The sequence below is a fragment of the Streptomyces sp. NPDC005263 genome (genome assembly GCF_042872365.1).
GTDB lineage: Bacteria > Actinomycetota > Actinomycetes > Streptomycetales > Streptomycetaceae > Streptomyces.
Genome location: NZ_JBIAKJ010000005.1, coordinates 402,468 through 460,138 on the forward strand (window position 1 = coordinate 402,468; position 57,671 = coordinate 460,138).

The 57,671-nt window shown below is 70.8% G+C and carries 43 protein-coding genes and 1 pseudogene (2 of these 44 cut by a window edge); 25 read left to right on the plus strand and 19 right to left on the minus strand.

Annotation, left to right across the window (positions count from 1 at the left end; genetic code table 11):
* Positions 1-406, minus strand: the beginning of a protein-coding gene (locus ACFYRY_RS24415) for an ROK family transcriptional regulator (RefSeq protein ID WP_389149345.1). Its footprint begins 806 nt before the window's first position; only the first 406 of its 1,212 coding nucleotides appear in the window; it begins with the start codon at positions 404-406; its stop codon lies beyond the left edge, outside the window.
* A gap of 685 nt (positions 407-1,091) precedes the next feature.
* On the opposite strand from ACFYRY_RS24415, the gene ACFYRY_RS24420 reads away from it, so the two are divergent.
* The 4 genes from ACFYRY_RS24420 (at position 1,092) to ACFYRY_RS24435 (ending at position 6,306) form a co-directional block, all read left to right on the plus strand.
* A complete protein-coding gene (locus ACFYRY_RS24420) occupies positions 1,092-3,089 on the plus strand; it encodes a glycoside hydrolase family 127 protein (RefSeq protein ID WP_389149348.1) in 1,998 nt (665 codons plus the stop codon).
* A 115-nt stretch (positions 3,090-3,204) separates the two neighbouring features.
* A complete protein-coding gene (locus tag ACFYRY_RS24425) occupies positions 3,205-4,452 on the plus strand; it encodes an extracellular solute-binding protein (RefSeq protein ID WP_389149351.1) in 1,248 nt (415 codons plus the stop codon).
* Positions 4,453-4,504: 52 nt separating this feature from the next.
* Positions 4,505-5,488 (plus strand): carbohydrate ABC transporter permease, encoded by a 984-nt coding sequence (locus ACFYRY_RS24430; RefSeq protein ID WP_389149354.1) that lies wholly within the window; start codon positions 4,505-4,507, stop codon positions 5,486-5,488.
* Positions 5,485-6,306 (plus strand): carbohydrate ABC transporter permease, encoded by an 822-nt coding sequence (locus ACFYRY_RS24435; RefSeq protein ID WP_389149357.1) that lies wholly within the window; start codon positions 5,485-5,487, stop codon positions 6,304-6,306. Before ACFYRY_RS24430 ends, ACFYRY_RS24435 begins: the two co-directional genes overlap by 4 nt.
* A gap of 52 nt (positions 6,307-6,358) precedes the next feature.
* On the opposite strand, the gene ACFYRY_RS24440 is transcribed toward ACFYRY_RS24435, so the two are convergent.
* The 4 genes from ACFYRY_RS24440 to ACFYRY_RS24455 all read right to left on the minus strand — a co-directional run bounded on the left by ACFYRY_RS24440 (position 6,359) and on the right by ACFYRY_RS24455 (position 18,763).
* Positions 6,359-9,043 carry a YfhO family protein gene (locus ACFYRY_RS24440; RefSeq protein ID WP_389149360.1) on the minus strand — a complete coding sequence of 895 codons (2,685 nt, stop codon included), beginning with the start codon at positions 9,041-9,043 and terminating at the stop codon, positions 6,359-6,361.
* A gap of 300 nt (positions 9,044-9,343) precedes the next feature.
* Entirely contained in the window at positions 9,344-12,613 is a 3,270-nt protein-coding gene (locus tag ACFYRY_RS24445) for a family 78 glycoside hydrolase catalytic domain (RefSeq protein ID WP_389149363.1), read from the minus strand.
* A gap of 41 nt (positions 12,614-12,654) precedes the next feature.
* Positions 12,655-16,092 carry a glycosyl hydrolase gene (locus ACFYRY_RS24450; RefSeq protein WP_389149366.1) on the minus strand — a complete coding sequence of 1,146 codons (3,438 nt, stop codon included), beginning with the start codon at positions 16,090-16,092 and terminating at the stop codon, positions 12,655-12,657.
* 85 nt (positions 16,093-16,177) lie between these two features.
* Positions 16,178-18,763: a beta-L-arabinofuranosidase domain-containing protein gene (locus ACFYRY_RS24455; protein WP_389149369.1), complete on the minus strand. Its 2,586-nt coding sequence runs from the start codon at positions 18,761-18,763 to the stop codon at positions 16,178-16,180.
* Positions 18,764-19,088: 325 nt separating this feature from the next.
* Here ACFYRY_RS24455 and ACFYRY_RS24460 point away from each other — a divergent pair, with 325 nt between their 5' ends.
* Positions 19,089-22,310, plus strand: coding sequence for an alpha-L-rhamnosidase (locus ACFYRY_RS24460; RefSeq protein WP_389149372.1), 3,222 nt, complete (start codon positions 19,089-19,091; stop codon positions 22,308-22,310).
* An 81-nt stretch (positions 22,311-22,391) separates the two neighbouring features.
* Here ACFYRY_RS24460 and ACFYRY_RS24465 read toward each other — a convergent pair whose 3' ends face one another.
* Positions 22,392-24,005, minus strand: coding sequence for an MFS transporter (locus ACFYRY_RS24465; RefSeq protein WP_389149375.1), 1,614 nt, complete (start codon positions 24,003-24,005; stop codon positions 22,392-22,394).
* A 125-nt stretch (positions 24,006-24,130) separates the two neighbouring features.
* On the opposite strand from ACFYRY_RS24465, the gene ACFYRY_RS24470 reads away from it, so the two are divergent.
* Positions 24,131-24,571, plus strand: coding sequence for a VOC family protein (locus ACFYRY_RS24470; RefSeq protein WP_389149378.1), 441 nt, complete (start codon positions 24,131-24,133; stop codon positions 24,569-24,571).
* 173 nt (positions 24,572-24,744) lie between these two features.
* A complete protein-coding gene (locus tag ACFYRY_RS24475) occupies positions 24,745-25,332 on the plus strand; it encodes a TetR/AcrR family transcriptional regulator (RefSeq protein WP_389149381.1) in 588 nt (195 codons plus the stop codon).
* 9 nt (positions 25,333-25,341) lie between these two features.
* On the opposite strand, the gene ACFYRY_RS24480 is transcribed toward ACFYRY_RS24475, so the two are convergent.
* The 4 genes from ACFYRY_RS24480 to ACFYRY_RS24495 all read right to left on the minus strand — a co-directional run bounded on the left by ACFYRY_RS24480 (position 25,342) and on the right by ACFYRY_RS24495 (position 29,792).
* A complete protein-coding gene (locus tag ACFYRY_RS24480; RefSeq protein WP_389149384.1) occupies positions 25,342-25,941 on the minus strand; it encodes a DinB family protein in 600 nt (199 codons plus the stop codon).
* A gap of 59 nt (positions 25,942-26,000) precedes the next feature.
* Positions 26,001-27,329: an enolase C-terminal domain-like protein gene (locus ACFYRY_RS24485; RefSeq protein ID WP_389149387.1), complete on the minus strand. Its 1,329-nt coding sequence runs from the start codon at positions 27,327-27,329 to the stop codon at positions 26,001-26,003.
* Between the two features lie 39 nt (positions 27,330-27,368).
* Positions 27,369-28,706, minus strand: coding sequence for a gluconate:H+ symporter (locus tag ACFYRY_RS24490; RefSeq protein ID WP_389149390.1), 1,338 nt, complete (start codon positions 28,704-28,706; stop codon positions 27,369-27,371).
* Positions 28,707-28,832: 126 nt separating this feature from the next.
* Positions 28,833-29,792: a 5-dehydro-4-deoxyglucarate dehydratase gene (locus ACFYRY_RS24495; protein WP_389149393.1), complete on the minus strand. Its 960-nt coding sequence runs from the start codon at positions 29,790-29,792 to the stop codon at positions 28,833-28,835.
* Between the two features lie 106 nt (positions 29,793-29,898).
* Between ACFYRY_RS24495 and ACFYRY_RS24500 the strand changes: the two genes are divergently transcribed.
* Complete coding sequence (locus ACFYRY_RS24500) at positions 29,899-30,684, plus strand: IclR family transcriptional regulator (RefSeq protein ID WP_389149396.1); 786 nt, start codon at positions 29,899-29,901, stop codon at positions 30,682-30,684.
* Positions 30,685-30,840: 156 nt separating this feature from the next.
* Here the strand turns inward: ACFYRY_RS24500 and ACFYRY_RS24505 are convergent, their stop codons facing one another.
* The gene (locus ACFYRY_RS24505; RefSeq protein WP_389149399.1) at positions 30,841-31,320 is read right to left on the minus strand and encodes a hypothetical protein; all 480 of its coding nucleotides are present in this window, start codon (positions 31,318-31,320) and stop codon (positions 30,841-30,843) included.
* Positions 31,321-31,456: 136 nt separating this feature from the next.
* A complete protein-coding gene (locus ACFYRY_RS24510; protein WP_389149403.1) occupies positions 31,457-32,377 on the minus strand; it encodes an NAD-dependent epimerase/dehydratase family protein in 921 nt (306 codons plus the stop codon).
* A gap of 418 nt (positions 32,378-32,795) precedes the next feature.
* On the opposite strand from ACFYRY_RS24510, the gene ACFYRY_RS24515 reads away from it, so the two are divergent.
* From ACFYRY_RS24515 to ACFYRY_RS24525, 3 genes are all read left to right on the plus strand, one after another.
* A complete protein-coding gene (locus tag ACFYRY_RS24515; RefSeq protein ID WP_389149406.1) occupies positions 32,796-33,497 on the plus strand; it encodes a ThuA domain-containing protein in 702 nt (233 codons plus the stop codon).
* On the plus strand, positions 33,482-34,597 hold the full coding sequence (locus ACFYRY_RS24520) for a Gfo/Idh/MocA family protein (protein WP_389149409.1): 1,116 nt from the start codon (positions 33,482-33,484) through the stop codon (positions 34,595-34,597). Before ACFYRY_RS24515 ends, ACFYRY_RS24520 begins: the two co-directional genes overlap by 16 nt.
* A gap of 113 nt (positions 34,598-34,710) precedes the next feature.
* Positions 34,711-35,394, plus strand: a complete 684-nt coding sequence (locus ACFYRY_RS24525; RefSeq protein ID WP_389149412.1) for a GAF and ANTAR domain-containing protein — start codon at positions 34,711-34,713, stop codon at positions 35,392-35,394.
* A 54-nt stretch (positions 35,395-35,448) separates the two neighbouring features.
* Here ACFYRY_RS24525 and ACFYRY_RS24530 read toward each other — a convergent pair whose 3' ends face one another.
* Together ACFYRY_RS24530 and ACFYRY_RS24535 are read right to left on the minus strand one after the other, a co-directional pair.
* A complete protein-coding gene (locus ACFYRY_RS24530; RefSeq protein ID WP_389149415.1) occupies positions 35,449-35,796 on the minus strand; it encodes a hypothetical protein in 348 nt (115 codons plus the stop codon).
* A gap of 92 nt (positions 35,797-35,888) precedes the next feature.
* Positions 35,889-36,776, minus strand: coding sequence for a LysR family transcriptional regulator (locus tag ACFYRY_RS24535; RefSeq protein WP_389149418.1), 888 nt, complete (start codon positions 36,774-36,776; stop codon positions 35,889-35,891).
* Between the two features lie 83 nt (positions 36,777-36,859).
* Here ACFYRY_RS24535 and ACFYRY_RS24540 point away from each other — a divergent pair, with 83 nt between their 5' ends.
* Genes ACFYRY_RS24540 through ACFYRY_RS24550 form a run of 3 tightly spaced genes read left to right on the plus strand, consistent with a single transcriptional unit; the run spans position 36,860 to position 39,413 of the window.
* Complete coding sequence (locus ACFYRY_RS24540) at positions 36,860-38,062, plus strand: thiolase family protein (RefSeq protein WP_389149420.1); 1,203 nt, start codon at positions 36,860-36,862, stop codon at positions 38,060-38,062.
* A complete protein-coding gene (locus tag ACFYRY_RS24545; protein WP_389149423.1) occupies positions 38,059-38,733 on the plus strand; it encodes a 3-oxoacid CoA-transferase subunit A in 675 nt (224 codons plus the stop codon). Before ACFYRY_RS24540 ends, ACFYRY_RS24545 begins: the two co-directional genes overlap by 4 nt.
* Complete coding sequence (locus ACFYRY_RS24550) at positions 38,730-39,413, plus strand: 3-oxoacid CoA-transferase subunit B (protein WP_389149426.1); 684 nt, start codon at positions 38,730-38,732, stop codon at positions 39,411-39,413. Before ACFYRY_RS24545 ends, ACFYRY_RS24550 begins: the two co-directional genes overlap by 4 nt.
* Positions 39,414-39,458: 45 nt before the next feature.
* On the opposite strand, the gene ACFYRY_RS24555 is transcribed toward ACFYRY_RS24550, so the two are convergent.
* A complete protein-coding gene (locus tag ACFYRY_RS24555; protein ID WP_389149429.1) occupies positions 39,459-40,061 on the minus strand; it encodes a TetR/AcrR family transcriptional regulator in 603 nt (200 codons plus the stop codon).
* Between the two features lie 278 nt (positions 40,062-40,339).
* Positions 40,340-42,376, minus strand: coding sequence for a beta-galactosidase (locus ACFYRY_RS24560; RefSeq protein WP_389149432.1), 2,037 nt, complete (start codon positions 42,374-42,376; stop codon positions 40,340-40,342).
* Positions 42,377-42,805: 429 nt separating this feature from the next.
* On the opposite strand from ACFYRY_RS24560, the gene ACFYRY_RS24565 reads away from it, so the two are divergent.
* From ACFYRY_RS24565 to ACFYRY_RS24610, 10 genes are all read left to right on the plus strand, one after another.
* Positions 42,806-43,849, plus strand: coding sequence for a LacI family DNA-binding transcriptional regulator (locus ACFYRY_RS24565; RefSeq protein WP_389149435.1), 1,044 nt, complete (start codon positions 42,806-42,808; stop codon positions 43,847-43,849).
* A gap of 211 nt (positions 43,850-44,060) precedes the next feature.
* Entirely contained in the window at positions 44,061-46,118 is a 2,058-nt protein-coding gene (locus ACFYRY_RS24570) for an RICIN domain-containing protein (RefSeq protein ID WP_389149438.1), read from the plus strand.
* Between the two features lie 211 nt (positions 46,119-46,329).
* Complete coding sequence (locus ACFYRY_RS24575) at positions 46,330-47,988, plus strand: FAD-dependent oxidoreductase (RefSeq protein ID WP_389149441.1); 1,659 nt, start codon at positions 46,330-46,332, stop codon at positions 47,986-47,988.
* 233 nt (positions 47,989-48,221) lie between these two features.
* Positions 48,222-49,379, plus strand: a complete 1,158-nt coding sequence (locus ACFYRY_RS24580; protein ID WP_389149444.1) for a SchA/CurD-like domain-containing protein — start codon at positions 48,222-48,224, stop codon at positions 49,377-49,379.
* Positions 49,380-49,446: 67 nt separating this feature from the next.
* On the plus strand, positions 49,447-49,908 hold the full coding sequence (locus tag ACFYRY_RS24585; RefSeq protein ID WP_389149447.1) for a cupin domain-containing protein: 462 nt from the start codon (positions 49,447-49,449) through the stop codon (positions 49,906-49,908).
* The gene (locus ACFYRY_RS24590) at positions 49,905-51,173 is read left to right on the plus strand and encodes a beta-ketoacyl-[acyl-carrier-protein] synthase family protein (RefSeq protein ID WP_389149450.1); all 1,269 of its coding nucleotides are present in this window, start codon (positions 49,905-49,907) and stop codon (positions 51,171-51,173) included. The genes ACFYRY_RS24585 and ACFYRY_RS24590 overlap by 4 nt, the downstream gene beginning before the upstream one ends.
* Entirely contained in the window at positions 51,170-52,423 is a 1,254-nt protein-coding gene (locus tag ACFYRY_RS24595; RefSeq protein ID WP_389149453.1) for a ketosynthase chain-length factor, read from the plus strand. The genes ACFYRY_RS24590 and ACFYRY_RS24595 overlap by 4 nt, the downstream gene beginning before the upstream one ends.
* 32 nt (positions 52,424-52,455) lie before the next feature.
* A complete protein-coding gene (locus ACFYRY_RS24600) occupies positions 52,456-52,716 on the plus strand; it encodes an acyl carrier protein (RefSeq protein ID WP_389149456.1) in 261 nt (86 codons plus the stop codon).
* A 1-nt stretch (position 52,717) separates the two neighbouring features.
* Positions 52,718-53,197, plus strand: coding sequence for an SRPBCC family protein (locus tag ACFYRY_RS24605; RefSeq protein ID WP_389149459.1), 480 nt, complete (start codon positions 52,718-52,720; stop codon positions 53,195-53,197).
* Positions 53,198-53,215: 18 nt separating this feature from the next.
* Positions 53,216-53,548 (plus strand): TcmI family type II polyketide cyclase, encoded by a 333-nt coding sequence (locus ACFYRY_RS24610; RefSeq protein ID WP_389149463.1) that lies wholly within the window; start codon positions 53,216-53,218, stop codon positions 53,546-53,548.
* A gap of 75 nt (positions 53,549-53,623) precedes the next feature.
* On the opposite strand, the gene ACFYRY_RS24615 is transcribed toward ACFYRY_RS24610, so the two are convergent.
* From ACFYRY_RS24615 to argG, 3 genes are all read right to left on the minus strand, one after another.
* Entirely contained in the window at positions 53,624-54,649 is a 1,026-nt protein-coding gene (locus ACFYRY_RS24615) for a methyltransferase (RefSeq protein ID WP_389149466.1), read from the minus strand.
* A 49-nt stretch (positions 54,650-54,698) separates the two neighbouring features.
* On the minus strand, positions 54,699-55,757 hold the full coding sequence (locus tag ACFYRY_RS24620; protein WP_389149469.1) for a nitrous oxide reductase family maturation protein NosD: 1,059 nt from the start codon (positions 55,755-55,757) through the stop codon (positions 54,699-54,701).
* Between the two features lie 181 nt (positions 55,758-55,938).
* On the minus strand, positions 55,939-57,393 hold the full coding sequence (gene argG / locus ACFYRY_RS24625) for an argininosuccinate synthase (protein WP_389149472.1): 1,455 nt from the start codon (positions 57,391-57,393) through the stop codon (positions 55,939-55,941).
* 49 nt (positions 57,394-57,442) lie between these two features.
* Between argG and ACFYRY_RS24630 the strand changes: the two are divergent.
* Positions 57,443-57,671: pseudogene (locus tag ACFYRY_RS24630) on the plus strand (SAM-dependent methyltransferase) (its annotated part continues 110 nt past the right edge of the window); the annotation flags it as partial.

Sequence of the window (57,671 nt, forward strand, 5' to 3'; positions counted from 1 at the left end):
CCAGGTCCACGCACATGTCCAGGACCTGCTGGACGAGCGCGTCAGCACCCCGCTCACCGTGCTGCTCCGACTCGGCCCGCCCCCGTACCCGGCCGGTGACGTCGGCGACCGCGGCGCGGATCCTGCGGTGCCCGACATCCACGCCGATCGCGAAGGCGCAGTCGGCGTTCACGCGGTACTGCGCGGGGGCCGGTCCCTTGCGGCCCGTCGCCGGGCCCACCTCGGTGATCACCCCGCGCTCCAGCAGCAGCCCGACCGCGGCGGCCACCGTGGGCCGGGACAGCGGGATCCGCCCGGCCAGGTCGGTGGTCGTGACCGGGCCCGCGTCGTCGATCGCCTCCAGCACGGCTCGGCCGTTGAGCGAACGCAGCAATCGCTGCGGGCCTGCTGGATAACGGCGGGTCACGGTGCCCTCGTCTCGCGTCTGCGCTCTGTAAGAAAGAAAGTTGCTTATTTATACGCGCACGCATGGCCGGAAACAACCCTTCGTCCGCATCGCCTTCTTCGGGACGGACGGGCGGGCTGGACGGAGTGGTACGGAGTGGGTCGGGCCGAACGGACCAGCCGGGCGGGCCGGGTGGCGGGGCGAGGCCGAGCGGGCTGGGCTCGCTCGGGCGGAAGGCGCGGGCGACGCGCCATCTTTGGACCGCGCGGCGTGGACCGGGCCGAGCGGCCCGAGCGAGCCGGGACCGAGCGGGGGCCGGCCTCGCCCGGGTGAAGGGCGCAGGCGCCCGACCGCGGCAAGCACCCGACCGGGGCAGGCGCCCGCGCCACCTCCCCGCCTATAGGGGCGCCCACAGGGAGCGCGTCGCGCGGCCACCGGCTCGCCCGCCCCCGCGAGCAACCCTTTTCCTAGGCGGCGTCCACGATGGGCATCCCCGCATGGTCCACGAGCGCCGACCAGCCCTGGTGAGGCGCGGAAAAAATCCGACACACATCTTGACTCACGCTCGCCGTCTCTCTACGTTTCGGGCAGAAAAACGTTTGCTCAAGCGGGTCTGGGAGGCGGAACATCGCCTGCCGCGTTCCTGGGCGCCACGACATCGGCCGCCCAGCCCCGTCCGCCCCGCCACTGACTTCTTCGGAGAGCCATGCCCCTCACACGTTCCGCCGTGCCCTCCCCCGGGTTCCCGGCTTCGCCCGAACGGGGCCGTACGCCCATCGGTCCGGTCCGTCTCGGCCCGGGTGCCGCGGCCGCGCTCACCCCCGCCGCCGTTGAGGTGCGCGGCGGTTTCTGGGACGCACGTCGTGAGGTGAACGCGCGGATCTCGGTACCGCAGGGCCCCGGGCTGCTGGAGTCCGCGGGCAATCTGCACAACCTGCGGGTGCTGGGGGGCACGGCTGAGGGCGAGTTCCGGGGCGCGTACCCGTTCGTGGACTCGGACGTCTACAAGTGGCTGGAGGCGGCGGCCTGGCAACTCGCCCAGTGGGCGCCCGGCGAGGGCGGCCCGCAGGCCGAACGGCTCGCCGACGACATCGAGCGGATCATCGCCGTGGTCGCCGCCGCCCAGCAGCCCGACGGCTACCTCAACACCTGGTTCCAGCTCCGCGGGAACGGCGAACGGTTCCAGGATCTGCGCTGGGGCCACGAGCTGTACTGCGCGGGGCATCTGATCCAGGCCGCGGTCGCCCACCACCGGGCCACCGGACGGACCGAACTCCTCGACGTGGCACGGAAGTTCGCCGACCACGTCGACTCGGTCTTCGGCCCGCCCGGCAGCGGCAAGCCCATCGACGGCATCGACGGCCACCCCGAGGTGGAGACCGCGCTGGTCGAGCTGTACCGGGAGACCGGCGAGCGCCGCTACCTCGACCTCGCCGCCTACTTCGTCGACCGGCACGGCCACGGTCTGCTCGGCGGCGAGGCGTACTGCCAGGACCGGGTGCCCTTGCGGGAGGCGACGAACGTGGAGGGTCACGCCGTACGGCAGCTCTATCTGCTGGCCGCGGCGGCCGACCTCGCCACCGAGACCGGCGAGGGCGAACTCCGCGCAGCCGCCGAGCGGTTGTGGCACGCCATGACCACCACCAAGACCCATCTGACCGGCGGCCTCGGCTCCCACCACGACCAGGAGGACTTCGGCGACCCGTACGAGCTGCCCAACGAGCGTGCCTACTGCGAGACCTGCGCCGCCATCGCCTCGATCCAGTGGAGCTGGCGCATGGCCCTGCTGACCGGCGAGGCCCGCTACTCCGACCTGATCGAACGCACCCTGTACAACGGCTTCCTGGCCGGGGTCTCCCTGGACGGCGAACGCTGGCTGTACGTCAACCCCCTCCAGGTCCGCGACGGCCACACCGACCCCGGCGGCGACCAGTCGGCCCGCCGCACCCGCTGGTTCCGCTGCGCCTGCTGCCCACCCAACGTCATGCGGCTGCTGGCCTCGCTGGAGCACTACCTCGCCGGCGGTGACGGCAACGGCCTGCAGATCCACCAGTACGTCACCGGCAGCTACTCGGCCGACATCGACGGGACGCCGGTCGTCGTCAGCGCCGAGACCGACTACCCCTGGCACGGCACCATCGCTCTCACCGTCGACGAGACCCCGCGGGAAAGGCCCTGGACGCTCTCCCTGCGCATCCCGCGCTGGTGCCGGGAGTACCGGGTCCGGGCCGGGGACACGACGTACGACCAGACCGACGCGCCCGTCGACAACGGGTGGCTGCGGCTGGAACGCACCTGGGCACCCGGCGACCAGGTCGTCCTCGAACTCGGCTTGGAACCCCGTCTCACCACGGCCGACCCCCGGGTGGACGCGGTGCGCGGATGTGTGGCGATCGAACGCGGGCCGCTCGTGTACTGCCTGGAGCAGGTCGACCACCCCGGCGGCGGCCTCGACGACATCGCCATCGACACCACCCGCCCGCTCTCCGTGAAGCACCGCCCGGATCTGCTCGGCGGTGTCACCACGGTCGTCGCCGCGGGCCGAAGGCGGCACCTGCCCGACGCCGGCTGGTGGCCGTACCGGGCGACGGAGACCGCCGACACGCCTGCGACCGACGACCCCTGCGAACTGACCGCGATCCCCTACTACGCGTGGGCCAACCGCCAGGACGGCAGCATGCGCGTCTGGCTGCCCACCTCCTGAGCCCCCGCCCCGGGTTCCTCGTCCGCCGCTTCCCCTCCTCCTTCCCCTTGCCTCCCTCTCCTGCCTCTTCACCTCCTCACTCCCTGCGCACCGTCCCAAAGACAACGAGGTCACCGTGAGACACACCCGTCGCAACCTGCTCGCCGCCGTCGCCGTCCTCGGCACCCTCGCCTCCGCCACCGCCTGCGGTGGCGGCTCCGGATCCTCTTCCTCCTCCGCCGGCAAGGCCGGGGCGACGTACACCTTCTGGGACCCGTACCCGCAGTTCGACGCCACCTCGGCCTGGGGCAAGCTGGTCAGCAAGTGCGGCACCGACGCCGGAGTGAAGGTCAAGCGCACCGGGTTCGACACCACCGACCTCGGCAACAAGGCGCTGCTGGCGGCGCAGCAGGGCAACGCGCCCGACGTGATGCTGGTGGACAACCCGGTCGTCTCCACACTCGTCGAGGCCGGGATCCTCAACAAGACGAGCGACGTCGGCCTCGACACGAAGCCCATCCAGAAGAACATCATCGGCGCGGGCACCATCGACGGCGCCTCCTACGGCGTACCGATCGGCGCCAACACACTCGCCCTCTACTACAACAAGAAGGTCCTGTCGGCCGCCCACGTGGACCCCGCCTCGATCAAGGACTGGGCGTCCCTGACGGCGGCGCTGAAGAAGGTCACGGCAGCGGGCAAGAAGGGCATCACGTTCTCCGCGATCAACACCGAGGAGGGCAGCTTCCAGTTCCTGCCGTGGTTCTGGGGGGCCGGTGGGGACCTGACGAAGCTCAACTCGGCGAAGGGCGTGGCGGCTCTGTCCCTGTGGAAGCAGTGGGTCGACGCCGGCTACGCACCCAAGGACGTCCTGCAGAACACCCAGACCACCAGCTGGCAGGAGTTCGCCACCGGCGACTACGCGTTCGGCGAGAACGGCACCTGGCAGCTCGGCAACGCGGAGAAGGCCACGTTCAGCAGCGGTGTCATCAGTATCCCCGCACAGAACGGTGGTTCGGCGCCGGTGCCGACGGGCGGCGAGTTCGTCACCGTCCCGGTGCAGAAGGACACCGCGCGCTATGACGTCAGCAAGAAGATCGTCACCTGTCTGATCAACTCCGCCAACCTGCTCTCCACCGACACGACCCTGGCGTATGTGGCCCCCACCGCCGAGGTACAGGCCCAGCAGATCAAGGCCAACCCCAAACTCAAGCCGTGGGTGGACGCCGTCGCGTCGGCGCGCGGTCGTACCAGCGGTGGCCTGGGCACCAAGTACCCGACCATCTCGCAGCCGATGTGGACCGCGGTGCAGGGTGCCCTGTCCGGCGGCAAGAGCCCGCAGGACGCCCTCGACGCGGCGCAGTCCGCCGCCGCCAAGGGCTGACACCCACCCGAGAGCCGGCGAAGCAACACGCCACCCGCATCCAGGAGTTCGCATGACCATCGCCCGCGTCGACCGTCGCAGGCGGCCGTCCCCGGTCACCTCCGGGGATCCCGACACCGAGGACCGCACGGCCTCTTCGGCGCTCCGGCGCCGCCAACGCCGTAGAGGCCGGCTGACCGCGCTGGCCTTCGTCGCTCCGCTGGTCGCCTACCTCGCCGCGTTCTACCTCTACCCCCTCTACCGCAACCTCGACCTGAGTCTGCGTGACTACACCGTCCGGTCGTTCGTGTCCGGAGACGCGCCGTTCTCCGGACTGGACAACTTCCGTACGGTCCTGGACGACCCCACGTTCGGCCCGGCGATGCGCCACACCATGGTCTTCACGTTCGTGTCGATCGCCTTCCAGTACGTCATCGGGCTCGCCCTGGCCGTCTTCTTCAACCGTCACTTCCGGCTCTCCACGGTGCTGCGGGCCCTGTTCCTCATCCCCTGGCTGCTCCCGCTGATCGTGTCCGCGTCGACATGGTCATGGATGTTCAACAGCGAATCAGGGGTCGTGAACTACTTCCTGCACTTCGTCGGCGTCGATCCCGTCGGCTGGCTGACCTCCCCCGACTGGGCGCTCACCTCGGTCATCATCGCCAACATCTGGATCGGTATCCCGTTCAACCTGGTCATCCTCTACAGCGGCCTGCAGAACATCCCCGCCGAGCTGTACGAGGCCGCGTCCCTGGACGGGGCAAGCACCTGGCAGGTGTTCCGCCGCATCACCTTCCCGCTGCTGCGCCCGGTCTCAGCCATCACTTTGCTCCTCGGGCTCGTCTACACCCTCAAGGTGTTCGACCTGATCTGGATCATGACCAAGGGCGGCCCCTCGGACACCTCCTCCACCCTGGCGACGTGGTCGTACCAGCTCGGCTTCGGCACCCTGCTGCCCAAGTTCGGCCCCGGCGCGGCGGTCGGCAACCTCCTCATCCTCATCGCCCTCGTCTTCGGCCTGCTGTACATCCGCGTCCAGAGGAGACAGGAAGCATGAAATCCCCTACCTCCGGGCGCCGGCACACCGTCATCGGACTCGTCCTCACCGCGCTGATGCTGTTCCCGGTGTACTGGATGCTCAATGTGTCCCTCACCCCCCAGCAGGACATGCGCAAGACCCCGCCCGACCTGCTCCCCCTGCACCCCACGTTCGAGGGCTACCGGGCCGTCCTGGACGACCAGTTGCCCTACCTCGCCACCAGCCTGCTCATCGGCCTCGGCACCGTCGTCCTCACCCTGGTCCTGGCCGCTCCGGCCGGCTTCGCGCTGGCCAAACTCCGGCCCGTCGGCGGCCGTCTGCTCCAACTCGCCCTGCTGGTCGCGCAGATGATCCCGGGCATCGTCATGGCGATGGGCTTCTACGGCATCTTCCTCGACCTCGGACTGCAGAACTCCTGGTGGGGCCTGATCGTCGCGGACTCCACCATCGCCGTGCCCTTCGGCGTCATGATCTTCACCGCGTTCATGTCGGGCATCCCCGGCGAGCTGATCGCCGCCGCCCGCATCGACGGCGCCGGCACCGTCCGTACCTTCTGGTCGGTGGTCCTGCCGGTCAGCCGCAACGCGCTGGTCACCGTGTCGCTCTTCAGCTTCCTGTGGGCCTGGTCCGACTTCGTCTTCGCCAACACCCTCGACGGCGGCGGCGACCTGCGGCCGATCACCCTCGGCATCTACAAGTACATCGGCAACAACAACCAGGAATGGAACGCGATCATGGCCACCGCCGTCATCGCCTCGATCCCCGCGGCGATCCTGCTGGTCCTCGCCCAGCGCTATGTGGCCGCGGGGGTGACCGCCGGCGCGGTCAAGGACTGAACGGACGCCGCGGCCCGCCGAACGGCCGGCCGCGGCGTCCGCACCCCCAGGACTACGACGGTCGAGTGGCACGCCGTCGGCGGACGGCCCGGTAGGCGCACAGCAGGAGCAGCGCCAGGAGCGAGGCACCCCCGACGGCGGTGCCAAGGCGCAGACCTGGCGGGTGGAACGTGCAGGTGACGCTGGTCGAGGAGCCGTCGAGGGGGACGGCGATCAGCCCGTAGTACTGCCCGGCCGGTTCGGCTGAGCCGCCGTCCGCGGCGCAGCGCCATCCCGCGATCCTGGGGGCCGCGACGAGGGCGGTCCCGGTGCTGCCGGCGGGCAGCGCGGCCCGTATGGTGCCGCCGGAGACGGTCACTTCGGTGGCACCGGTGGACTTGAGCCGTTCGACGGCGGCGCGCAGGCGGGTGGTGTCCAGGCAGCCGATCGCGCCGTCCGGGACGACGCTCGTGCGGTTGGGGGACAGTTCGACGCGCAGGCGTCCGGACGCCGGTACCGTGCCCAGCCGCTGCATGGCGGCGATCTTGGTGACGGGATCGGACCGGAAACGCCCGGTCAGGCCATCGGCCGAGTCGCCGGTGAGTCGTGCGGTGCCCGCGAAGTGCGGCGCCCAGAGGTACACCTCGCTGCCCGCCGCGCAGCGGGCCGTGATGGTCGGCTTCGGTACGGCGGTCCCGGGATCGAGGGCTGCGATGCGCACGCCCGGCCGTCCGCCGTGGCTCCGGTGCGGTGGCTTCCCGGTGCTGGTCCGCACCGTGAGGCGGGGCACGGTGTAGACACGGGTGCCCAGCAGCAGTTCCTGATTGCGGTACGGCGACGGTCCGAACGCGGAGACACCCGTGGGTGCGGAGCCGGTGGACGGTCGTACCGTCACCAGGGGCGGTACGTCCCGACGGGTCACCCTCACCCGGCTGCCGTCCTGCGGGAACCAGTTCTGATGGGGGTCCGGCGGGGAGTGCACCCGGGCGCCGACGGAGAAGACGACGTCCGTGACGGCGTTGTCCAGGCTCTGCAGGCTGCGGCCGCCCGAGGTCCAGCCGCCCCCGAGGGCGGTGAGGGTGCGGAAGAGCACGTCGGAGGTGTGGCTGCTGTAGTACTGGGCGCCCTGACCGCCCACCAGCAGTGGATCGTTGCCGACGGTCTGCTCCCGGCCCGCGTCGGTACGGTAGCGGGGCCAGCCGTCGGCCTCGGCTATCGCCTGCGCCTGCTGCTGTCGCCGGTCCCCCCAGGGCGCGTAGTCGTCCATGTGCCCGAGCCGCATGCGGGTGGCCACGGCGGAGGTGGCGGTGGACTCGCCGAGTTGGGTGCCGATGAGCAGCACCACCGCGAGGACGGCAGGCAGGGTGCGGCGCCCGTTGCCGACGGGACGTGGGCCGTCCGAGTGGCGGAGCAGGGCCAGACCGCCCAGCGCGCCCGCCGCGGCGACGAGCAGCACCGGCCAGGTGAAGGAACGCACCAGGTCGCTTCGGCTCGCGAGGGCGGTGATCAGTGCGAACAGCGCGCCCGCCGCGCCCAGCGCGCGCCGGTCGGGTGGCCCGTACGAGAGGGAGTGCCAGGCGGCGATCACCAGCAGCGCGCACAGCACGAAGGTCTCGCGGTACGAACTGCCCTGCGGTGGTGTGAAGGCGTGCCACAGGAGCTGGGTGGGGGCCCACTGCATCGAGAGCGTCACCCCGGCCACCAGCAGGGTCCATCCGGCGCGCACCCGCCGGGGAGCCGCGCGGTGGAACGGCAGGGCGAGGGCCAGCAGCAGGGCGGTGGTGCCCACGTAGACGGCCGGCGAACTGAAGCTGTACGTGGTCGGCAGCAGGCGGGCCAGCAGGTCCTGGGTCGCCACCGGCGTGAAGTCCTTGAACCGGCCCGGTGAGGCGTGCGTGGTGCCGAAGTAGATCACCGACACCAGCGGCGCGGCCAGGCCCATGCCGAGTACGACGGTGAGCGCGGCGCGGCCCGCCGCGGCGAGCTTTTGGCGACGTGGGAGGTCGCAGAGCCACAGGCGCAGGAGCAGCACGAGAGCGGCCGCCAGGGTGGCCATGTACGCCGTGTAGAAATTGGCGATCCAGGCGGCGGCCACGACCACCACCCCGAGGATCTGACGCCGTCCGTTCAGCAGCCATTCGCCGAGCAGGCACAGCAGCGGCAGGGCGATGAGGCCGTCCAGCCACATCAGGTTGTACACGGCACTCGCCACGGTCCAGCCGCACAGGGCGTACGACGCGCCCAGCAGTCCCGCCGCCCACCAGCGGCCCGGTCGCAGGGTCAGCAGCAGACAGGCCATGACGGCGGCGGCGGACGCGACCTTCAGCACGGTGATCACATACACCGCGAGGTCGATCCGGTCCCGCGGAAACACCGCCACGAGCAGGGCGAACGGGCTGGTGAGGTACGTACCGAGGTCGGGGAGGAAGCTGGCGCCGTACCCGGACTGCCAGTTGAGCAGGAGACCGCCGTCGGCCTTTCCGTGCAGCAGGTCCCACAGGTGTTCGTGGAACGGCACGTACTGGTTGCCCAGGTCGTTGACGCTCCGGGTGCGGGGGCCGAAGGGGTAGCTACGGGCGATGACGTCGGCGGCGCAGAAGGCGGTGACGGTGACTAACGCGGCGAGCAGCGCGGCGGCCTGCCGTGGTCCGGTGGGGCGGGGCAGACGGAGCCGGCCGGGACGCCCCCGTGCCGGACCGGACGGCGGATCGGCGGAGGGGTCCGTCGCGGGGGCGGGGGCCAGGGTCACCGGTTTCACACCCCGCCCCTTTCGGAGCGTCGCGCTGTTGTCCGGTGGGCAATGCCACGTCGTAATGCGGCCGAATACAAAGTCGCACCATGCATACCTGACAGCCCCCCAGAGCATTCGGGACGTGTGGCGTCCCGGCCGGGGAAGTCACCCCCGCCTCGTCGATTCGCCGACTTAGACGGGCCGTGTTTCCGATTGGTTGTGCCGGCGCCGGAAAAAGAAAGGCGATATCGCATACGCGCGCCGACCTAATGCATGAATTCGGTTACCTGTGAGTGAACGGGAGTTGTCCGGGATGTTTTTCGAGAGTCAAGAATGTGCTGGAGCGCGGGACGACAACGTGGAGCGGAACGTCCAGCGGCCCGAACCGACCGTGTACACGGCCTCGTCGGCCGTGGCGCGGATCAGGTTCGCCCCCTTCGGGGCGGTGGCGTGGCCGTCGGTGGTGGGGACGTGGATCTGAGCGGTACTGCCCGCCGGGACGTCCACCGTGAGGCGGAACCGGTCCGTGGTGCGTGCCCAGTTGGTGCGGGCGAGGCCGTAGGGGGTCCGGTAGGAGCCCGCTGCCGAGGTCAGGTCGCCCGTGACGGCCGGGTCGATGAGGAGTTCCGCGTAGCCGACGGAGTCGGGTGTCTGCGCGATGCCCGCCACCCGGCTGGTGAACCAGGAGTCGATGGCGCCGAGCATGAAGTGGTTCTGCGACTGGCCGGGGCCACCGTCCCAGGACTCGCCGAGCGTGGTGTTGCCCGCGAGCACCTGGTAGCCGTAGCTGGGACTGGTCGTCCGGGTGGCGATCCGGTGGACGATGTCGTCGCGGCCGGCCGCGGCCAGGACACGGAACGCGGCGGGCAGGGAGATCTCGCCGAGGAGCAGGTGGTGTCCTGCGGACTCGACGGACCCGGCGAAATGCGCGAGGAGGCGGGACTTCTCCCCCGCCGGGTAGGCGCCCATGTCGAGGGCGAGGGCCTCCGCCCCCTGACCGCCGCCCGCGAAGGTGCCGGTGGCCCGGTCGTAGTACTTCGCGGCCAGCGACAGGGCTGAGGTGTCGGCCTTGGCACGGTAGTCCGCGGCGGCCGTGTCGTCGCCGAGGACGGCGGCGATCCGGGAGAGGGCGTCGACGACACGCCAGTAGCCGTACGTGCCGGACACCGCGCGCGGGAACGTGCGGTCCGGGGTGAACCAGTCGCCGAGGCCGTAGTCGAGGATGCCGCCCGAGACCTGGGTCTGGAGGAAGTCGGCGTACTGCCGCATGCGGGGGTAGTAGGTGCGCAGGGTGTCCCGGTCGCCGTAGGTGGTGTAGAGCTGCCAGGGCACCAGGACGAAGGCGCCGCCCCAGTTGGAGTCGTTGCGGTAGGCGCCGGGGAGGTTCGTGTACTCCGGAACGGTGCTGGGGATCAGACCCTCGGTGGTCTGCGCGTCGGCCATGTCACGGACGATCTTGCGCAGGTGGGCCTGCATGTCGAAGTTGGCCGCGAGAGCGGGGAAGACGAGCTGGTCCTGTTCGAGCCAGCCCAGCTTCTCGCGGCTGGGGCAGTCGGTGAGGACGCTCATCATGTTGCCCTCGACGGCCCGGCGGATCAGCCCGTGGATGCCGTTGATCAGCGGGTCGGAACTGGTGAACGTGCCGGCCGGGGCGTTGTCGGTGCGCAGGACCTTGCCCCGCACCGAGACGGTGGCTCCCGCGGGCACGCCCTTCAACTCCAGGTAGCGGAAGCCGTGGTAGCCGAACCTCGGGTGCCAGGTGGCGGTGCGGGTGTCGCGGGTGGTGTAGCTGTCCCACAGGGGTGCGCCGACGTTGCTGATGGACTGGAAGGCGTGGCCGTCCTTCAGGCTCTCCGCCGGGTAGACACGGATCTGCGTGCCGGCGGGCGCGCTGACGGTGATCTCCGGCCAGCCCGCGATGTTGCGGCCGAGGTCGAAGACGTGGCTGCCGTCGGCGCCGTCGACCTGCTTCCCGGTGAGGGTCTCCACGACCCGGATCGGCTCGGTCTCCCGGGCGCTCAGCACGGCGGGTGCGGTGGCCGTGCCGGGGGCGCTCACGGTGACCGCGCGGGCCCAGGAACGACGGTCGCCCCGGGGTTCGTCCCAGTGCGGGATCTCCCGGCGGGCGTCGTAGTCCTCGCCTCCGTACCAGTTGCTGGAGGTGGTGGCACCGAGCGTGGTGCGCCAGGTGTCGCCGCTCGTCACGGTGCGGACGCTTCCGTCGGCGAGGGTGATCTCCAGTTGGGCGAGGAGTTTCGGGTCGCTGATGTTGCCGTACAGCTTGCGGTAGCGGTCGGCGGTGCTGACGACGTTGGACATGCCGTTGCCGAGGGCCACGCCGAGGGTGTTGGCGCCGGTGCGCAGGCGGTCGGTGACGTCGTACGTGGCGTACTGGACGCGTTCGCGGTAGTCGGTGTTGGCGGGCTCCAGCACGGCGTCGCCGACGGGCTCGCCGTTGAGGGTGGCGTCGTAGACGCCCAGTCCGGCGATGTGGAGGCGGGCGCCGCGGATGCCGCGCGGGAGGGTGAAGTCGTCAGTGAGCAGGGGCAGTCCGGCGGGCAGGTAGGGCTTCGGCGGTCGCCCGCCGGTGACTTGGGTGAGCGTGGTGTACGGGCCGTTCGGGTCGTCCGCCGCCGACAGGGCGTAGTCGACGGGGAAGTTGGGGACGCCGCCGTCGTCGGTGAGGACGTCGGCGCGCGGGTACAGCGCGACCTGGTCGAAGGTCTTGGCGGTCTTGAGGTCGAGGGTGAGGGTGATGGGTGTGGCCGAGGTGTCGGCGGAGGGGTGCGGCGCGCTGGAGTATCCGGCGGCGGTCTGCAGGGCGCTGTTGGCCAGGCCGTCGACGGCCAGCGCGGGCTCGTAGGTCTTGCGGACGGTGGTCGTTTCGGAGGCGGTGACGGCGGAGCCCTTCGCCAGGCCCGTCGTCGAGGTCACCGAGTCCCGTACGTCGATCTCACCCAGCTGCAGGCGCCAGGTGCGGGCGTCGACCGTCTCCTTGAGCGGCGCGCCGAGTCGGGTGACGTCGAGGCGGAGGTGACGGGCCGTCGTGCGGGGCAGTGTGACGACGACCGGTTCGATCTCGCGTTCGCTCAGCCGCCACTCGGGGTGGGTGATCCACTTCGCGTGCCAGTCGGACGCCCGGGTCAGGCCGGTCTCGAAGACGGCGGTGTCGCTCCAGCCGGAGGCCCGCCGGCTGCCCGACCAGAGCTGGACGCGCCAGAAGACGCGGGCGCGGGAGCCGAGCGTGCGGCCCGCGTACGTCGTCTCCGGTACGGCGGAGGTGACCTTGCCGGAGTCCCACAGGTCGGGCCGGCCCGAGCGCAGGCGCTCGGGTGAGGTGGCCACCTGGACGCGGTAGGCGCTCTGCAGGGCGCCCGGGGTGCGGGCGGTGGTGTTCCAGCTGAGTACCGGGGTGGTGTCGTCGATGCCGAGCGCCTCGTCCAGGTGCTGGGTCCGCAGATGGGCGGGGGTGAGCGCGTCGGTGGGCGCGGCGGTGGCCTGGACGCTGCCGGACACGGCGGTGACGAAGGCGGTCACCACGGCGGGCAGCATCAGGGCGAGGCGTCGGCGTCCGACGCGGGGTCTCGATCGGGGCATGGGAGTCCTCCGGGAAGGGGTTCCTGGGTGCGGGCGGCTCGTCAGACGCTGTCCAGCGCGGCGGTGACGCGGCGCCTGAACCGCAGGGTGACCGGGCCGAGCAGACCGGACGGCAGGGGCTTGTTGCGTTCGTTGGAGAGGGTGTTGGAGACCCGCACGGCGAGGCGGTTGCGTCCCGCGACGAGCAGGCCGGTGACGTCCGTGACGAACGGCGCCCACAGCAGCGGGGCCAGTGCCTTTCCGTTGACGACCACGCCGGCCACGTCCCGTACGTCGCCGAGGTCGAGCAGCACCCGCCGGCCGTCCAGGACGGCGCGGTCCACGTCGACGTCGGTGGTGTAGGTGCCGCTGCCGGAGAACAGCGGCGCGTGCCCGGTCCAGCTGCCGAGCGGGCCGGTGACCGGGGTGTCCCCGTCACGGTCCAGGGTGAGGGCCCAGTCGCCGGTGACGGGGACCGGGGTGAGCGGGTCGTCGACGCGGACCGTGCCCCGGTAGGTGCGGCCGGAGTCGGTGCCGGTGAGCCGGTGGGTGCCGGGAGACCCGGTCTCGACGGTGGCGCGCAGACCGCGGCCGTGCCGTTCGACGGAGCGGACGTCGAGGGTGGCGTCCGTCAGGTGGGGCCGGACCGGGGCGTCCTCACGCACGACGACGATCCGGGTCTCGTACGGCGCGAAGGCGAGCGGCAGGTGCAGTCCGCGCCTGCTCGCCCGGTGGACGGGTGCCGGAGCGGTCTCGCCGGTCGCGGGGTCCCACAGCTCGGGGGCGCCCTGGGCGGGCAGGACCGCCGTGGTCGTCACCGCGGTGGCGCTCTCGTTGTTGAACAGGAAGACGGTGTCCTTGCCCCGGGTGGCCCGCAGGGCCCGGATGGTCTCCCGGGCGGGTTCGAGGACGGCCGCCGCGGCCCCCGCGTCGTGGGCGGCGGCGCCGAGGCCCGCCACGTCGGCGACCCGCACCGCGCGTCCCCGGCCGACGGCGCGGCTCGCGGGCACGGTGTCGCCGAACAGGCCGTGCAGGGCGTGGCCGAGGGAGCGGTCGTTGCCGTCGGACTCCTCGGCGGGCAACGCGCCCACCGCGACGACGGTCCCGCCGGCCCGGACGAACGTGTCCAGGACGCGGACGGTCGCCGTGTCCAGGGCCGGGGTGAGCGGCAGGACGACGAGGTCGTAGCGGGCGGCTCCCACGGCGAGGCGTCCGGAATTTACCCGCGCGTGGGCCAGCAGGTCCGGGTCGCCCGTCAGGGCGCCCTCGTGGAGGAGGTCGAAGTCGACCTGGGCGCGTTCCAGCGCGTAGGCGGCGCCGGCGAGGGCGCCGTCGATCTCGCCCTGCCGGTCGGTGCCCGTCCACTGTTCGGCGGCTCGCTGGGGCTGGAGGATCGCCGTGCGGGCCGCGGACGTGCCACGGCCTGCTTCCATGATCCGCCCGATCCACTCGGCGAGCGGGCGCATGGACCACCACCACGGCGCCCTGGGGCCGAAGGGCGGCGGGAAGTAGACGACGGCCTCGTCGGTCCACAGCGCGTGCAGGACCGTCAGATTGACCCCGCGGGCCGCCTGCGCGCCGACGGTCGCGTGCACGAAGCCCGGCGTGACCTGCCAGCCCATGTTGCCGAACATCTCCATCAGGGCCCGCTCCCGGCCCATCTGGTGGGCGACCGAGACCGGGTTGCGCGGCAGCATGGTCTGCTGCCCGGGCACGTACTCGGCGGTGATGATGTCGCCGCCGGGGATCTGGGCCCACTGGTGGACCTTGTGCAGGTCACCGGTGGTGGGGACGCGCTTGGCGGGGGCGGCCTCGTCGTAGAGGGGGTTGGTGATGAGTGCGACGCCCCGCTCCTCGCACCAGCGGGCCTGCGCACGGAAGTAGCGGGCGAACCGGTTGGAGACGGCCTGCCAGTACCGTCCGCGGGCGATACGGCCGGTGCGGCCCAGGTCGTCGAAGGCGCCGGCGTAGGCCACCCCGGGCTCGACGCCCACCGAGCGCAGTGCCGCGTCCAGCGTGGGTGACCAGGGGAGCCGCTTGAAGTGGGCCTCGGCGGACGCGAAGAACGGCTCGTCGTCCCAGAAGCCGGGGACGACGGTCCCGAAGTAGCGGCGGAACCGGCGGTAGTACTCACCGGGGACGATGTCCAGGAACAGTCGCACGGGCTCGTCGTCGAGCAGGTCCACGTAGCTGCGGCTGTAGCCCTGGCTGTCGTCGACCAGCGGGACGCCGCCGAACAGGTCGATCTGCCAACGACCCGCGGGAACCTCCCAGACGCCGTCCCCGGTGAGCCGTCTGGTCAGGTCGACGACGTCGGACGCGTCCGTTGCGCTTGCCGGGCGGGCCGCGGCGGCGACGGCCCGGACGCCGAGGGCCGCCCGCTCGGGGAAGTCGCCCGCGGTGGCCGCGTCCTCGAACGTGGTCGCGTACAGCGTGGTGCCGTCGGCCCCGGTGACGGTGAGGCTGTCCCACAGGCCGCGTTCGTCGCCGACCGCGCGTACCCCGACCCCGCCGGACGGGTAGCGGTCGTCGTCGACGGAGCCCTTGGCGCGGCCGTCGAGGGTGACCGAGAGGGTGCCGCCGCGGACGGTGACGGTGAGGGCGTGGTACTTGGTCTTGTTGAAGCCGTCGGTGCGGGTGCTGCGCAGCAGTTCGACGGGGTCGAGGCCGCGGGCCAGGCGCCGCACGGTGACCACGCCGGTCTGGTCGAAGGTGACCGCGTAGCCGTCCAGGGCGTCGGCGGAGGCGCGGACCACCAACCCGGCGGCGGTGTGGTCCGCCTTGGCGCTCGCGGTGACGGTGAGGTCGCTCCAGTGTTCGCTGCCGCGCAGCACGGTGGCTCCGTCGAGGAGCGCGGCGTCGGCGACCAGGTGTCCGGCCTCCACGCCCACGCCGGTGCTGCGGCGCAGGTCGGCGCGGGCGGGGCCCTCGATCACCGTGGTGGAGCGCCACAGGGCCTTCAGGCGCAGGTCGGGGCGAGGTTCGTAGACGCGGGAGCCGACCGTGCCGCCCTTGACGATGTACTCGCCGGCCCGGCCGCTGGGGAAGTGGTCGTCGTTGAACAGCCAGACACGCATGCCGGTGCGTTCCGCGGTGCGCAGGACGTGCTCGACGATGTCGAACCATTCCTCGGTGAAGAAGACGGGCCGCATCGCGTCGTTGTCGAAGGAGAAGAGGATCACCTCGTACATGCCCTTGTCCCGCAGGTCCGCGAGTTGCCGGTCGACGAGTTCCGGGGTGACGGGGCCGTTCCAGTACCAGTAGACGGTGGGGCGGCTGGTCTTGGGCGGATCGGTGAAGCGGTGTGCGGTGAAGGCGGCCGGGGCGGTGTCCGGGGCGGAGGACTGGGGCGCGGCGGAGGCAGGCGGCACCGCGAGACCGAGGGCGGGCAGTCCCGCGGCGGCGCCGACGCTCGCGACGGCCACGAACCCGCGTCTGGACAGGGGGACTTGAGGGACAGGGCGGGAGTTGGAGGGGTGGGCGGGGGTGGTGTCGGACATGCGTGAGCTCCTGCGGGGTACGGCGGGCGGGCGTGGCCGTCACGTGATGCGACGAGGAGGGGTGCGAGTACCGAGGCGGCGAAGCTCAGTCGGCGGCCAGGCGGGCCACTTCGGACGCGGACAGGGCCCTGTTGTGCACCCGGAGGTCGCGCACGGCTCCGTGCAGGTAGGGGTGGGTGCTGTTCTGGGAGCGTCCGAGGTAGCTGCGGGTGGTCACGCCGAGCAGCAGGGGGCTCGCGACCATGGCGGCGTTGCGGCTCGTCTCGGTTCCGTCGAGGTAGAGCACCCCGGTGCCGCCGCCCAGGGTGAGGGCCACATGTGTCCAACGGCCCACGGTCAGGGGGACGTTGGCGTCGATGAAGTCCTCCCGCGCCATTCCCGCGATCTTCAGTGCGGCACGGGCGCGTCCCGCTCCGGTGGTGGCGGCGAGGAACAGGTAGGTGTCCTTGTGGTAGCCGAAGTCGAAGACGCGTGCCGAGGCGGCGAGGCTGTCGACCCGGACCCGTACGCTGATCGTCAGTTCGTCCAGGCCGCTCAACAGACCTGCGGGCAGGGCGAGATGGCCGCCCTTCCCGTCCAGTGACACGGCGGGGCCGGTGCCGTCGTCCACCCAGGTGGCGCCCGCGGCCAGGGCCGCGGCGGGGAACGCGCCGGTGGCGTCGGCGGCGGCGGTGCCGGTCGCCTCGTCCAACGGGTAGCGTGCGACGTCCCGCTCGCGGCCTCGGGGCGGCGTCACCGCCCAGTAGACGTTGTAGCGCTGGTGGTGCACCTCGTGGAACGGCCGCAGTGCCACGGCACGGCCGTCGGCGAGCGCGGTGAACTGTGCGGACGTGCCGGGGACGGGCCGCAGCGACCGCGGGCGGATCATCGGCAGCGTGGCGAGGTCGGTGTCGCCGTACTGCCCCGCCAGCACCAGGGGGCCGTATGACAGCGATGTCACCTGGGGGTTGTCCGGGGCCGGGGTCCATACGGGCTCGCGTGGGAGGGTCAGTTCGACCGTGTCGCCGGTGCGCCAGGTCCGCTCGACCGTGGCGTACGCGCCGGGACGGAGCCGGGTGGCGACGGGTCGGCCGTTGACCTTCAGTACGGCGGGGCGTCCGGTGTCCGCCACCCAGGCCGGGATCCTGATCCGCAGGGCGAAGCGTCCTCGACCGGCGGTGATGGTGAGCCTTGTGTGCCCCTCCATCGGGTACCGAGTCTGCTGACGTACCGTCACACCTGTTCGTGAGTACCGCACTTCGGACGGAATGAACAGGTTCACGTACAGGGCCGGCGGCTGCGGGGCGGCGGAGCGGAAGTAGACCGAGTCGGCGAACTTGGTGTGGGTCTCCAGTCCGGTGCCGTGGTCGCAGGAGAAGTTGTCGTAGTCACCGCTGTAGCTGCCCGGGGCCGAGCCGAGACCGCCCTTGGGTTCCCGTCGCGAGCCCGCCCACAGGCCGGTGTAGTAGGTGACGAACCCGTGCGCGGAGTCGGGGTCCTGCTCCGCCAGCATCTGGTTGTAGAGCGTCCACTCGTAGTGGTCCATGAACTCCGCACGGTCCGGGCGGTGCAGGAAGAGGTGGCGCCCCAGTTTCAGCATGTTGTAGCTGTTGCAGTTCTCGCAGGTGACCTCCGAGAGCCTGCCTGCGATCTCGTCGGGCGGTCCGAAGAGTTCCTGATTGGAGTTGCCGCCGATGGCGTACGAGTGGTGGCGTACGACGGTGGTCCAGAAGGTGTCCGCGATGTCCAGGTAACGCCGCTCCCCCGTCGCCTCGAAGGACGGCACCGTCCCGACGATCTTGGCGATCTCGGTGTTGGCGTGCCGTCCGGCGAGTTCGTCGCGGCCGGCGGCGAGCGGCGCGTACAGCTCCTCGTGGTCGAAGCGGCGGGCGGTGCGCAGATGTGCCGGGTCGCCCGTCTCCTGGTGGAGCCGGGTCAGTACGTCGTTCATGCCGCCGAACTCCACCCTGAGCAGGCTCTGCATGCGCTCGTACGACAGGGGGCCGGTGCGGGCGTCGGCCCACGCGGCCATCTTCCGCAGGACCTCCAGGGCTTCGTGGTTGCCGCTCAGCCGGTACTGGTCGAGCAGCCCGGCCATGATCTTGTGCAGCGTGTAGTAGGGGGCCCAGGGTTTGCCCCCTGCCTCCAACTGGTCGAAGACCGACTCGGGGAACGCGGAGAGGTAGCCGGGGGTGAAGCCGGCCGTCGGAGCGGCCCGCTGGCATTCGGCGAGCGCCGAGACCAGTGCCCGGCCCTTGTCGGCGTACGCCCGGTCCCCGGTGTTGGCGTGCGCCTGGGCCAGCGCGCTGAGCAGATGACCGGTGGTGTGCCCGCGTAACTGGACGTCGGGTGCCTCCCAGCCTCCGCAGGGTTGCGCCGAGGACGGCAGGCCGACGGTCAGGCGGAAGGTGTGCAGGAGCCGGTCGCTGTCCACGAAGAGCAGATAGGCGCAGGTGCGGCGCATGTTGGCGAGGAAGGGACTGTCCAGGAGTCGGACCTCGGACAGCTCGAAGGCGGCCAGGGCGGGCCTGGTTCCGGGTCTGCCGGCCCGGGGGCGGGCGGCGTCGCGTGGGGTGGCGCGGGCGGCCGCGGCGGGTCCGACCGCGGTGACGGCCGCCGCCGTCGTGGCGGCCGTGCCGGTGCGGAGGATCTGACGGCGGGACGGACCGGGGGTTTCGTGGGGCGCTGGCAACGGGCGGGACTCCGTTCGGGTGGGCGGGACAGCACGAAACGGGCAGCCCCACTCCGGCACCGACGGACGGAGTGCTGCGCCGCACGGGATTGAATCGTTTTACGGTGCAGCCGCAGACGCTAAGCTCGGCCATGACGAGCGTCAAGGCTTCGGTACGAACCCATGAGCCGGAGCCTCATCACCCCGACCCGCTTCAGGAGCGCGAGTCGGCCGGGAGTGCCGTTCGTCGACCGAAAAGGTCCCGCACACTCCTTGACCCTCACCCCGTGCACCCCTAGGTTTCACCGCCATGAATCGATTCATCATTTCTGTGTGAGGGGTCGTAGTGATCAGTAGGAGGAACATCCTTGCGGCGGCGGCGACGGCTGCGGCCGGAACGGTGGCCGCCACGGCCGCCGACACCGGATCAGCGGCGGCCGCGTCGCCGGCCGCACCGGCCCCGGCGGGTGGGCGACGCGGCGCCCTGCGCGTCACCGCTCCGACCGTCGAGTACGTTCGCCACCCCCTGGGCCTCGACGCACCACGCCCGCGACTGAGCTGGCCGATGACCTCGGACAAGCCGGGCGTGCGACAGAGCGCCTACCAGATCCGCGTCGCCTCCAGCGCGTCCAGGCTGTCGCGTCCGGATGTCTGGGACAGCGGAAAGGTCAGCTCCGGCGAGTCCGTCCTCGTTCCGTACGCGGGCCCCAGACTGAAGCCTCGGATCCGCTACTTCTGGTCCGTACGCGTATGGGACGCGGCGGACAACGCCTCCGGCTGGAGCGAGGCGGCGTGGTGGGAGACCGGCCTCCTGGACGCCGCGCAGTGGTCCGCCGCATGGGTGTCCGCCCCCGCGGCTCTCACCGACGCTCCCTCGCTGGAGGGCAGTGCGTGGATCTGGTTCCCCGAGGGCGACCCGGCCAACAGCGCGCCCGCGGCCACCCGTTGGTTCCGTCGCACCGCCGATCTTCCCGAGCGGATCACGGCCGCGACCCTGGCCCTCACCGCCGACAACGTCTACTCCGTCTCCGTGAACGGCACCGAGGTGGCCCGCACCGACCTCGCGACCGACCGCGACGGCTGGCGCAGACCGGCCGTCATCGACGTCCTCGCTCAGGTACGTTCCGGCAGGAACGTCCTCGCGGTGTCGGCGACCAACGCGACCGTGGGACCGGCCGGCCTGATCGCCGTCCTCACCGTCCGCACGGCGTCCGGCGAGGTGCGGGTCATCACCGACGCCTCCTGGAAGTCGACGGACGAGGAACCTGCCGCGGACTGGCGCCAGGCCGACTTCGACGACGGTGGCTGGCCCGCGGCGAAGGTGGCGGCCGTGTGGGGGGCCGGCCCCTGGGGGAGGGTCGTCCCGGCGTTGTTCGCCGCCAACCAGCTGCGGCACGAGTTCAGGCTCCCGCGCAAGAAGGTGGCCCGCGCCCGCCTGTACGCCACGGCTCTCGGCCTGTACGAAGCCCACCTCAACGGCCACCGCGTGGGACGCGATCAGCTCGCTCCCGGCTGGACCGACTACCGCGAACGGGTGCAGTACCAGACGTACGACGTCACCTCGCTGCTGCGGCCAGGAGCCAACGCCGTCGGCGCGTATCTGGCGCCCGGCTGGTACGCGGGCAACGTCGGCATGTTCGGACCCCACCAGTACGGCGAACGTCCCGCGCTGCTGGCGCAGTTGGAGGTGGAGTACACCGACGGGACGGGTGAGCGCATCACCTCGGGCGGCAACTGGAAGGCCGCCTCGGGACCGATCGTCTCCGCCGACCTGCTGAGCGGCGAGACGTACGACGCGCGCAGGGAGACCTCCGGCTGGACCGAGCCCGGCTTCGACGACCGGGCCTGGCTCGACGTCCGCGCGGCGGGCGAGGCGGCTCCCCGGCAGATCGTCGCGCAGGTCGACGGACCGGTCCGGGTGGCCGAGGAGATCCCGGCCAGGAAGGTCACCGAGATCAGGCCGGGCGTCTTCGTCTTCGACCTCGGTCAGAACATGGTCGGCTCGGTGCGGCTGCGGGTCTCGGGCGCCGCGGGAACCACCGTCCGGCTGAGGCACGCCGAGGTCCTCAACCCGGACGGCACCCTGTACACGGCGAATCTGCGTACCGCCGCGGCCACCGACACCTACACCCTCAAGGGCGGCGGCGAGGAGACGTACGAGCCGCGCTTCACCTTCCACGGCTTCCGCTACGTCGAGGTGACCGGCTTCCCCGGCACCCCCTCGGCGAAAGCGGTGACCGGCCGCGTCATGCATACGTCCGCCCCCTTCACCTTCGAGTTCGAGACCGACGTCCCGATGCTCAACCAGCTGCACAAGAACATCACTTGGGGTCAGCGCGGCAACTTCCTCTCCATCCCGACGGACACACCGGCGCGCGACGAGCGCCTGGGGTGGACGGGTGACATCAACGTCTTCGCGCCCACGGCCGCTTACACGATGGAGTCGGCCCGCTTCCTCACCAAGTGGCTCGTGGACCTGCGCGACGCGCAGACTCCGCAGGGAGCCTTCACGGACGTGGCGCCCGATGTCGGCTCCCTGGGCAACGGTGTCGCCGGATGGGGCGACGCGGGCGTCACCGTCCCCTGGGCCCTGTATCAGGCGTACGGGGACCGGCAGGTCCTGGAGGACGCCTGGCCGTCCATCCGGAGCTGGCTGACGTACCTGGAGGAGAACAGTACGGACCTGCTGCGACCGGCCGCCGGGTACGGCGACTGGCTGAACGTCTCCGACGAGACACCCAAGGACGTCATCGCCACCGCCTACTTCGCGCACAGCGCCGACCTCGCGGCGAGGATCGCCCAGGAGCTCGACCAGTCCCCCGCTCCCTTCCTCGACCTCTTCGAACGCGTCCGTGAGGCGTTCCGGAGCGCCTATGTCACATCGGCCGGCCGGGTGAAGGGTGACACCCAGACGGCCTATGTCCTCGCCCTGTCGATGAACCTGCTGCCCGACGCGCTGCGGAAGGCGGCGGCCGACCGTCTCGTCGCGCTGATCGAGGCCAGGGACTGGCACCTGTCGACGGGATTCCTCGGTACGCCCCGGCTGCTGCCCGTCCTCACCGACACCGGCCACAACGACGTCGCCTACCGGCTGCTCCAGCAACGCTCCTTCCCCAGCTGGGGCTACCAGATCGACAAGGGCGCCACCACGATGTGGGAACGCTGGGACTCCATCCAGCCCGACGGCGCCTTCCAGACCCCGGACATGAACTCCTTCAACCACTACGCCTACGGCTCGGTGGGTGAGTGGATGTACACGAACATCGCCGGCATCTCGGCGGGCCGGCCCGGCTACCGTGAGATCGTCATCCGTCCCCGCCCCGGCGGCGATGTCACCTCCGCCCGCGCCACGTTCACCTCGGTCCACGGCCCGGTCTCCACGCAGTGGCGGCAGAAGTCGGGCGGCTTCGTCCTCAGCTGCGCGGTGCCGCCCAACACGACCGCCGAGGTATGGATCCCCGCGGACGCTCCGGACGCGGTCACCCACACCCACGCGACGTTCCTGCGCCAGGAGGAGGGCTGCGTGGTGTACCGGGTCGGTTCCGGCCGCCACCGCTTCACCGTGTGACGCGCGCACGCCGGCCGGCACGTGACCAGCGGGCCGGCCGGCTGTGTTCGTGTGCGCCTCGCGGTGAGCCGTCGAATGCCGTCACCGGTCGGCGGGCACGCTGCTGGGTGCCGGCGCCTCGTCCGTGACCCGCGTCCCGGGATGCGCCAGCGCGCACAGGAACCCGATGCCGAGCGCGATGGCCATGCCGTAGAACACCCACTGGTTGGCCTCGGCGAAGTCCATCCGGATGGCGTTCATCGAGTCACGCATCACCGTGGCGACGGGTCCCTGCCCGGTCGGGGTTTGAGCGTCCGGGTTGCCGGTCACCGCCTCGGAGATGTCACGGGCGGCCTCTCTCGCCGGGCCGTGGGGCACTCCCCTGGCCTGGAGTGTGTCGGCGACCTTGTCGGTGGTGACATGCGTCAGGACCGTGCTGAACACCGCGAGGCCGACGGCCGCCGCGAAGTTGCGCACGGTCTGGGTGATGCCGGTGACCTCTCCGTAGGAGGCGTTGAGGGAGCGGTTCACGGCGTCCGTGGAGGCGGGCGCGAGCAGGAGACCGATACCGGCGCCGGCGAGGGCGGCGTAGAGCCACTGGTCGTGCATCGAAAGGTCGGTCAGCTTGCCCGCCCACAGCGCGAATCCGACCGCACCGAGTGCCGTACCCAGTTTCATCGCGGGACGCGCGCCGCGCCGGTCGAGGATCCGGCCGCCCCACTGGGAGGCGATGCCGAAGCCGACGAAGAAGTACAGGAGGTACAGCGCGGCCTGGTTCGGGGAGGCGCTGAGGCAGACCTGGGCGTAGACGGAGGCGAAGAAGAACACCGGGACGAAGGCGAGCATCGCGAAGAACAGGACGGCCGAGTCGGCGCTGAACGCCTTGTCGCGGAAGACCTGGAGCTTGATGAGCGGTTCCTCGACGCGCAGTTCGTACGCGCAGAACACCGCCAGCACCGCGAGCCCGCCGAGGATGCAGGCCCAGGTGGCCACGCTGCTCCAGCCCCAGGCGGAGGCCTGTTGCAGGCCCAGCACGCTCAGACCCATACCGGCGGCGACCAGGACGGCGCCGGGCACGTCGAGGCGTTCACGGCGGGCCTGGTGGGGGATGTGGGCGAGCGCGGTCAGGACCAGGGCGACGACGGCGACGGGCACGTTGACCCAGAAGATGGCGCGCCAGGTCCAGTCGGTGAGCCAGCCGCCGAGGAGCGGCCCGAGCGCGGTGAGGGCTCCGGACAGACCGAAGAACAAGGCGAGGGCCCGGCCGCGTCGTTCCACCGGGAACACGGCGACGACGACGGCGAGCGCGGCCGGGAACATCACGGCGGCGCCCAGTCCCTGGGTGGCGCGGAAGACGATCAGCCAGCTCTGGGCGAAGCTGTCGTCGGGGACGCAGCCGCACAGCACCGAGGACACGACGAAGATCAGGGTGCCGACCACCATCATCCGGCGGTGCCCGAGAATGTCGGCGAGCCGGCCGCCGAGTGCGAAGAAGGCGGCCAGGGCGAGCAGATAGGCGTTCATCACCCACTGCATCCCCGACGCGGACAGGTCGAGCTCGTCCACGATGCTCGGAGCGGCGATGGCGACGATCGTCTGGTCGATGAAGGTCATCGACACGGCGAACATCGTCGCCGCGAGAGCCAAGGTCTGGTTGGGCGGAGCAGGGCCGGCGACAGCCACCTCAGGACCAGAACGCCCTTTTATGTCTGGCATACGGGGATTCTCCCCCGTTCGCGGACGGCGCGCACGCCCGAGCAGGGGGCCTCTTGGCCGCCCCAGGATCCCGCCCGTGGCCCGTCCGGTCGGCCGCCTGTCACCACTCACGGCACAGTGGAGGTATGACCGCAGACGACAGGAACATTCTGGCCCGGGGGCGCGTGGCCACCAGGCTGCCCGCCCAAGACCTGGACCGGGCGCGCCGTTTCTATGCCGAGCAGCTCGGCCTGGAGCCCGTCGACGAACGGCCCGGTGGGTTGCTCTACCGGTGCGGTGGGACGGATTTCGCCCTGTTCGCGTCGGCCGGAGCCTCGCCCGGCACCTTCACCCAGATGGGGTGGGAGGTGGATGACCTCGAGACGATCGTGGCGGAACTCAAGCGGCGTGGTGTGGTGTTCGAGGAGGTCGACGTTCCCGGGTTCCGGACGAAGGACGGGATCGCCGAGATCGACGGAAACTACCCGAGCAAGGGCGCGCGGGGTGAACGCGCCGCCTGGTTCCGTGACAGCGAGGGGAACCTGCTGGGCATCGGCGAACCGGTACCGGCGGCCGAGCCTGCCTGACGACTACGGCTCCGGACCGAAGGAGACCGCGCGAGCGATCAGCGGCGCCGTACAGGGCTTGGTCGCCGGGCCCCCGCTCTGACATCATGAGCAAGCGGAACCTCGTTCCGGAAACGATACGGAACACGCCGATGTGGCAGGCTCGGCAGCTCGGTAGTGGAGGCAGTGGCGCGGTGAACGGCAGCGACGAGAACGTGGGGCGAGCGGCCCAGTCCAAGCGGGCGGACGCCCGGCGCAACAAGGAGACCCTGCTCGACGCGGCCGCCGCGGTCTTCGTCACCTCAGGGGTGGAAGCGCCGGTCCGGGACATCGCGGCCGAGGCCGGCGTCGGGCTGGGCACGATCTACCGCCACTTCCCGACGCGGGCGGATCTCATCATCGCCGTCTACCGGCACCAGGTCGACGCCTGCGCCGAGGCCGGGCCCGAACTGCTGTCGACCAGTGCGACTCCGCACGCCGCACTGGGACAGTGGATCGATCTCTTCGTCGACTTCCTGGTCACCAAACACGGACTCGCCGCCGTGCTGCAGTCCGACAACGCCGGCTTCGAGACGCTGCACGCCTATTTCCTCGACCGTCTCCTGCCCGTGTGCGCCCAACTGCTCGACGCCGCAGCCCGTTCCGGCGAGATCCGCCCCGACCTGGAGGCCTACGAACTCATGCGCGGCGTCGGCAACCTCTGCATCGGCGCGGACAACGATGCACGCTACGACGCACGTCGACTGGTCGAGCTCCTCATCGCGGGACTTCGCCGACCGTGAGACCCGGGATCAGCCCTTGTCCGCTTCCCGCGCCGCGGCCTCCAGGCGACGGTGGTGGGCCGCCCACCACGCCTGGTCGCCCGCCGGCATGTCGTCCTTCTCCTTGACCCATCCCACGGACCCGTCGATGAGCTCGCGCACGATGTCCGCGTGGCCGGCGTGGCGGTGGGTGTCGGTGAGTACGCGGACCGCGAGGTGGTGGAGTGTCGTCGCTCGTCGTTCCTCCGGCCACCAGGGGACGTGGCCGACCGCGTCGAGCGGCAGCGCGGCGAACGTACGGTCCGAGTGCTCCCACGCCTGCTGGTAGAGCCCGACGATGTCCTCACGTGACTCGTCCGCCGTGGCCCACATGTCCGCGTTGGGTTCGGCGTCCTCCGTGTACCACCAGGGTGGCGGGTCCGCGGTGAAGAAAGGCCGCCCGAACGTGTCGCCGAAGTACCCCAACTCCACGCCCGCGACATGCTTCACCAGCCCCAGGAGATTGGTGCCGGTGGGCGTCAGAGGGCGGCGGATGTCGTACTCCGAGAGCCCGTCGAGCTTCCACACCAGGGCTTCCCGGGCGGCTTGCAGGTAGTGGAGAAGGTCCGCCTTCGCATGGGATTCGGTCATGCCGGGCAGTCTCGCATCCGGCACTGACAACCGGGCCCGCGGCGACGCCGCCTGCTCGGCTATCGCACGAGGCAAGGGCGTTTGCTGCTGAACTCCCAACCAGGGACGAGGTATTGCATACCGACGGCATCGTCACGTGCCCCCAGCGCCTTCTCCTGGTAGAGGGCGTGGGCCGCCAGGAGCCGGTCCATGTCGAGCTGGACGCCCAGACCTGGGGCGTCCGGTACCGCGATCTCGCCGCCGACGATGCGGGGCGGGGCGGTGGTGAGCCGCTCCAGGCCCTCCTGCCAGATCCAGTGGGTGTCCAGGGCGTTGTACTCGCCCGGGGCCGCGGCTCCGCAGTGCGTGACCATGGCCAGGGAGATGTCGAAGTGGTTGTTGGAGTGGCAACCCCAGGTGAGACCCATCGCGTTGCACAGCTGCGCCACCCGCACGGAACCCTGCATGGTCCAGAAATGGGGGTCCGCCAGAGGGATGGAGACCGACTGCAGGGCCAGTGCGTGCGTCATCTGCCGCCAGTCCGTGGCGATCATGTTGGTCGCGGTGGGCAGACCGGTGGCGCGCCGGAACTCGGCCAGGATCTCCCGCCCCGAGTAGCCGCCCTCGGCCCCACAGGGGTCCTCCGCGTAGGCGAGTGTGCCGGTCAGGGGTCGGCAGAGTTCGATCGCCTCACTCAGCGACCACGCCCCGTTCGGGTCGAGGGTGATCCGGGCCTCGGGGAAACGGTCCTTGAGGGCCCGTACCGCCTTGACCTCCTCGGCGCCCTCCAGGACACCGCCCTTGAGCTTGAAGTCGTGGAAGCCGTAGAGCTCATGGGCCGCCTCCGCCTGTCGGACGATCGCCTGGGCGGACAGGGCTTCCTCGTGCCGCACGCGGTACCAGTCGACGTCCGAGTCGGGTTCGCGGACGTACTCCAGATCGGTGCGGTCCGGGTCGCCGACGTAGAAGAGGTAGCCCAACACCCGTACGGACGAACGCTGTTGCCCGTCGCCGAGGAGGGCGGCGACCGGCACGTCGAGGTGCTGCCCGAGGAGGTCGAGCAGCGCCGACTCGACGGCGGTGACCGCGTGGACGGTGGTGCGCAGATCGAAGGTCTGGGCCCCGCGTCCGCCGGCGTCACGGTCGGCGAAGCGGTCCCCGATCGCGCGCAGGACCCGCTTGTAGTCGCCCACCTTCGCACCGACGACCAGGGACTCGGCGTCGCGCAGCGTCCGCGTGATCTTCTCCCCGCCGGGCACCTCCCCCAGACCCGTGCGCCCCTCGGAGTCGGTGAGCACCACGACGTTGCGGGTGAAGTAGGGGCCGTGGGCGCCGGAGAGGTTCAGCTCCATGCTGTCCCGGCCGGCTACGGGATAGACGGAGAAGGTGGTGACGGTCGGCTGAGTCATGCTCACAGTCCTTGCGTACGAGGGTGGAGGGGGCCGTGGTCAGAGGCTGAGGACGTCGAGGACCCACTCGACGGACAGGACACCGCCGAGACCGAGGACGGCGAGCACGGTCGTATAGCTGGTGCGGACCTTGATCGCTTCGATGACGGAGAGGTTGAAGTACTCCTTGAACAGCCAGAACCCGGGGTCGTTGACGTGCGAGCAGGCGATCGATCCGCAGGCCACGGCCAGCACCATCATCTCCGGGTGGACGCCGCTTCCCGCGAGGAGCGGCAGCACCACGCCGGACGCGGTGACGACGGCGACGGTCGCCGAGCCGAGCGCCACGCGCAGGATCACGGCGATGAGCCAGGCGAGGATGATCGGCGAGATGGACCAGCTGTCGGTGACGTCCTTGATGTAGTCGGATATCCCGCCTTCGACGAGGACGTTCTTGAAGGCGCCGCCGGCGCCGATCACCAGGAGGATCATGGCCATCGCCTGGGCCGCCGAGGTGCAGGAGGCGCTGACGTCGCTCAGGCTCCGGCCGATCCTCGGGCCGAACGCCCAGATCGCCAGGCACAGGGCCAGCAGCAGCGCGATCGGCGCCGAGCCTATGAAGGCGACGACGTGCAGGAACGGGCTGTCACCGGAGGTGGCCATGTCGGTCACCGCGGCGGCCACGATCAGCACCACGGGGAACAGTGCCACGAACAGGGACCAGCCGAGGCCCGGCATCTCCTCGTCGGTGAACTCCCGTTCGCTGACGAGGCCCTTGGGGATGGAGGGGTCCATCGCCCTGACGAACGGCAGGCGAGGCCAGGCCAGAGCGATGAGCGCGCCGACCGGGACGGCGATGAACAGGCCGTAGAACAGCGTCAGTCCGGCGGAGGCGTGGAAGGTCGCGGCGACGGCGGTGGGGCCGGGGTGCGGCGGCAGGAAACTGTGCATGGTGGACAGGGCGATCGACATCGGCAGCCCTACCCACAGCAGCTTGGCCCCGGTGACTCTGACCAGGGTGAAGGCTATGGGCACGATGATGATGAAGGCGACCTCGTAGAACATGGTCACGCCGATGAGCATGGAGGTGACCACCATCGCGACCTGCACCCAGCGCGGGCCGAAGGCGTCGAGGAGTCTGCCGGCGATGCGCTGCGCGGCACCGGAGTCCCCCATGACACGTCCGACCATGGCGCCCAGTCCGATGGTGAGCATGGTGTCGCCGATCTGGTCCCCGATGCCCTCGGAGAGGATGTCGGGGATGTCCGCCACCGGTATGCCCCGGACCAGCGCGACGCCGACCGCCACGAGCAGCAGGGCCGCGAACCCGTTGAGTCTCAACCTGGTCATGAGGAGCAGCAGGATCACAACGCTGATCCCGACTACGAGGAGCGGCATGTCAGTTCCCCTTTGAACTGCGATGGGGTGGCGCAAGGGCCCGGTCGTCGGGGCCGTGCGGTCATCCGGGCGGTCACAACGGTCATCTGGGAGGTACGAGGACGCCTGGGCGTCGTCGGGCGGGGCTCAGGCGGGTCGTCGTACGGCACCGACCAGGCTCAGGCCGTGGTCCAGCACCTTCTCCAGGTCGGCGAGGTCGTCCGCAGTGGGGTCGGTGAGCGGGGCGCGGACCGGGCCGACCGGGAGGCCGCGCAGCCGGGCGGCGGCCTTGACCAGCGAGACGGCGTATCCGGGCACCCGGTCCCGCAGTTCGACCAGCGGGATGTAGAACTCGCGCAGGAGCTTGGTCACGCCCGCGTCGTCCCCGTCCCGCAGGGCGGCGAAGAAGGCGTTCGCGATCTCCGGCGCGAAGGCGTGGACGGCTGACGAGTAGGCGGGGACGCCGACCGTGGCGTAGGCGCGGGCCTGGATCTCGGCGGTGGCGGCACCGTTGAAGAACAGGAAGTCCTCGGGGGCGGCGAGCGTGAGGCGCTGGAGCCGGTCGAGGTCGCTGTGGCCGTCCTTGAGGCCGACGACGCCGGGGATCTCAGCGATCCGGCGCAGCCCGTCGACGCTGAAGGCGACCTGACCACGCTGGTAGGCGATGAGTGGCAGCCGGGTACCGGCGGCGACCCGGCGCACCTGCTCCACCAGCCCGTCCTGCGGTGCGGTGACCAGGTAGTGGGGCAGCAGCAGCGCCGCGTCCGCGCCGGCGTCCTCGGCGATACGGGCGAACCGCAGCGCCTGCGCCCAGCCGTAACCGATGCCCGCGACCACCGGCAGGCGTCCGTCGGCGACCTCGACCGTCGTCTCGATGACGGCGCGGTACTCGTCCTCGTCCAGCGAGAAGAACTCGCCGGTCCCGCAGGCGGGGAACACCGCGCCGGGCGCGGTGGCCAGCCGGTCGGTCAGGTACGAACGGTACGAGTCCAGGTCGAGGCTGCCGTCGTCACGGAAGCTCGTGAGCGGGAAGGACAGCACCCCGCGCGTCATCCCGTCACAGAGTCGTCGGACAGCCTCATCGAACGCCGCGCTGATCCCAGTCATGAACCCTGTCTCTCTATGCAGACGATGTCTACGTATGCAGATGGAGGTTAGGTTGATGAACAGGAGCGGTCAATGGGTGTGCGGGCTCGGATTTACGATGGGCGCCATGGAGAGCAGAGGCGTCCGCGGCGTGAAGTCGGCGGCCCGGACCGTCGCACTGCTCGAACTGCTCGCCGAGCGGGGCGAACGGCCCTCACGTCTGGACGAGCTCGCCGAGGACCTGGATGTGCCGCGCAGCAGCATGTACCAGCTGCTCAAGACCCTCGTCGACTGCGGCTGGGTGCGCTCCGACGCCACCGGTTCCCTCTACGGCATCGGCATCCGGGCGCTCCTGACCGGCACCAGCTACCTCGACGGCGACCGGCGTATCCGCGCGGTCCGCCCCTATCTTGACGAGGCCTCGGACGCGCTGGGCGAGACGATCCACCTGGCACGGCTCGACGGCTGCGACGTCGTCTACCTCGCCACCCGCGAGTCCCACGAGTACCTGCGCACCATCAGCCGCGTCGGGCGCCGGGTCCCGGCCCATGCCGCCGCCCTCGGCAAGGCGCTGCTCGCCGAGCGCCGTGACGACGAACTCCCGTTGGCCGACGGGGCGTTGGCGCCCCTCACGCAGAACACGCACACCAGCCGTGCCGCGCTGCTCGCCGACCTGACGCAGGTACGTGAGCGCGGCTACTCCATCGACCGCGAGGAGACCGTGACCGGCATCGCGGGTTTCGGCTTCGCCCTGCGGTACGGCACACCGGCCACCGACGCCATCAGCTGCTCGGTCCCGGTGGCCCGGCTGAGCCGGACCCACGAGGTCCGCATCGTGACCGTCATGCGCGATGTACGGGCGAGGATCGAGAGCGATCTGCCGCCCGTCACCGGGGCACCCGACTGGCGCTGACTCGGGGGCCGAGCGCGCCCGTCGGGTGTGGTCGACCGGGCGCGCGGTCGGCGCGGACCGCGGCGTCGACCAGGTTCACGACGGGCGGGTAAACCGCCCGTCGGTGCCACGCCCCTCAGGAACTTCCGTGTTCGTACGGCCAGTTACGGACAGCCGTCAACGGCTCGCAGCACCCGTCGCGTCGGATCGGGCATAGGCCTCACACTTGAGCGGTGCGCCCGCTCCGTCGGTGAGACAGACGGAGACGAAGGCCGCGCCGCCGGCGACGTCGGCGGGAACGCTGAACGCGATCGGTGCGACCCCGTTGCAGACCGCGCTGCTGCTCCTGACTCCGAGTTCCCGCACGCTCGCGTCGTAGGTGTACACGAATGTCTTGCGGCATCCGCTGGTGCTGACGGCCCGCTGGTTCCCCGAGACACCTACGGCGCGGTCCGTCCAGGTCAGGGTGCCGCGGGTGTAGGTGGCGCCGTACGTGACGTCGAAGGGGTTGGTGGGGAAGGCGGCGGCCCTGGCCGCGTCGGCGGCCGACCGGGCCGGGGCGGAGGGAGCGGCGACGGCGGCCGGGGCCGTGAGCCCCATCAGGGCGAGGACCGACGAGGCGGCGGCCGTGAGGACGCGGTGACGCGGTGACGACACAGAACTCTCCTGTCGCGCAGAGCGATTGAACGGACACTGTGGGTACGGAGAGCAGTGTGCCCCAACGCGGAGCCGTCGGCATGGCTTTCCAGCCGACGCGGGCCGGGTCGGCGTGGCCGCCCAGCGCGTCCGCGGGTCATCCGAGGCCCTCCCGGAAGCCCTGCCGCCAGGAGGGGTGGCGCAGTTCCCAGCCGAGCTCCCGCTTGGCCTTGGCGTTGGAGAAGCCACGCCCCTCGGTCATCATCGCGACCGCCACCTCCCCGGCCAGCAGCCGGGCCAGCCACGCGGGGACCCGCATCGGTGGCTTCGCGCCCGCGCACGCGGCCAGGTGGGGCAGCCACTCGCGGGCCGGGGCGGGCTCGTCGTCGACGATGTTGAACACGCCCGTCGGCTTCTGCTCCACGGCCAGGACGGTGGCGCTCGCCGCGTCGTCGACATGCACCCACGAGCTGTACCCGGCACCATCCCCGACCAGCGGGAACTGCCGCTTGCGCACCAGCTCCACCTGGACGTCGGAGGCGCCGGGCCCGTAGAGCCCGCCGTACCGCAGGACCGTGCCGCCGGCCCGGACGACCACGTCCTCGACGTGGCTGATCGCCTCCATCACCGGGCGGGCCGCCATCCCCGTCATCGGGTCCAGCGGGTCCTGTTCGGTCTTCACCCAGCCGCCCTCGCGGATGCCGTTCCAGCAGGCGTAGCTCTGCGCGACGACATCGGTCACCCCGGTCGCCTCGGCGGCGGCCAGCAGGTGGTCGGTCCCCTCGGTGCGCAGCCGGTTCGTGCCGGCGAACCAGCGGTCCATGTGCCGGAAGTCCGGCTTGCCGGCGATGGCGGTCATCTGGTGCACGATCGCGTCCGGCCGGGCCTCGCCCACCGCCGCAGCGACCGACGCCGCGTCCAGCCCGTCCATCACGACAGCGGCCGCACCCAGCCGCTCCATTGATTCCCGCTTGGCCGCGCTCGTCGTCGTCGCCGTCACCTGGTGGCCCCTGGCCACGAGCTGCGGCACCAGCCGCCGCCCCAGAACCCCGGTCCCGCCTGCCACAAACACCCGCATGACCATCACCTTCCCGACCGGCGAAAAAACTCCTCTCACCACCCAGACGAAGCGACTGCGGGACATGTGACAACTCGAGGTGCCCCGCGGGCACCCTGCGCTTGAGGGTGTCACCGTGCCGCGGCACCCGACGCCGGGCACGGCACGGGGCCGCTGGGAGCGAAACATTTTCGGGCCGTCACGCGCCGGCCGCCGGGGCGAGCGGCCGCTGAGCTGGGGGAACCAGTCCTCGGCCGACGCGGCGCGCGGGGTCAGCGCCCGCCGGCCGGCGTCCTGCGCGGTTCGCCGTTCTTGACGGTGCCTGACCTGCTCCTTAGGGTCGATTTGGATCTCGGTTCCTTGTGCGAACGCCGGGCATCCCAGCACAACCTGGCAGACGTGGAAACACGTAGGGACTACGCGCCCCGACGGAGAACGTTTGACTGAGCACCGCCGACAAGCCCTGGTCGTCCGCGGCGGCTGGGAAAGCCACCAACCGGTCGAGGCGACCGAGTTGTTCATACCCCATCTGAAGAACCACGGGTACGACGTGCGCGTCGAGGAGTCGCCCGCCGTCTACGCGGACGCCACCTTCATGGCCGGCGTCGACCTGATCGTGCAGTGCGTGACCATGTCGACCATCGAGGCGGCGGAACTGCGCGGCCTGCGCGCCGCGGTCGAGGCGGGCACCGGCCTCGCGGGATGGCACGGCGGGATCGCCGACTCCTACCGCGACAGTTCCGACTACCTGCACCTGATCGGCGGCCAGTTCGCGTGCCACCCGGGCGTGCGGCCGTCGGAACGCACCGGCGAGCAGTCCGACAACTACGTGTCCCACACCGTCACCATGCTGCCCGCGGCCGCCGACCACCCCATCACCCGCGGCATCGGGGACTTCGACCTCGTCACCGAGCAGTACTGGGTCCTGTGCGACGACTACATCGACGTCCTGGCCACCACCACCCAGCGGGTGCGGGAGTGGGACCCCTGGAACCGGCCCGTGGTGTCCCCGGCCATCTGGACCAGACAGTGGGGCGAGGGCAGGGTGTTCGTCGCCACTCCCGGGCACAACCTGCCGGTACTTGAGGACCCCAACGTACGGACTGTCATCGAAAGAGGACTGCTGTGGGCGAGCCGCTGAACGTCGGTGTGATCGGCTGTGGGGTCATCAGCGGCCAGTACCTCGCGAGCTTCGACCGGCTGGCGGCCGTCAACCTGGTGGCCGTCGCGGATCTCGACCCCGAGCGTGCCGCGGCGGCCACCGGCGGCCGTGCCGGAGTCCGAGCCGTCACGGTCGCGGAGCTGCTGGCCGCCCCGGACGTCGAGCTGGTGGTCAACCTGACCGTCCCGGACGCCCACGACGAGATCGCTCTACAGGCGATCTCGGCCGGGAAGGGCGTCTACGGCGAGAAACCCCTCGCGTCCACCGCCCAGCGGGCGCGTGCCGTTCTGGACGCGGCGGCGAAGGCGGATGTCGTCGTGGGCTGCGCGCCGGACACCGTTCTGGGAACCGGTGTCCAGACCGCCCGCGCGGCGATCGACCGGGGTCTGATCGGCGCTCCCGTCGCGGCGACCGCCACCATGGTCGTCCCCGGTCACGAACTGTGGCACCCGAACCCGGACTTCTACTACCAGCCCGGCGGCGGCCCCCTCCTGGACATGGGTCCGTACTACGTGTCCGCCCTGGTCACGTTGCTCGGTCCGGTCGTGTCCGTGATCGGGAGCGCCAGCCGTACCCGGTCCACCAGGGTCATCGGGTCCGGCCCGCGCAGCGGGGAGGCGATACCGGTCAGCACGGGCACCCATGTCACCGGTGTCCTCACCCACGCGTCCGGTGTGCTGTCGACCCTGGTCATGAGCTTCGACGCGGTCGCCACCAAGTCGGCGAACATCGAGGTGCACGGCGAGACCGGCAGCCTCGCGCTCCCCGACCCGAACCGCTTCGACGGCGAGGTGCAGTGGCGCCGCCTGCACGGCGACGGGTGGGAGACCCTTCCCGTGTCCGCCGGGTACCGCGACGCGGGCCGGGGGTACGGGGTCGCCGACCTGGCGTTGACGCCGCCCGGCGTGGAACCGCGGGCCGGAGGGGTCCTCGCGTACCACGTGCTGGACATCATGGAATCCGTCCTCGCCTCCGCGGACGGCGACCGGAGAGTGCGTCTCACGAGCACGGCGGAGCGGCCTCGGCCCGTGCACCTCCAGTCGCTGGGCCCCGACGCTGCCGGGACCGGTCCCGGCTGACGCGTGCCGTCCCGCTCCCGCCAACCCGTTCGCACGCCACGGCGAGTACGGTCGAGGTGTACGGGTCCGGAGGCGGACTGACGCGATGGGCGACCGAAGCCGGACGGTGACAGATGGAGTGGCGAGAGTTCGCCGAGCGGATGGCGGAGCTCGCGCGCGAGCTGCTGACCAAGGAATCGGTGTCGGAGACCCTGGACGAGATCGCCGAGTCGGCGGTGAAGCTGGTCAGCGGCTGTGACGCGGCCGGGATCCTCGCCGTGCGCGGCGGTCACGCGGTGACGCTCGCCGCCTGCGGGGAATGGGTCCGGGAGAGCGACCGGCTGCAGGGAGAACTGGGCGAGGGGCCGTGCTTCGACCTGGCTCGCGGCGCCGCCGGGGAACGGGCGTACCGGATCGAGGACATGACCGATCCGCCACCGAGCTGGCCCCGGTTCGCGAAGGCGGCCCGCGACCTCGGAATCGGCAGCATGACCGGCGTACTCCTCTACACCGACAAGGAGGACTTCGGCGCGCTGAATCTGTACGCGCGGCGTCCCGGAGCCTTCACGAAGGAGTTCGAGACCGCCGGCTGGCTGCTGGCCTCGCACGCCGCCGTGGCCCTGTCCAGCGCCCGCACCATCGACCAGCTCGAGCACGCGATGCAGACCCGGCACGGCATCGGCGAAGCCATGGGCATCCTCATGGAACGCCACCAGCTGAGCGAGGAGGACGCCTTCAACGTGCTGCGCTCCATCTCCCAGGAGCACAACATCAAGCTGCGCGACGTCGCCCAACGGGTCCGGGACGACCGTTCCTGACGACTCCGACGGTCGACCCAGCGCCGCGCGGAGGGACGTACGCCGCTCCGGCGGCTACTCGGTGGAGCCGGGCTCGGGGCGGGGCGACCGTGGTGACCCTGGTGTACGCCATGTCCGTCCGGGCCGCTGGGCGAGCCATCCCATCCCGACGCCGAGGACAGCGGTCACCGTGGTGACCTCCGTCAACGTCATCGCTTCCGCCGGTTCGACATGCACCACCGCGTCTACCGCGTGGTAGAGGGCGGTGACGCCGAACAGGGCGTACCCGACGCCCCACAGACGGGGCCTGGCCACCGTTCCGGCCATCCAGGGAGGCATCCGCGACGATGTCGCCGCCATGGCTCCCACGACGAGGCAGAAGAAGGCGGCGATGAAAAGCAGCACGGTGATGGTCATGCCCACCGCTTGATCATCGCACCGCCGGACCTGTCCGGAAACGCCTTCGGTGCCGGTTTGACGAAATCATTGCGGGAGGCGGACAACGGTGGACCCGCTCAGGGTCCGACGCAGCTCTCGACCAGCGCTGCGACCTGTTCCGTCGCCGGTGCGTTGTGGCCTGCACGGCGTGCCAGGGCGAGGTCGACGGTCTCGGTCTCGGTGAGCGGCAGGTAGGTCACGCCGTCGAGGCGGAGGCTCCGCAGCGACTCGGGGACCAGGGCGACGGCGTTGCCCGCGGCGACCAGCACCACGAGCGTCGCGGTCTCGCCGACCTCGATCAGGGTGGAGGGCCGGAAGCCGGCCCGGGCGCACGCTGCGAGGACCCGGCCGTGCATGGAGGAACGGTCGCGGGAGGGGTGGACGACGAAGGGCTCGTCGGCGAGTGCCGCGAGGGCGATCTCGTCGCGGCCGGCCAGCGGATGGCCGGTGGGCAGGACGGCCATGAGCCGCTCGGACCGAAGGGGGGTGACGGTGAGAGCGGCGTCCATCGGGGTGCCGGTGCGCAGCAGGGCGAGGTCGTAGGTGCCGCCGAGCAGGCCGTCGACCAGTTCGGGATTGAGCAGCTCACCTCGCAGTTCCAGGGAGATGCCGGGCAGCTGCGCCCGTACCGTGCGGGCGATTCTCGGCAGGATGTCGTAGGTGGCGGTTCCGACGAACCCGATGGACACCCGTCCGGCCAGGCCGGTGGCGAGCTGGGTCATCTGCTGCTGCGCCCGTTCCACCTCGGCGAGGATCGACCGCGCGTACCCGACCAGCTGACGGCCGGCCTCGGTGAGTTCGACGTGCCGCGTCGACCGCTGGAAGAGCGTCGTGCCGAGCCCTTGCTCCAGCTGCTTGATCTGCTGGGAGAGGGCTGACTGCGCCACGTGCAGGCGTTGCGCGGCGCGGCCGAAGTGGCACTCCTCGGCGAGGGCGAGGAAGTAGCGGACGTGCCGGAGTTCCATGACCTCATCTTATCTGTGTGAGTGATGGATTATGCAGTACTGAGTATTGGACGAGATGAATCTCCGGATCTACGGTGACTCCCATGGTTGACAGCTTCGTTTACGCCGCAGTGAGAACACCGTTCGGTCGGTTCGGTGGAGCGCTCGCCGAGGTTCGTCCCGACGACCTCGCAGCCGTCGCCGTCACCGGAGCCCTGGCCAAGGCGCCGGCTCTCGATCCCGCCCTGATCGACGACGTGGTGTGGGGCAACGCCAACGGCGCCGGCGAGGACAACCGCAACGTGGGAAGGATGGCCGTCCTCCTGGCGGGCCTGCCGACCTCGGTGCCGGCCACCACCGTCAACCGCCTCTGCGGCTCCTCGCTCGACGCGGCGATCATCGCCTCGCGTGCCGTGGAGAGCGGAGACGCCGACATCGTCCTCACCGGCGGCGTGGAGTCGATGACCCGTGCTCCCTGGGTCCTGCCGAAGCCGTCCCGCGCGTTCCCGGCCGGGCATGTGACCGCCGTGTCGACGACCCTGGGCTGGCGGCTGGTCAACGACCGCATGCCGAAGGAGTGGACCGTCTCCCTGGGGGAGGCCAACGAGCAGCTGGCCGACCGGTTCACCATCCCCAGGGAGCGGCAGGACGAGTTCGCCGCCCGCTCGCACAACCTCGCGGACGAGGCCTGGAACGCGGGTTTCTACGACGACCTGGTGGTCCCGGTCACGCAGGACGGGGAGGTCCGGCTCGCCCGCGACGAGGGCATCCGACCGGGATCCACGGCGGGGAAGCTGGCGGGTCTCAAGCCGTCGTTCCGCCCCGACGGTGTCATCACCGCGGGGAACGCCTCGCCGTTGAACGACGGCGCGTCCGCCGTGCTGATCGGCTCGGAGAGGGCGTCGCAGCGCATCGGCCTGGACCCGTTGGCCCGGATCGCCGGCCGTGGGGTGTCGGCGCTGGATCCGCAGATGTTCGGGTTCGCGCCGGTCGAGGCGGCGGACCGGGCCCTGGAGCGGGCCGGGATCTCCTGGTCCGACGTGGCGGCGGTCGAACTCAACGAGGCCTTCGCCGTGCAGTCGTTGGCCTGCGTGGACGCCTGGAAGATCGATCCGGCCCTGGTGAACGCCAAGGGCGGTGCGATCGCGATCGGCCATCCGCTCGGCGCCTCGGGAGGCCGGATCCTCGGCACGCTCGCCGCGCGGCTGCGCGAGTCGGGCCGGCGGTGGGGTGTCGCCGCGATCTGCATCGGCGTCGGACAGGCCCTCGCGGTCGTCCTGGAGAACGTGACGGAGGGAGCCCGATGAGCGTTCAGGTGTGCGGGGACGCCGACGAGGCCGTGTCCGGGATCGAGGACGGCTCGACGGTACTCGTCGGAGGGTTCGGCATGGCCGGCATGCCGGTCGAGTTGATCGACGCCCTGATCCGGCAGGGCGCGAGCGAGCTGACCGTGGTGTCGAACAACGCCGGCAACGGTGACACGGGGCTGGCCGCGCTGCTGGACAAGGGGCGGGTGCGCAGGATCGTGTGTTCCTTCCCCCGCCAGTCCGACTCGTGGGTCTTCGACCGGCTCTTCCGCGAGGGACGGATCGAGCTGGAGGTGGTGCCGCAGGGCACCCTCGCCGAACGTATGCGTGCCGCCGGTGCCGGTATCGGGGCGTTCTTCTCCCCCACGGGCGTCGGTACGCCGCTCGCCGAAGGCAGGGAGACCCGGGAGATAGCCGGCCGCACCTACGTCCTGGAGTACCCCATCAAGGGCGATGTCGCGTTGATCGGCGCCCACCGGGCGGACCGCATGGGCAACCTCGTGTACCGCAAGACCGCCCGCAACTTCGGGCCCGTCATGGCCACCGCCGCCACCACGGTCGTGGCACAGGTCCACGAGATCGTCGACGTCGGAGCGATCGATCCGGAGACCGTGGTGACACCGAGCATCTATGTCGACCGCATCGTAGGGACGGGGGTGTCGGCCGCATGAGCGCGACCGTTTCACCGGTGGAGAACCTCGACCGAGGGCCGCTCGGCAAGGACGAGATGGCCGCGCGGGTGGCCCGTGACATCGAACCCGGCTCCTACGTCAATCTGGGCATCGGCCTGCCGACCCGGGTCGCCGACCACCTCCCCGAGGGCTCGGGGGTGGTCCTGCACACCGAGAACGGCATGCTCAACATGGGGCCCGCGGCGGGACCCGGCCAGGTGGACCCCGATCTCACCAACGCGGGCAAGATCCCGGTCACCGAACTGCCGGGAGCGGCCTACTTCCATCACGCCGACTCCTTCGCGATGATGCGCGGCGGCCACCTCGACACCTGCGTGCTGGGGGCGTTCCAGGTCTCGGCCAGCGGTGACCTGGCCAACTGGCACACCGGAGCGCCCGACGCGATCCCCGCGGTCGGGGGTGCGATGGATCTGGCGATCGGCGCCAAGAAGGTCTTCGTGATGATGAGCCTCTTCGCGAAGGACGGCACGCCCAAGCTGGTGCCGGAATGCACCTACCCGTTGACCGGGCTGGGCTGCGTCGACCGGGTCTACACCGACCTCGCGACGTTCCGCGTGGGCCCCGAGGGCGCCACCGTGCTCGAGACGTTCGGTATCACTTATGCCGACCTCGCGGCCCGCCTCGACATTTCTCTCCCGTCGAGAGGTCTCCTCGCCTAGACACGTCCCCTGGCCGGGCGATCCGGGCGCGGGACGATCCCGGGCTCATCCTTCGTCGGCTGCGGTCACCCGCCGTACCAGGTCCTTCCAGGTGCTCTGCAGACGTGCGGTGGTGGCGTGGCAGTCGCCGCGGAGGGCGTCCAGGGTCTGGAGGTCCGTGAAGGCGAGCATGGCGTGGGCGAGCATGTCGTGGTCGCCCACGACTCCCGCCTCCCGCAGGAGTGAGGAGACGTGGTGGTGGAAGGCCCGGCCGTAGTGCGAGGCCCGGCGCCGCTCGCAGGGGACCTGGCGTCCCAGCGCCGGGCCCAGGTCCGTCTCGTCGGCGACGCGTTCGATCAAGGCACAACCGAACGCGGCGAGTCGGTCCCTGGCCGGTGCTCCCGGCCCCAACGGCGCAGGACCAAAGGTGTACGCCTCGTAGAAGTCCGCTTCGACGTCGCTCAGCAGGGCGAGCAGAAGCCCGTTGCGGTCGCCGAACCGGCGGAAGAGTGTGCCCTTGCCCAGGCCGGCCACCTGCGCGACCTCGTGCATCGTCACATGTTCCGCTCCCCGGTCGGCAACGAGCCAGGCAGCCGCCTCCAACAGGCGGGCACGGTTGCGGGCGGCGTCGGCCCGCTCCTCGACGGCATCGTCCGGTGGCCCGGTCACCGATCACTCCGCGGCGCCACACCCGCGTACACGCGTCCGTCCTCGATCCGCACCGGCGCGAACACCTCTTTCCCCGTCAGGACCAAGGACAGCCGGCCGCTCCGCCGGATTCCTCGGGCAGGCCGCCCGGTCAGGAGGGCCGCGCGAGTGAGCATGACTGATCGCCAACGGTAGCGATTCGGGCCGCGGCCGGGACCCGCCCTCAGCCCGAACCGGAGTCGGCACATGGACCTAGGCCCTGCATGGCGGAAGCATGACAGGCATCTCCACGACCTGCCTCACTCCCCGCGGTGAGCGGGCCTCGGCTCGCGGACCACGGCGACGCCTCCTTCGGGGACGGTGACCGAGCCGACAACCGGTGTGCCGGTGAGGAGTTCGACCCCTTCGGCGGGGATCCGGGCACCGTGGCCGGCGTGGTCGATCAGGAAGAGGTAGTCGGCGTCGGTGCCGCGCCGCCGCACCACCTCGACCCCGTCCGGCACCTCGTGCTCCGGGCGCACGCCTGCCTCTTGGCAGATGTGCCCCAGGACGGCGGCCAAGGTGGCCGGGTCCGGGTGGGTGGCGACGTACCAGGCGGTTCCGCTTCGATACGTGTGGCGGGTGATCGCCGGGACGCCCGTCAACGGACCGTCTGCGTACGTGGCGACGGCCTCCGCCCCGGCGAGCCGGAGGTGTTCCGTCCAGAGGTCGGCCGTCGCGCCCTGCGGGACCTGCCCGACCAGACCGGCCCAATGGCCGGGCAGCAGCGGGAACGGCTCGTCGCCACGCACCCCGAGGATCTCGCGGAAGGCGCCCGGGTAACCACCCAGGCGCACATGGCAGTTCTCGTCGACCGCGCCGCTGTGGAAGCCCACGGCCAGGGTGCCGCCCCGCTCGACGAAGGCGGCGAGACGAGCCGCGCCGGTGTCGTCGACGAGATACAGACTGGGCACGAGGACGAGTCGGTAGCGGTCGAGGCCGGGCTCGTCCGGGCGTACGAAGTCGACCCCTATGCCGGCTCGCCACAGCGGCGTGTACCAGTCCCTCACCAGATCCTGGAAGCGGAGTTCACCGCTGGGCTGGGACGGAAGTTCCAGGGCCCAACGGGCGTCCCAGTCCCAGACGATGGCGACCCGGGAGGTCTGCGTGCTGTCCCGGACTTCGGCCAGCGCCCGAAGGTCGGCGCCGAGTCGTACGACGTCCTGCCAGACGCGGCTGTCGGTGCCCGCGTGGGGCAGCATCGCCGAGTGCCACTGCTCGGCGCCCGCCTTGGCCGCACGCCACTGGAAGAAGAGGATGCCGTCGGCGCCGTGGGCGACATGGGCGAGGGCGTTGCGGCGCATCTCGCCCGGGTTCTTGGCCCGGTTGACGGGTTGCCAGTTGACGGCTCCGGTCGAATGCTCCATGAGCAGCCACGGGCGGCGACCCGCGAGTGACCGCATGAGGTCGCCGTTGAGGGCGATGTCGATCTCCGGCTCCGGGTCGTCGGACATCAGGTAGTGGTCGTTGGAGAGGATGTCCACCTCGGGTGCCCAGCGCCAGTAGTCCAGGGCGTCGAAGGTGCGCAGCACCATGAAGTTGGTGGTGGCCGGGAGGTGCGGAGCCGCCCGCCGGAGCACCTCGGTCTCGGCGGTGCACAGCGACAGCAACTCGTCGGAGCAGAAGCGGCGCCAGTCCAGCAGGTGGGTGGGGTTCGCGGGAGCGGCGGTGGCGCGAGGCGGCAGGATCTCGTCCCAGGAGTAGTACCACTGACTCCAGAAGGCGGTGCCCCAGGCGTGGTTGAGGGCGTCGAGGTCGTCGCCGTACTTCGTCCGCAGCCAGCCCCTGAAGGAGCCCGCGCTGGTGTCGCAGTAGCACGCGGGGTTGTGGCAGCCGTACTCGTTGTGCACGTGCCACATGGCGACGGCCGGATGGTCGGCGTAACGCTCGGCCAGTGCCTTCGCGATGCGCAGGGACGCCTTCCGGTAGGCGGGGCTGCTGGGGCAGAAGGTCTGGCGGCTGCCGTACGACAGGGTGCGGCCGTCCTGGTCGACCGGCAGGGCCTCGGGGTGGGCCTTGAAGAACCAGGCGGGCGGGGCGGCCGTCGGGGTGGCGAGGTCGGCGGCGATGCCGTTGTGGTGGAGTAGGTCCAGAACGCGGTCCGTGCGGGAGAAGTCATGGACGCCGTCCGCCGGTTCGAGCAGCGCCCACGAGAAGATGCCGACGCTGACCATGGTCACCCCGGCCTCGCGCATCAGGCGCATGTCCTCCGCCCAGACCTCCTCGGGCCACTGCTCGGGGTTGTAGTCGCCGCCGTAGGCGATGCCGGGCAGGTGAAGACGGCGTTCAGTACTCACTGGTGGTGCTCCGGAAGTCGTCGGTGCTCATTTCACTGTTCACGAGGACGCGAAGATCTGCTGCTTCTGGCGCTCGATCGGCACATTTCGGCTCCTGACGGGGCTGTCGCGCCCAGGGACGACGGATCAGCCCGAAGAAGGGAGACAGGGAGGGCGGCCGTCTGGGCGACCATAATCAAACGCGACCGAACAAATGCGATCGGCGGATGCGAGGAAGAGTGAACGCTCCGCGGGCTCGCTGTCAAGACCTGTGACGCCTGCTCCGCTCGCCCATCGGCCCCGCCCCGGCCATCACCATGCGGAACGCAAGTGGGGTTGCCGGAACCCTTGACGTGTGGTCGACCGATGCGTAGACATGACCGCGCGATCAGACCGCGTGGTCATATGGCTGACCTTGTCCTATGCGAGTACACGACTGCGGGAGACCTCATGACACCAGGCGTCGAACATGTCGCGGGCTCCTCCGTGCCGCGCAGTGCGGACGTGGCCAAGCTGGCCGGCGTCTCACGCAAGACGGTCTCCAGGGTCCTCAACAACGAGCCGTACGTGTCCGACGAGGCCCGTGAACGCGTGCTCGCCGCCGCCGAGGAACTCGGTTACCGGCTGAACCACGCCGCCAGGGCCCTGGCCTCCGGACGGACTCGCTCCATCGGTGTGGTCGCTCTGGGAACCGCGGGCTACGGAACCGCCTCCCTGCTCGTGGGCATCGAGCACGCCGTACGGAACGCCGGTTACGCGCTCCGCATGATCTACACACCGGACGGCGGACCGAGGAGCATCGCCGGCGCAGTGGAATCACTCCTCGAACAGGGCGTGGACGGCCTGGTGGTGTCCGAGCCCGTCGTGGAAGGAGACATCGCACTCCGGATCGACGTACCGGTCCTCTTCCTCGGCGCACCACCCGCCTTCACGGCCAGCCGGACACTGACCGTGGGGGTGGGCGCCCATCCCCTGGCGCGCGCCGCCACCGAGCATCTGCTGGACCTGGGCCACACGACCGTCCATCACCTCGCCGGCCCCCGGCACTGGTACGCCACCAAGGACCGCATCGAGGGATGGCGGGCGGCACTGACGGCGCGCGGCGCCTACGAACCACCCCTGCTGAACGGTGACTGGTCCGCGGCCTCCGGGTACGCCGCCGGTCGTGAGCTGGCCGCGGACCGGTCCGTGACCGCGGTGTTCGCGGCGGGCGACGAGATGGCCATCGGCCTGATCCACGCCATGCGGGAAGCCGGACGTCGCGTACCGGAGGACATCAGCGTCGTCGGCTTCGACGGCAACCCCGTCTTCGCCTACGTCTCCCCTCCTCTGACCACCGTCCGTCAGCCCTTCGACGCCGCGGCGGAGGAAGGAATCCGCCTCCTGGTGCACGCCATCGAGAAACCCGACACCGCCCCGTCCCCGGCGAGTGACCCACCCGTCGAACTCGTCGTCCGCGGCTCGACGGCGCCTCCGCCGCCCCGTCAGGCCTGAACACCTCTGCCCGAATCTGACACCCGTCACCCGGGCGCCGTGCCCACCGGACATCCGGCGCTCTCCGGCACTTCGTGCTGCTCTCCGGCACTTCGTGCTGCTCTCCGGCACCGCCCGCTGCTCTCTGAGAGAGCCGGCCCGTATCCCCCCTTCCCCTCTCCCCTTCCCCTCTCCCCTCTCCGCTTCCCCTTTCGCAACCCTGGAGCCGCACATGTCCCCCGCACAGCCAGGCGCCAGACCCGGCGCCGCCCCGCGTTCCCGTCCCCTCTTCTTCCTCACGTCGTTGCTCGCCCTGCTCGCCGCGGTGGCGACGCTGGTTCTGCCGACCGCGGGCAGGGCGGAGGCCCTCGCCCGTCCGTCGCAGACGATGTACACCCCGCCGTCGAATGCCCCCTCACCCGGGTCGTTCTACCCCCGGGCGCTGCGTCTGGAGCACAACGGCTCGGCCAACGGCACCATGCTGGCGACGTTCGAGCAGTACACCTCCGGCACCCCGGTCTTCCCGATCTACCGCAGCACCGACAACGGCAACTCCTGGACGAAGATCTCGGACGTCGTCGACACCCAGAACGGCTGGGGCATGCGGTGGGAACCCCAGTTGTTCGAACTGCCCACCGCGATGGGCGACTTCCCGGCCGGGACCATCCTGGCCGCCGGTGACTCGGTGCCCGGCGACCGGTCGGCGTCCAAGATCGACCTGTATGCCAGCACCGACCGCGGGCAGACCTGGAGCTTCGTCACCAACATCGCCACCGGCGGCCCGGCGTTCTCCACCAACGGCTACACCCCCGTCTGGGAGCCGTTCTTCCTCAGCAACGGAAACCGGCTCATCGTCTACTACTCCGACCAGCGCGACACCGCCCACGGCCAGAAGATCGTGCACCAGGTGTCCACCGGCCTCCGCACCTGGGGTCCGGTCGTGGACGACGTGGCGATGCCGAACTATCCGGACCGCCCCGGCATGCCGGTGGTCACCCGGCTGCCCAACGGCACCTATGTGATGACCCACGAGTACTGCGGCGCACCCGAGGGCGGCTGCTCGGTCTACTACCACCTCTCCTCCGACCCCGAGGCGTTCGCCTCCGCCCCCGGGCGGGTACTGCGGGCGACCGACGGCACCATCCCCAGCGGGGCGCCGTACGTCACCTGGCTGCCCACCGGCGGCCCGAACGGCACCCTCGTCGTCAGCGGGGAATCCCAGGACGACCTGTTCGTCAACACCGACAACGGCGCCGCGGACGCCTGGACCAGGATCCGCTCCAATGTCGCCGGCGGCTACAGCCGGGGCCTGCTCCCGCTGTCCGACGGCCACAGCCTGCTGGTGCTCAGCGGGGGACGCGCCCGAAGCTCCGGCGTCAACCCGGTGACCTACAGCACCGTCGACCTGGGTGGCGGCATCTCGGACGGCGCCGTCTACACGCTGTCCAACGCGAACAGCAACCTGAAGCTCGCCATCACGGGCGGCTCCACCGCCAACGGCACCTTCGCCACCCAGCAGAACGCCGACAACGCCACCGACCAGCAGTGGCGCTTCGCGCAGCAGCCTTCCGGCTACTTCAAGATCTTCGCCGTCGCCACCGGCAAGGTCCTCGGCGTGGAGAACCAGTCCACCGCGGACGGCGCGAAGATCCTCCAGTGGGACGACAACAACACCCTCGACCACGAGTGGGCCGTCGCCCCCAGTCCGGCGGGTGGCTACACCCTCACCAACCGCGTCACCGGCAAGTACCTGGAGATCCCGGGCGCCTCCACCGCCCCCGGCACCGCCGCCGGTCAGTGGAGCGGCACCGGCTGCGCCTGCCAGCGCTGGAGCTTCACCCAGGTCGCCCTGCCGCCGCTGGGCACCGGACAGTACGTCCTCGTCAACAAGAACAGCGGCAAGAACCTCGACATCCCCAAGGACTCCACCTCCGCCGGTACGGCCGCCGACCAGTGGCAGAACTCGGCCTGCTTCTGCCAGCTGTTCACCTTCCAGTCCGCGGGCGGCGGAGCCTGGACCGTCAAGGGCGTCAGCAGCAACCTCGGCCTGGACATCGGGAGCGGCTCCACCGCCGCGGGAGCGGCCGTCGTCCAGAACACGCCGTCGACCGCCACCTCGCAGAAGTGGACGCTCACCGACGCGGGCAACGGCTACTACAAGCTCAGGAACGTCAACAGCGGCCTCGACGTCGCCGTCGCCCAGTCCTCCACCTCCAATGGCGCATCCGTCATCCAGTGGAACGACCTGAACATCGACGACCAGCTCTGGAAGATCGTCCGCGTCAACTGACCACCCAGGAGACAGACCACCGGACGCCGGGCCCGCCGACCAGAAGTCGGCGGGCCCGGCCCGTCTCGCCGACCCGACGCTCCGCGATCGCGTCCCCGGCCACCCCCACCCAGCGGGTGAAGACTGAGCCGCCCTCCACCGTGCGGGGCATACATGAGGGCCCCGGCCGTATCCGGCCGAGTCGGCGGACATGACGCGCTGGAGGCGAGTGATGAACGAAAGAGCCGGTGAGGCCGGCGGCACGGTCCACAAGGTCCCGGTCCTGATCGTCGGCGGCTCCCTGGTGGGGCTGTCGACCTCCCTGTTCCTGGGCCGACTGGGGGTACGGCACACCCTCGTGGAGCGCCATGCCGGCACCTCCATCCACCCCCGGGGGCGGGGCAACAACGTACGCACCATGGAGCTGTACCGCGTGGCCGGCATCGAGCCGGCGATCCAGCAGGCCGCGGCGACGCTGGCCGACAACCACGGCATCCTGCAGACGCCCACCCTGGTCGGTGACGCGGGCGAGTGGCTGTTCCGTGAGATCGATCCGGGCGGCGGACTGGCCCGGTTCAGCCCGAGCGCATGGTGTCTGTGCAGCCAGAACGACTTGGAGCCGGTCCTCCTCGACCGTGCCGCGACGCTCGGCGGCGACCTGCGGTTCTCCACCGAGATGATGTCGTTCGACAGCGATCCCACCGGTGTCACCGCGATCGTCAAGAGCCGGGAGACCGGTGAGCACACCACCATCCGCGCGGACTACCTGGTCGCTGCCGACGGCCCTCGCAGCCCCGTGCGGGAGCAGCTCGGCATCGGTCAGTCCGGCCCCGGCGACCTGTTCCACAACGTCAGCATCACCTTCCGCTCCCGCCGTCTGGCCGATGTGGTGGGCGACCGCCGTTTCATCGTCTGCTACCTGACCAGCCCGGACGCGGACGGCGCCCTGCTGCCGGTGGACAACCGTGAGAACTGGGTCTTCCACGCCCCCTGGCACCCCGAACACGGCGAGAGCATCGAGGAGTTCACCGACCAGCGCTGCGCCGACCACATCCGCCGGGCGGTCGGCGACGCGGACCTCGACGTGGAGATCACCGGCAAGGCTCGCTGGCACGCCGCGCAACGCGTCGCGCGGTCCTACCGGTCGGGCCGCGTCCTGCTGGCCGGGGACTCGGCCCACGAGATGTCCCCCACCGGCGCCTTCGGCTCCAACACCGGTATCCAGGACGCGCACAACCTCGCCTGGAAGCTGGCCGCGGTGCTCGACGGCTGGGCGGGTGAGGGGCTGCTGGACACCTACGACGCCGAACGCCGTCCGGTCGCGGAGGCGACCACCGCCCGTGCGGCCGCCCGGTCCGCCGAGCACAGCCACCCCGGCTTCGCCCCACCTCCCGCGGCCGGTGGCGGCGGGCCACAGCGCGGCATCCTCAACGTGGCCCTCGGCTACCGCTACCCGAACGGTGCCGTGGTGGGCACCGATCCCGCGGCCGCGGTGGTCCCGGAGAAACTCGCCCTGACCGGGGAACCCGGCAGCCGGGCGCCCCACCTGTGGGTACGGCACCGGGGCGAGCGGATCTCCACCCTCGACCTCTACGAACGGTCCCTGGTCCTGCTCAGCGACGCCGGTGAGCCGAACGGGTGGCACGAGTCCGCCATTCGGCTCGCGAAGCAGATGTCCGTCCCGCTCACCTCGTACCGGGTGGGGGCAGGAGCCGACGTCGAGCCGGCGACCGAGGACGGCGCGGACTGGCTGGAACGTCACGGCATCTCACCCGGGGGCGCCGTGCTCGTCCGGCCCGACGGGTTCGTCGCGTGGCGATCGCCGGGTGCGGTCCCGGACGCCGAGTCGACGCTGCGTCAAGTCCTGACGACCGTTCTGGCACTGACCTGACCTGCTCTCACCGACCTGCCCCGGTAGGACGCGTCGGCCGGCGGCCTTGGCTGTCGGCCGACGCGCCCGGTGGGAAGCGGCGGCGAGGCGGGTCGTCCGGGCCCCGGGCGGGTCACCCACGTAGTCCATACGAATCGCGCGCCGGTGGGGACCGGCACAGGATCGAATCACGCTCGCTGCGGATCACCGCGACCGGGGTTCGCATTCCCTCCCGCGAAGGAGATGTGCCCAGGATGACCACCACGTCTGTCCCCGCTTCATCACCGCTGTCGCCGCAGGGGGCACAGCGTGTGTCCCAGTCCGTGTTCGACGGCTCACGTCTCCGGGTCGTCCTGCTGGTGGACGTCCACGACGGTGCCCAGCGGCAGTTCCTGGAGGCGTACGAGCAGCTCTGCAACCAGGTCGCGTCCGTGCCCGGTCATGTCAGCGACCAGCTGTGCCAGTCGATCGAGAACCCCTCCCAGTGGCTCATCACCAGCGAGTGGGAGAGCGCGCCCCCCTTCCTCACCTGGGTGAACAGCGAGGAGCACGTGCGGATGGTGGAGCCGCTGCACAGCTGTGTCCGGGACACCAGGTCGCTTCGCTTCCATGTCGTCCGCGAGACCGGCGGCCCCGCCGCGGACGCCCGGGCCGGTGAACGCAGTCTCCAGGCGTCACCGCGGATCGGTGACGGCCTGATCCGTCACGCGCTCACCTTCACGGTCAAGCCGGGCAAGGAGGCGACCGTCGCGAAGATCCTCTCCGACTACGCCTCCCCCCAGCCGCAGGTCGACGACACCACCCGGCTGTGCCGCACCTCGCTGTTCATGCACGGCAACCGGGTGGTGCGGGCCATCGAGGTGCGGGGCGACCTGCTCGCGGCGCTGCGCCACGTCGCCCGGCAGCCCGAGGTACGGGCCGTCGAGGAGGCCATCAACCCCTATCTGGAGCAGGACCGGGACCTCAACGATCCGGAGTCCGCGCGGGTCTTCTTCACCCGGGCGGCGCTGCCCGCCGTCCACCATGTGACGGCGGAGCAGGACGACCCGGCGGCGGAACGGCACGCGTTGCACTACCCCGCCCGGCCCGGCCGCGGCCTGCGGCTGGCCGAACTGCTCGCGCAGCGGGACGAGGCAGCCGCGGGCGATCCGCGCAGCCCGGTCCTGCGCAGCACGATCTTCCAGCGCGACGACGTCGTGGTACGGCTGGTCGACGTGCGCGGCGGACTCGACGCCGGTGACCCCGAGCTGCTCCTGGGCCTCCCGGACCCCGAGCAGGTCGCCGAGCTGACCACGTTCCTGGACGACGCCACCGGCGCGGCCGCTTCCGCACCGGGCGAAGGTGACCTGCGGCGGCTGCTCAAGCTCGCCCGCATGGAACTCGTCACCGACCGCCGTTCACCCGACGCCTGATCCGTCCGGCCCGCGCACGCGGCGGCCACGGCCCCCTGTCGACACAGCACACGATCGGAGCAACGTCGTGACCAAACCCCGTCCCAGAATCGTGGATCTCCGCGAGGTGGAGCCCAACACCCGGCGTGGCGGCGATCTGCGCCCCATGCTCACTCCCAACACCGTCGGCTCCACCAGCGGCTTCATGGGCGTGGCCATCGTGCAGCCCGGCGACCGCATCGCCGAGCACTACCACCCCTACTCCGAGGAGTTCATCTACGTCGTCTGCGGCCAGTTGGAGGTCGACCTGGACGGCGAGCCCCACCCGCTGCAACCCGAGCAGGGGCTGATGATCCCCGCCCACATGCGCCACCGCTTCCGCAACGTCGGCAACGTGGAGGCCCGTCTCGTCTTCCACCTGGGCCCGCTGGCTCCGAGCCCGCCGCTCGGCCACGTCGACACCGAGGAGACCGACGCCGCCCCGGCACGGGTGGAGGAAGTTCCCGCGGGCGCCGGCCGGGCGGCCGAACGACGTCAGGTCCGGTCATGACCAGGCGGGTGGCGGTCACCGGCATAGGCATCGTCGCCCCGGGAGGCGTCGGGGTACCGGCGTTCTGGGATCTGCTCTCCCAGGGGCGCACCGCGACGCGCGGCATCACCTTCTTCGACCCGAGCGGTCTGCGTTCACGGATCGCCGCCGAGTGCGACTTCGACCCGGCGGCCTGTGGCCTGGAGCCGGAACAGATCGCCCGGTGCGACCGGTACATCCAGTTCGCCCTGGTCGCCGGGGAGGAGGCGGTACGGGACTCCGGTCTCGACCTCGGCCGCGAGGACCCGTGGCGCGTCGGGGTGTCCCTGGGCACCGCGGTCGGCGGCACCACCCGCCTGGAGTCCGACTACGTCCTGGTCAGCAGCGGCGGACAGCGGTGGGACGTGGACCACCGGGAGGCCAGGCCGCACCTGCACCGCGCGTTCTCGCCCAGCACCCTCGCCTCGACGGTGGCGGAACGGTTCGAGGCGCGCGGACCGGTGCAGACCGTCTCCACGGGCTGCACGTCGGGGCTCGACGCGGTCGGGTACGCCTTCCACACGATCGAGGAGGGCAGGGCCGACGTCTGCATAGCCGGCGCCTCGGACTCGCCCATCTCACCGATCACCATGGCCTGCTTCGACGCGATCAAGGCCACGTCCCCCAACAACGACGACCCCGCCCATGCCTCGCGCCCGTTCGACGCCGACCGCAACGGGTTCGTCATGGGCGAGGGCGGCGCCGTACTGGTCCTGGAGGAACTCGAACACGCCCGGGCCCGCGGCGCTCACGTGTACTGCGAACTCAGCGGCTACGCGACCTTCGGCAACGCCTACCACATGACCGGTCTGACCAGCGAGGGCCTGGAGATGGCCCGGGCCATCAAGGACGCCCTCGACCACGCCCGACTCGACGGCACGGCGATCGACTACGTCAACGCGCACGGGTCGGGCACCCAGCAGAACGACCGTCACGAGACCGCCGCGGTGAAGCTGGCCCTGGGGCAGCACGCGTACGACACGCCCATGAGCTCCATCAAGTCCATGGTGGGGCACTCGCTCGGCGCGATCGGCGCGATCGAGGTCGTCGCCTGTGTGCTGGCCCTGGCCCACCAGGTGGTACCGCCCACCGCGAACTACGAGACACCGGACCCCGAGTGCGATCTGGACTACGTCCCACGCGTCGCTCGCGAACGGAGACTGAACGGCGTGCTCTCCGTGGGCAGCGGGTTCGGCGGATTCCAGTCCGCGGTGGTCCTGACCCGGCCGAGGGAGAGGACACCATGAGCGAACCGCATGCACGGCGCGCCGCCGTCACCGGAATCGGCGTGGTCGCGCCCAACGGAACCAGCACCGAGTCCTTCTGGAAGTCCACCCAGGCAGGTATCAGCGTCCTCGACCGGGTCACTCGCGAGGGCTGCGAGCACCTGCCGCTGCGGGTGGCGGGCGAGGTCCGCGACTTCGAGCCGTCGGCGGCGGTCGAGGAGCGCTTTCTCGTCCAGACCGACCGGTTCACGCACTTCGGGATGGCCGCGGCGGACCTCGCGCTGGAAGACGCCCGCCTCGGCCAGGCCGACACCTGCGAGGAACCGTTCTCGGTGGGCGTGATCACCGCGGCCGGTTCCGGCGGCGGTGAGTTCGGGCAGCGGGAACTGCAGCAACTGTGGGGCAAGGGCCCGCGCTTCGTCGGTCCGTACCAGTCCATCGCCTGGTTCTACGCCGCCAGCACCGGCCAGATCTCCATCCGCCGCGGGTTCAAGGGCCCCTGCGGGGTGATCGCCTCCGACGAGGCCGGCGGCCTGGACGCCGTCGCGCACGCGGCGCGGGCCGTGCGGCGGGGCACCGATGTGATCATGGCGGGCGCGACCGAGGCGCCGCTCGCCCCCTACTCCGTGGTCTGCCAGCTGGGCTACGAGGAGCTGAGCACCGCCGACGAACCGACGCGCGCCTACCGCCCGTTCACCGACGGAGCGTGCGGTTTCGTGCCCGCCGAGGGCGGCGCCATGCTGGTCGTGGAGGCGGAGTCCTCGGCCCGGGAGCGGGGCGCGCGGGTGCGCGCCACCGTCGCCGGTCATGCGGCCACGTTCACCGGCGCCTCCCGTTGGGAGCAGTCCCGCGAGGGGCTCGCCCAGGCCATCCGCGGTGCCCTGGACGAGGCCGGCTGCGCCCCCGAGGAGATCGACGTGGTCTTCGCGGACGCGCTGGGTGTACCGGAGGCGGACCGTGCCGAGGCGCTGGCGATCGCCGACGCCCTCGGCGCGCACGGTGGGCGGGTGCCGGTCACCGCGCCGAAGACCGGCATCGGCCGCGGCTACTGCGCGGCGCCGGTGCTGGACGTCGCGGCGGCGGTGCTCGCGATGGAGCACGGCCTGATCCCCCCTACCCCCAACGTCTTCGACATCTGCCATGACCTCGACCTCGTGACCACCCGCGCCCGTGTCGCCGAGACGCGCACGGCGCTGGTCCTGAGCCGGGGCCTCATGGGGTCGAACTCGGCGTTGGTGTTGCGGCACGGCGCGGCCGCCGCCTCGTGCTGAGGCGACCCGATGCGACAAAGGAGAAGAACCGCATGAGTGAACACATCACCGTGGAAGAGCTGTCCGAGCTCATGAAGAAGTGCGCCGGGGTCACCGTCGCCCCGCAGGAGCTCAAGGAGCAGACCGAGGCCGGCTTCGACACTCTCGGCGTCGACTCGCTGGGTCTGCTCGGCATCGTGGGCGAGCTGGAGAACCGGTACGGCACACCGATGCCGCCGGACGCGGAGCGCTGCAAGACGCCCCGGCAGTTCCTCGACCAGGTCAACGGTGCCCTGATGACGGCGGGAGCCTGACATGGCCGGACACACGCAGAACGAGATCACTATCGCCGCGCCCCTGGACCTGGTCTGGGACATGACCAACGACCTGGCGAACTGGCCCCAGTTGTTCAGCGAGTACGCCTCCGTCGAGATCCTGAACCGGGAGGGGAAACGGACCACCTTCCGGCTGACCATGCACCCGGACGAGAACGGCACCGTGTGGAGCTGGGTCTCGGAGCGGGAGCCGGACCGCGAGAAGCTCAGTGTCCGGGCCCGCCGGGTCGAGACGGGACCGTTCGACCACATGGACATCCACTGGAAGTACGAGGAGGTTCCCGCCGGCACCCGGATGGTGTGGACCCAGGACTTCGCGATGAAGCCCGAGGCGCCGGTCGACGACGACTGGATGACCGACAACATCAACCGGAACTCCAAGGTCCAGATGGCCCTGATCCGGGACAAGATCGAGAAGGCTGCCGCCGGGCACGAGCCCGCGTCGGTCCTGGCCGACTGAGCGGAGAGGACGGATCCCATGCACCAGGCTCTGATCGTCGCTCGGATGGCTCCGGGCTCGGCTCCCGACATCGCCAAGGTGTTCGCGGAGTCGGACCGGGGAGAGCTGCCGCACCTCGTCGGTGTGGTCCGGCGCAGCCTCTTCCAGTTCGGCGATGTGTACATGCACCTGGTCGAGTCCGAGAGCGAGCCCGGCCCGGCCATCGCCAAGGTCACCGGGCATCCCGCGTTCCGGGACGTCAGTGAGCGCCTGTCGGCGTACGTCAGCGCGTACGACCCCGAGACGTGGCGGTCCCCGAAGGACGCCATGGCGCAGCGCTTCTACCTCTGGGAGCGTGACCCGGCCGGCTGACCCGACCGACCACGAACGGCCGCCGGGCCCGCGACGCTGCGGGCCCGGCGGCCGTCTGTCCGCGGGGCGGACGGGTCACTCGGGGACGTGGCAGTCGAACGCGTGCAGGTACGGGTTGACCGGCCGGATGTCGTCGATGACCAGGCCCGCGTCGGTCAGTCGGTCGACCATGCTCTGGGTGGTGTGCTTCGCCCCTCCGACGTTGAGGAGCAGCAGCAGGTCCATGGCGGTGCTGAACCGCATGGAGGGCGTGTCGTCCACGAGGTTCTCGATGACCACGATCCGCGTGCCGGGCCCGCCCGCCTCGATGACGTTGCGCAGGGTCCGGGCCGTGCTGTCGTCGTCCCACTCCAGGATGTTCTTGATGATGTAGACGTCGGCCTTGACCGGGACACTCACGCGCACGTCGCCGGGCACGATACGGGCACGGGGCGCGAGGTCGCCCTCACGCAGCCGTGGCACGGCGTTGTCGATCACGCGCGGCAGATCGAGCAGGCTGCCGTGCATCGAGGGGTACTTGTCCAGCAGGCTCGCCACCACGTGACCCTGGCCGCCGCCGATGTCCGCGACCGAGGTGCTCCCCGACAGGTCGAGGAGAGCCGCGACGTCCCGCGCCGACTGCTCGCTGGAGGTCGTCATGGCGCGGTTGAAGACCGTGGCCGACTCGGGGGCGTCCTCGTTGAGGTAGGTGAAGAACTCCTTGCCGTACAGGTCCTCGACCACGTTGTGGTCGGTGCGCACCGCCTCGTCCAGCTTCGGCCACGCGTCCCAGGTCCACGGCTCGGTGCACCACAGGGTGATGTTGCGCAGGCTGTTCGGGTCGTCCTCGCGCAGCAGCCGGGACATGTCGGTGTGCGCGAACGTCCCGTCCGGCTTTTCGGCGAAGACTCCGTAGCAGGACAAGGCCCGCAACAGCCGTCGCAGCGGCCGGGCTTCGGTCTTCACCGCGGCCGCCAGGTCCGCCACGGTCATGGGGCTGTCTCCGAGGGCGTCGGCGATTCCCAGCCGGGCCCCCGCGCGCAGGGCGGCGGCACACGCCGCCCCGAACGCGAGCTCCCTCAGTCGCATGGACGGCGGTGGGGCAGTCTCAGCGGTCGTCATGTGCCGCCTTCCTTCCTTCTTGGGTCCACGGAGGGTGACGGTCGGCGGGTCAGCACAGGCCGGCGGGCCGGGACGCCAGGCAAGTGTTGCCTTCGAAGACGTTGTCCTTGCCGGTGTCCGCGTTGACGAGGTCCGCCGGGGAGTTGCCCTCCAGCTTGTTGTCGCTGATCCGGTTCCGCTCGCTGGTGGTACCGACGAAGCTCTTGAACAGCACGATGCCGCCGGACAGCGCGGAGGTGCCGACGTTCTCCGTGATCACGTTCCGTGTCACGAGGCTGTCCTCGGCTCCGGTCAGGACGATGCCCGAGCCCTGCAGGGCGTCCAGCCGTTCGGTCTTCGGGCAGGACTTGTTGTTGCGCGCGATGCGGTTGTCGCTCACGGTCACGAAGCCGGCCCTCGGCTTGTTCTCGTCCCCGACGACGAACACCGCCGCGCAGTTGCCGGTGAGGTGGTTGAACGCGATGGTGAGGTTGCGCAGACGCCGGACGGTCACGCCGATCCGGTTGCCCTCCAGCCGGTTGTGTTCGACCACTGTCCCCTGGGTGTCCGTCGCGCCCTGCTCCTCCTTGACCGTGTTGGCGAGGAACAGACCCGCGTCGCCGTTGTCCTTGGCGGTGTTGTGCCGGAACACACCGCGGACCGACTGCTCCTGGGCGATGCCCCACACCCCGTTCTTCACCGCCGTCACGTCCCGCACGGTCAGCCCGTCCGTCCCCATGGCGAACACCCCGGTCCCGGTGAAGCCGGACACGGTCAGCGAGGTGACGGTGACGCCCTCGACGTTGCGGTCCTTCGTGCCGATCACGCAGATGCCGTTGCCGTTCTGGGCACAGCTGTTGGCGGACTTGTCCGTGCCGGGTTCGATCACCGTGCTCGGGCCGGTGCCGCGCAGGGTCAGGCCGGGCGTGGTCACCTTGACGCTCTCGTGGTAGGTGCCGGGCTTCACGAGGACGGTGTCACCGGATCGGGCGATGTCCACGGCTTTCTGGATGGACTCCCCCGGGCTGACCACGTGGGTCGCATGGGCGGGGACCGGCGGGGCGGCCCCGAGCCCCGCGCCGACGACCGCTACGGCACACGCCAAGTACGAAAGGCTTTTTGTATTCATATTCCGGACATTAAGCCCGATTCGCCCGCGGGCTACCCGGATCGGCCATCCGGCGGCGTGTCATGTGCGGGGGCGTCATGCGCGGGGCCGCGGCGGCCGGACAACGGGACGAGGCCGGCTGGGCGCCGTTCGCGCCCAGCCGGCCTCGTCCCGTCGCGTCACGGGATGTCGACGGGACCGGTCAGTCCGTGCCGAACTCCATCGCGGCCCGGTCCAGCAGCACGTCCTCGTCGGAGACCTCGCCGCGGGAGGCGATGGCCTCGGCGCCGCCCTCCGGCATCTGAGGCATGGTGCCGATCAGTCCGGTCGCCGCGGCCTGGGCGGCGCCGATGGCGGGGCTTCCGGTGCCGATCAGACCGAGCCCGGCGTACTGCTCCAGCTTGGCGCGCGAGTCGGCGATGTCGAGGTTGCGCATGGTGAGCTGGCCGATGCGGTCCACCGGGCCGAACGCCGAGTCCTCGGTGCGCTCCATGGACAGCTTGTCCGGGTGGTAGCTGAACGCCGGGCCCGTGGTGTCGAGGATCGAGTAGTCCTCACCGCGCCGCAGCCGCAGCGTCACTTCACCGGTGACGGCCGCGCCGACCCAGCGCTGCAGCGACTCGCGCACCATCAGGGCCTGCGGGTCCAGCCAGCGGCCCTCGTACATCAGCCGGCCGAGGCGCCGGCCCTCGTTGTAGTACTGGGCGATGGTGTCCTCGTTGTGGATCGCGTTGACCAGGCGCTCGTACGCCGTGTGCAGCAGGGCCATGCCGGGCGCCTCGTAGATGCCGCGGCTCTTGGCCTCGATGATCCGGTTCTCGATCTGGTCCGACATGCCCATGCCGTGACGGCCGCCGATGGCGTTGGCCTCCATCACCAGATCGACGGGGGAGGCGAAGTCCTTGCCGTTGATCGTCACCGGGCGGCCCTGGTCGAAGCCGATCGTCACGTCCTCGGTGGCGATCTCGACCTCGGGGTCCCAGAACCGCACGCCCATGATCGGCTGCACGGTCTCGACGCCCGTGTCGAGGTGCTCCAGGGTCTTGGCCTCGTGGGTGGCGCCCCAGATGTTGGCGTCGGTGGAGTACGCCTTCTCCGTGCTGTCGCGGTACGGCAGCTCGTGGGCGACGAGCCACTCCGACATTTCCTTGCGGCCGCCGAGCTCGGTCACGAAGTCCGCGTCCAGCCAGGGCTTGTAGATCCGCAGATGGGGGTTGGCGAGCAGGCCGTACCGGTAGAACCGCTCGATGTCGTTGCCCTTGAAGGTCGAGCCGTCGCCCCAGATCTGGACGTTGTCCTCGAGCATCGCCCGGACCAGCAGGGTGCCGGTGACGGCCCGGCCGAGCGGCGTGGTGTTGAAGTAGGCACGCCCGCCCGAGCGAATGTGGAACGCCCCGCAGGTGAGCGCTGCCAGGCCCTCCTCGACCAGCGCCGCGCGGCAGTCGACCAGGCGCGCGATCTCAGCGCCGTAGGTCTTCGCGCGGCCGGGCACCGAGGCGATGTCGGGCTCGTCGTACTGGCCGATGTCGGCGGTGTAGGTGCACGGGACGGCGCCCTTGTCGCGCATCCACGCGACCGCGACGGAGGTGTCGAGACCGCCGGAGAAGGCGATGCCGACGCGCTCGCCGGCGGGAAGGGAGGTGAGGACCTTGGACATAGGAAGAGTATGCATGATCTCGCATGATCATGCAAAGGTCCGATTTCAGGTGTTCGAGACCCGGGATCCGGCCCGCAGGGCCTGGGAGGAGTGGAACCGGGAGCGGTCGTACCGCGTGAGTGAGATCCGCGGCGTGGGCGCGGTGGCGAGCTGGGTCGAGACGACCGAGGTGCGAGGGCCGCTGGTGACCTTCCGGTGGACTTACGTCTTCGCGGCGGACGGCCACGTGCTGACGTCGGAGTCGACGTTGCGTTTCCGGGAGCGGCGGGAGGTTGAGG

Excerpts from the sequence above, each read along its gene's own strand:
- ACFYRY_RS24615 (WP_389149466.1), bottom strand. The coding sequence starts at position 54,649 with ATGACGACCGCTGAGACTGCCCCACCGCCGTCCATGCGACTGAGGGAG.
- ACFYRY_RS24470 (WP_389149378.1), top strand. The coding sequence starts at position 24,131 with ATGACCGCAGACGACAGGAACATTCTGGCCCGGGGGCGCGTGGCCACC.
- ACFYRY_RS24570 (WP_389149438.1), top strand. The coding sequence starts at position 44,061 with ATGTCCCCCGCACAGCCAGGCGCCAGACCCGGCGCCGCCCCGCGTTCC.
- ACFYRY_RS24575 (WP_389149441.1), top strand. The coding sequence starts at position 46,330 with ATGAACGAAAGAGCCGGTGAGGCCGGCGGCACGGTCCACAAGGTCCCG.
- ACFYRY_RS24540 (WP_389149420.1), top strand. The coding sequence starts at position 36,860 with ATGGTTGACAGCTTCGTTTACGCCGCAGTGAGAACACCGTTCGGTCGG.
- ACFYRY_RS24480 (WP_389149384.1), bottom strand. The coding sequence starts at position 25,941 with ATGACCGAATCCCATGCGAAGGCGGACCTTCTCCACTACCTGCAAGCC.
- ACFYRY_RS24545 (WP_389149423.1), top strand. The coding sequence starts at position 38,059 with ATGAGCGTTCAGGTGTGCGGGGACGCCGACGAGGCCGTGTCCGGGATC.
- ACFYRY_RS24595 (WP_389149453.1), top strand. The coding sequence starts at position 51,170 with ATGAGCGAACCGCATGCACGGCGCGCCGCCGTCACCGGAATCGGCGTG.
- ACFYRY_RS24490 (WP_389149390.1), bottom strand. The coding sequence starts at position 28,706 with ATGCCGCTCCTCGTAGTCGGGATCAGCGTTGTGATCCTGCTGCTCCTC.
- ACFYRY_RS24590 (WP_389149450.1), top strand. The coding sequence starts at position 49,905 with ATGACCAGGCGGGTGGCGGTCACCGGCATAGGCATCGTCGCCCCGGGA.
- argG (WP_389149472.1), bottom strand. The coding sequence starts at position 57,393 with ATGTCCAAGGTCCTCACCTCCCTTCCCGCCGGCGAGCGCGTCGGCATC.
- ACFYRY_RS24500 (WP_389149396.1), top strand. The coding sequence starts at position 29,899 with ATGGAGAGCAGAGGCGTCCGCGGCGTGAAGTCGGCGGCCCGGACCGTC.
- ACFYRY_RS24525 (WP_389149412.1), top strand. The coding sequence starts at position 34,711 with ATGGAGTGGCGAGAGTTCGCCGAGCGGATGGCGGAGCTCGCGCGCGAG.
- ACFYRY_RS24445 (WP_389149363.1), bottom strand. The coding sequence starts at position 12,613 with ATGCCCCGATCGAGACCCCGCGTCGGACGCCGACGCCTCGCCCTGATG.
- ACFYRY_RS24580 (WP_389149444.1), top strand. The coding sequence starts at position 48,222 with ATGACCACCACGTCTGTCCCCGCTTCATCACCGCTGTCGCCGCAGGGG.
- ACFYRY_RS24450 (WP_389149366.1), bottom strand. The coding sequence starts at position 16,092 with ATGTCCGACACCACCCCCGCCCACCCCTCCAACTCCCGCCCTGTCCCT.
- ACFYRY_RS24610 (WP_389149463.1), top strand. The coding sequence starts at position 53,216 with ATGCACCAGGCTCTGATCGTCGCTCGGATGGCTCCGGGCTCGGCTCCC.
- ACFYRY_RS24620 (WP_389149469.1), bottom strand. The coding sequence starts at position 55,757 with ATGAATACAAAAAGCCTTTCGTACTTGGCGTGTGCCGTAGCGGTCGTC.
- ACFYRY_RS24550 (WP_389149426.1), top strand. The coding sequence starts at position 38,730 with ATGAGCGCGACCGTTTCACCGGTGGAGAACCTCGACCGAGGGCCGCTC.
- ACFYRY_RS24565 (WP_389149435.1), top strand. The coding sequence starts at position 42,806 with ATGACACCAGGCGTCGAACATGTCGCGGGCTCCTCCGTGCCGCGCAGT.
- ACFYRY_RS24420 (WP_389149348.1), top strand. The coding sequence starts at position 1,092 with ATGCCCCTCACACGTTCCGCCGTGCCCTCCCCCGGGTTCCCGGCTTCG.
- ACFYRY_RS24600 (WP_389149456.1), top strand. The coding sequence starts at position 52,456 with ATGAGTGAACACATCACCGTGGAAGAGCTGTCCGAGCTCATGAAGAAG.
- ACFYRY_RS24465 (WP_389149375.1), bottom strand. The coding sequence starts at position 24,005 with ATGCCAGACATAAAAGGGCGTTCTGGTCCTGAGGTGGCTGTCGCCGGC.
- ACFYRY_RS24435 (WP_389149357.1), top strand. The coding sequence starts at position 5,485 with ATGAAATCCCCTACCTCCGGGCGCCGGCACACCGTCATCGGACTCGTC.
- ACFYRY_RS24605 (WP_389149459.1), top strand. The coding sequence starts at position 52,718 with ATGGCCGGACACACGCAGAACGAGATCACTATCGCCGCGCCCCTGGAC.
- ACFYRY_RS24510 (WP_389149403.1), bottom strand. The coding sequence starts at position 32,377 with ATGCGGGTGTTTGTGGCAGGCGGGACCGGGGTTCTGGGGCGGCGGCTG.
- ACFYRY_RS24495 (WP_389149393.1), bottom strand. The coding sequence starts at position 29,792 with ATGACTGGGATCAGCGCGGCGTTCGATGAGGCTGTCCGACGACTCTGT.
- ACFYRY_RS24430 (WP_389149354.1), top strand. The coding sequence starts at position 4,505 with ATGACCATCGCCCGCGTCGACCGTCGCAGGCGGCCGTCCCCGGTCACC.
- ACFYRY_RS24485 (WP_389149387.1), bottom strand. The coding sequence starts at position 27,329 with ATGACTCAGCCGACCGTCACCACCTTCTCCGTCTATCCCGTAGCCGGC.
- ACFYRY_RS24535 (WP_389149418.1), bottom strand. The coding sequence starts at position 36,776 with ATGGAACTCCGGCACGTCCGCTACTTCCTCGCCCTCGCCGAGGAGTGC.